Source organism: Reyranella sp. (assembly GCF_965229815.1).
GTDB lineage: Bacteria > Pseudomonadota > Alphaproteobacteria > Reyranellales > Reyranellaceae > Reyranella.
The window spans coordinates 3249254-3304929 of the sequence record NZ_CBDDJN010000006.1; the positions used below are offsets into that span (position 1 = coordinate 3249254).

A 55676-nucleotide genomic window follows, 5' to 3' on the forward strand; every position below is an offset into this window, starting at 1 on the left:
AGAGGTTCTCCACGCGCCCCAGCGCGCGATCGACCGCAAGCAGGAAGCTGCCGTCGTCTCCCGTACTCACCGAACGCTCCATCGTCCCCCCAACCCGAAACTCGACAGGGGGCACCACAGGAACGCGCATGACGAGCATCACGCGACGCAACCGATCGGGCGCAACCGGCGCCCTGCCTCCCAGTACCCGCTTTTCTTGATCTTGTTCCGACCCGCCTGACGGCCGGCCTACGCACGAGGACGCTACGCTACCACTCGAAACGAGGCGCGGATGTTCTGCGGGTTGGCGATCCGAGTCAACCGGATCGGCGGGATCGGCAGGCCTGCGTTCAGGCGGCGGCCCGTGTCGCCGCGCCGTCCCGCCAGTCGAGGCCGATGTCCAGGACCTGCGCGCTGTGGGTCAGCCAGCCAGCCGAGATCAGGTCGACGCCGCTCGCCGCGATGGCGGGCGCCGTTGCCGGCGTGATGCGGCCGGAGGCCTCGGCGATCGCCCGGCCGCCGATCCGGCGCACCGCCTCGGCCAGCATGTCGGGCCCCATATTGTCGAGCAGCACCGCGTCGGCGCGCCCGGCGAGCGCCTCGTCGAGCTGGTCGAGCCGGTCGATCTCGATCTCGATCTTCACGAGATGGCCGATGCCCGCGCGTGCCGCCCGGATCGCCGCGCCGACTCCGCCCGCCGCCGCGACGTGGTTGTCCTTGATCAGCACGGCATCGTCGAGGCCGAAGCGGTGATTGACGCCGCCGCCGGCACGCACCGCGTACTTCTGCAGCGCCCGCAGCCCCGGCATCGTCTTGCGCGTGCAGCAGATCCGCGCCTTGTGGCCGCGCACCGCGTCAACCAGCGTCGCCGTCGCCGAGGCCACGCCGCTCAGATGGCCGAGGAAGTTGAGCGCCACCCGTTCGGCCGTGAGCATGCCGCGGGCGGGACCGGCGATGGTGGCGATGCGGTCGCCTGGCGTCACCCGGCTGCCGTCGGGACGCTCGACGACCATCTCGATCGCCGGGTCGACCAGGCGAAAGGCGAGCGCCGCCGCGTCGAGCCCGGCGACGATCCCGGCCTGCCGCGCCACCAGGGCGGTTTCCGCCCGTAGCCCGGCCGGCACGATGGCGTCGGTCGTAAGGTCGCCGGCCCGACCCAGGTCTTCCAGCAGGGCGGCGCGCACCGGCGCCTCGATCATCAGCAGGGGCAAGGAGGTGAGCATGGTTCAGGCTCCGGCAGCAGCGGTTTGGCGAACGGGGGTGACAGGTGCGGTGCGGCAGACGAGCCGGCTGCCGGTATCGTGGACGCGCAGCAGCAGGCGGCACGCCCAGCCCGGCGAACGGCCGGGAAAGTCGGTGCGATGGTGGCCACCGCGTGTTTCCTCGCGCGCGAGCGCGGCCGTCGCGATCATCAGCGCCACCAGGGCGGGATCGGCTGAAGCACCGCCGGCGAACGCCTGCGGCTGAAGCCCGGCAACGGCCGCGTCGAGGCCGGCGCGGTCGCGCCCGACGCCCAGCGACGCGCTCACGAGGGCGCGGAGGCTTTCGGCGCGCGGCGCCGGTGGAACGACGGCAGGACGCGGGCCGGGCAGCGGCGGCACCACCGCGCCCGAGAGGCTCTCGGCGACCGCGCCCGCCCCGACCACCGCCTCGAGCAGCGAGTTGCTGGCCAGCCGGTTGGCGCCGTGCAACCCCGTCGACGCGACCTCGCCACAGGCCCACAGGCCCGGCACGTCGGTACGGCCCTCGGCATCCACGACGACTCCGCCCATGTGGTAGTGCGCGGCAGGCCGCACCGGCAGGGGCTCGCGCGCGGGATCGAGCCCGGCCGCGCGGCAGTGTGCGGCGATGGCGGGAAAGCGCGCGGCAAAGCCCGCTCCCAGCGCCGACCTTGCATCCAGGAAGACCAGATGGCCCGCGGCCAGGTGGCCGGCGACGGCGCGCGAGACGACATCGCGCGGCTCGAGTTCGGCCCGGCCGTTGCCGGCCATGAAGCGGGCTCCCGTCTCGTCGATCAGCACGGCGCCCTCGCCCCGCACCGCCTCGCTGACCAGGGGCATCGGATCGCGGCCGACGTCGAGCGCGGTGGGATGGAACTGCACGAACTCCATGTCGGCCAGGGTCGCGCCGGCTCGCGCCGCGAGCGCCACGCCCTGGCCGATGGCGCCCAGCGGGTTGGTCGTGTGCTCGAACAGGCCACCCAGCCCGCCGCAGGCCAGCACGACCCGTCGGGTCGGCAGAAGGCAGGCGCCGCTCGGGCTGGCCGCCAGAACGCCGGCGATGCCGCTGCCATCGACCAGGAGGCGGCGCACCTCCAGGCCTTCGATGACGGTGATCGAGGGTGTTGCCCTGATCGCTGCGACCAGCGCCCGGACGATCGCCGCTCCCGACCCATCGCCTGCGACATGGACGATGCGCCGCCGGCTGTGCGCTGCCTCGAGGCCGAGCGCCAGCCGGTCCATCGCATCCCGGTCGAAGCGGACGCCGTACGCTTCCAGCCGCGCGATGGCGGCCGGCGCCGCCGCCGTCACGGCGGCCACGACGGCGGGATCGCAGAGCCCGTCGCCCGACGCCAGCGTATCGGCGGCATGGCGGTCGGGCCCGTCGTCGTCGCCCAGGGCGGCCGCGATGCCGCCCTGCGCCCAGGCGGACGCGGCACCCTCGCCCAGCGGGAGGCTCGCCAGCAGCACGACCGGTTGCGGCGCCAGGCGGAGGGCGGTCATCAGCCCGGCCAGGCCGCCGCCCACGATGACGGGTCGGCCGGCCAGCTCGTTGCGCATCGTCTCCATGGCCAACCCCTCAGCGCACGGCCAGCATGCGCTCGACGGCGCGACGGGCCGGCGCCGCGACGGCAGGATCGATGGTCACCTCGTGCTGCATCGTCTCGAGCGCGCGGCGAATCCCGGGCAGCGTGATCCGCTTCATGTGCGGGCAGAGATTGCAGGGCCGCACGAACTCGATGCCGGGATTGGCGGCGGCGATATTGTCGCTCATCGAGCATTCGGTCATCAGGACCACGCGGGCTGGGCGTTCGCGGGTGACGTAGTCGGCCATCGCCGCGGTCGAGCCGGCGAAGTCGGCGACCTCGACAACCGACGGCGGACATTCCGGATGGGCCAGAACGACGATCCCGGGATGGCCCTCGCGCAGCTGCCGGATGTCGGCGGCGGTGAAGCGCTCGTGCACCTCGCAGTGGCCGGCCCAGGAGACAATCTCGACGTCGGTCTCGCGCGCGACGTTCTGCGCCAGGTACTCGTCGGGCAGCATGATGACCCGCTTCACCCCCAGGCTCTCGACGACCTTGCGGGCATTGCCCGAGGTGCAGCAGATGTCGCTCTCGGCCTTCACCGCGGCCGAGGTGTTGACGTAGGTCACGACCGGCACGCCGGGCCAGCGCTGGCGCAGCAGGCGGACATCCTCGGCCGTGATCGACTCGGCCAGCGAGCAGCCGGCGCGCAGGTCGGGGATAAGCACCTGCTTGGCGGGATTGAGGAGCTTGGCGGTCTCGGCCATGAAGTGCACGCCGGCCAGCACGATCACGTCGGCATCGGCGCGCATCGCCTCGCGGGCGAGCGCCAGGCTGTCGCCGACGATGTCGGCGACGCCGTGGAAGATCTCCGGCGTCTGGTAGTTGTGCGCCAGGATGACGGCGTTGCGCGCGCGCTTGAGGTCGAGGATCGCCTCGACGTCGGGTGCGAATTCGGACCACTCGGCCGGCAGGATGACCGACTTCACGCGCTCGTAGCGCTGCAGGGTTTCGGCGGAAACAGACATGGCGACCTCTTTTGCTCCGTCTGAGCATTGTTATGCTAGACATGAGCAAAAGGGTTCGTCAAGGGCCGCGGACGCTGGATGCCGCCAGGATGTGGATGGAAATCTATGAGCGGGAGAGTGGAAGCTTCGAGCCGGCGACGGCGCGCTCGGCCACGATCTCGCGGCGGAAGCGGAAAAGCTTGGCGGGGCGGCCGCCGGTGCCGGACGTCATCGCGCCGGTCTCCTCGACCAGGCCCTGCTGCTCGATCAGGCGGCGGAAATTCTGCTTGTGCAGCGAGCGTCCGGCCAGCGCCTCGACCGCGCGCTGGAGCTGCCCCAGCGTGAAGTCGCGCGGCATCAGCTCGAACACGACGGGCCGGTACTTGATCTTGGCGCGCAGGCGGGCGAGGCCGGTCGCCAGGATGCGCCGGTGATCGTAGTGCATCGGCTCGCCGGGGATGGGATCGGCGACCCGCTTGCGCGCGCGCGTCCCCGCCTCGGGCACCAGCCCGGCCTCGTAGAGGAGCTCGTAGCGCTGCAGCACCTGCTCCTCGTTCCAGCCCGCCAAGTCGAAATTTCCGTCGACGCGCTGCCGGCGATCCCGCCGGACCGTGTCGGACGCGGCGTCCACCCAGGCCTTGAGGCGCGGCAGCAGCGCGCGGGTCAGCAGGCGCGGCGGCCCGTCCCGCCAGTCCTCCCAGGGAAAGTAGCGGTAGATGTTCTGCCATCCCGGCTCGTGCTGGCCCGCCTCGGCGCGTTCGCGCGTCAGGCCGAGGTAGGAGATCGAGACGATGCGATAGCCCTGGGTCGATTCGCGGTAGCGGTCGGCGAATGTGTAGAGCTGCTCGACATAGCCGAGCGGATGGTGCGTCTGGCGCTCGACCCAGGCCCGCAGGCCGGTCTGCAAGGTCGGATGGTCCGTCTCGAAGGGTCCCGACGGCAGGAGCGCGCCGTCCTCCAAGGTGAGGACCTGGGGTTGCTCCGCGATCAGGGCAATGAGGACGGCGTTGAGCTCGACGGCGACGGGACGGGGACCTGGAGGCATCGCATCCATTATGCCCGTTCTTTTCCGTCTCCGCCCGGTGCACAGTGCCCGCCCGGCCCAGTCAACGGAGGCAACGGCATGGCGCGACGCAAGGCCACGACCCACGACGAGAACTCCCCGGAATACCAGCGCGGCATGGCCCAGATCCGCAAGCAGCTCGGCCCCATGGCGGATTCCTACATCCGCAATATCAAGGCGCTGGCGCCGGAATTCGCCTGGGTAAACGTCACCTTCCCGTTCGGCGAGCTCTACCCGCGCGACGTCATCGACCTCAAGACCCGCGAGCTCTGCACCGTGGCCGCGCTGACCGTGCAGGGCTTCTCCCTCCCCGAGCTCAAGCTGCACATCAAGGCGGCGCTGCGCTGCGGCGCCTCGCGCGCCGAGGTGGGCGAGATCATCACGCAGATGATCGCCTATTGCGGCTTCCCGGCCGCGACCAACGCCCTCATGACCATGAAGCAGGTGTTCGAGGAGCTGGATGCGGCCGCCAAACCCGCGCGTCGAAAGAACCAGAAGGCAGCAGCCAAGCGGAGGCGAGCATGAGCGGCAAGCAGAGCGGCGCGCAGCTGCTGGTCCGGACCCTCGAGGCCCAGGGCGTCGAACATGTCTTCGGCATCCCGGGCGCCAAGATCGACCCGGTGTTCAATGCCCTGCTCGATTCGCCGATCAAGACCGTGGTCTGCCGGCACGAGCAGAACGCCGCCTTCATCGCAGGCGGCATGGGGCGCATCACGGGCAAGGCCGGCGTGGTGCTCGTGACGTCGGGTCCCGGCTGCTCGAACCTCGTGACAGGCCTCGCGACCGCCAATACCGAGGGCGATCCGATCGTGGCGCTGGGCGGCGCGGTGCCGATCGCCGACCGGCTGAAGCAGACCCATCAGTCGATGGACACGGTCGCGATGTTCCGGCCGGTGACCAAGTATGCCGCCGAGATCGATGCCGGCGACGCGGTCTCCGAGGCCCTCGCCACCGCCTTCCGTGCCGCCGAATCGGGCCGGCCGGGCGCGGCCTTCCTCAGCCTGCCGAAGGACGTGATGAAGGGGCCCGCGCCCGACGAAGTGCTGACGCCCGCCCGCTGCCCGGCCCTGGGGCCGGCCGATGCCGGCGCGATCGCCGAGGCGGCGCGACTGATCGAGGCGGCCGAGCGCCCGGTCGTGGTGCTGGGCATGCTGGCGAGCCAGCCCGCGGCCGCAAACGCCATCCGCGCCTTGCTGGTGCAGAAGAAGCTCGCCATCGCCGGCACGTTCCAGGCGGCGGGCGTGGTGCCGCGCGAGCATGTCGACTGCTTCGGCGGCCGCGTCGGCCTGTTCCACAACCAGCCGGCCGACCGGCTGCTCGATGCGGCGGACCTCGTGCTGACCATCGGCTTCGATCCCGTCGAGTACGACCCGGCCCTGTGGAACGCCGGCCGCACCCGCAAGCTCATCCACCTCGACTGCGTGCCGGCCGATCCCGACCGCCACTACCGGCCCGACCTCGAGCTGCTGGGCGACATAGCGGCCACGCTGTGGGCGCTGGCGCCGCTCCTGAAGGCCCGCCCCCGCCCCGCCCAGGCCGACCTGCTGGCCGAGATCGCCGCCGAGCGGACGCGCGCGGCGGCGGAGGCGGTCCGGCATGCCGGCATGCCGGTTCATCCGATGCGGATCGTCCAGGCGCTGCAGGCCATCGTCGACCAGGACACGACGCTCTGCGTCGACATGGGCTCGTTCCACATCTGGCTGGCCCGTCACCTGCTTGCCCACCGGCCGCGCCAGATCCTGATCAGCAACGGCCAGCAGACCCTGGGCGTCGGCCTGCCCTGGGCGATCGGCGCCTGCCTCGCCGATCCCGGGCGCAAGGTCGTCTCCGTCTCGGGCGATGGCGGCTTCCTGTTCTCGGCCGTCGAGCTGGAGACCGCCGTGCGCCTGAAGTGCAACTTCGTGCACATCGTCTGGATCGACGGCCACTACGACATGGTGCGCTTCCAGGAGATGGCGGCCTACGGCCGCGATTCGGGCGTGACGTTCGGGCCGGTCGACGTCGTGAAGTTCGCCGAATCGATGGGCGCCCGCGGCTTCGCCGTCACCTCGCCCGACGAGGTGGCGCCGGTGCTCGCCAAGGCAATGGCGATGGAAGGGCCGGTGCTGATCGGCGTGCCCGTCGACTACAGCGGGAACCAGGCGCTGATGGCGGCGCTGCATCCCGACGTCATCCACTGACGCCGGACGCGCTTCAGTCGAGACCGTTGCCGCCGTAGAGCCAGTCGAGCGTGTCGAGCCAGTCGGCCTGGCTTCGCGCGCTCATGATGGCGTTGCGCAACGCGGCATGCGGCCCGGCCGGGTGGTAGACATGGTCGCCCATGGCCCGCGACATGAGCTGCACGCGGGTCGTGCGCAGCACGCGACGGTCGCGATAGGCGGCGAGGCCGGAATCGAGGGCCTCCGTCCGCGCCAGCGAATCGGCGAGGCAGACCGCGTCCTCCATCGCCATGCAGGCGCCCTGGGCCATGTACTGCAGCATCGGATGCGCGGCGTCGCCCAGCAGCGCCACGCGGCCGTCGATCCAGCGGTCGGTCGGATCGCGGTCGCAGAGCACCCACATCCGCCAGTCGCGACCGTGATGGATGATCGACTGGGCACGCGCGCAGACATGGGCGAAGCCCTGCCGCACCGTCTCGGTCGCCACCGGCTGGCCGGCCACGGGCTCGGGCGCGTCGCTGTGGTAGGTGACCACGAGGTTGAACACCTTCCAGCCCGACAGCGGATAGTGGACGATGTGGCACTTGGGGCCGGCCCACAGCGTGGCGGCGTTCCAGCGCAGGTCCTCGGGCATGTGCTCGGTCGGGATCACGGAACGGTAGGTCGTGTGGCCCGAGACGCGCGGCGCGCCGTCGGCCGCCACCTGCCGGCGCACCGCCGACCACAGGCCGTCGGCGCCGACCAGGGCGGTCCCGCGGACTGTCTCGCCGCCGGCCAGCCGCGCCGCCACGCCATTCTCGTCCTGGTCGTAGCCCGTGACCTCGGCGCGGGTGCGCAGCTCGATCAGCGCATGGTCGCGGCAGCCGCGCAGCAGGACGCCGTGCAGGTCGCCGCGATGGACGACCGCGTAGGGATTGCCGAAGCGGGCGCGAAAGGCCTCGCCGAGGTCGATATGGGTGATTTCGCCATCGACCAGCGCGTCCATCAGGCGGAGCTGGTCGATGTAGACGGCCATGCCGCGCGCCGCCTCGCCGACACCCAGCCGGTCGAAGGAATGGAAGGCGTTGGGACCGAGCTGGATGCCGGCGCCGATCTCGCCCAGCTCGGCGGCCTTCTCGAGAACCAGCGACGGGATGCCCTTCTGGGCCAGGGCGAGCGCCGCGGCGAGGCCGCCGATGCCGCCGCCGGCGATGAGGATCTTCTGTCCGGTCATGTGCGCCCGTCACCCCGAGCGCGGCATGACAGCACTAGCGGGGGCCGCCGACAACCTTGTCGTCATGCAGCTTGCCGATCGCGCCGGCAGAGAGGCCGAGGATGCCCGACAGGATCTCGTCGGTGTGCTGCCCCAGGACCGGCGCGGGAAGCGGCCGCTCGCGCTCGAAGGCGCCGAACTGCAGCGGCGTTGCGGCGACCGGGTAGCGGCCGATGCCGGGCTGGTCGAGGATGGTGAACATCGGATTGTCGAGGACGTTGGTGCGGTCGGCCGCGAGCTCGCGGAAGGTCTGGTAGGGCGCCCACAGGGCGCCGGCCTGCTTCAGCGCCGCGCCGACCTCGGCAGCGCTGAGCGACGCGACCCAGGGCTCGATGACGGTGCACAGCTCGGTGCGCGCGATCCAGCGTCCGGCATCGGTCTTCAGGTCGACGCCCTTCGCGCTCTCGATCTGGCGAAACGCCTCGGCGAACCCGCCCGCCGTCGCGAGCGCATCGACGTGGCGGTCGGAGAAGATGCAGATCATGACGAAGCGACCGTCCTTCGTCCGGAAGTCGCGCCCGAACGTGCCGAAAATCTCGTTGCCGAATCGCGGACGATCGACCTCGTTGACCACCGCCTCGCCGAGGTAGCCCAGCGCCGAGGTGGCGGCGAGCGCCATGTCCTGCAGCGGCAGGACGATGCGCTGGCCCGCGCCGGTCAGGCGCCGGTGCCGCTCGGCGGCCAGGATGGCCATGGCGCCGGCATAGGCGGTGGCGAGGTCCCAGGGCGGCGCGACCGCATTCACCGGCCCGCCGTGGCCGACCGGCCCGGTCACCATGGGAAAGCCGGTGATGGCGTTCACCGTGTAGTCGACATGGGCCGCGCCGTCGCGCGCGCCCACGATGTTGAGGGCGATCAGGTCGGCGCGCTCAGCTGACAGCGCCTCATAGGAGAGCCAGCCGCGTGCCGGCATGTTGGTCGTGAAGATGCCGGCGCCCTCGCCGGGCGCGGTGATCAGCGCCGTCAGCAGCTCGCGGCCGCGCGGGCTGCGCAGGTCGACGGCGATCGAGCGCTTGCCCTTGTTGAGACCGGCCCAGTAGATCGAGCGCCCGTCCTTCGTGACCGGCCAGCGGTCGCTGTCGAGACCGCCCTTGATGTCGTCGAAGCGGATCACGTCCGCGCCGAGCTGGGCAAGCGTCATGCCGCCCAGCGGCGCAGCGATGAACGCCGAGCCTTCGACGATGCGAAGGCCGGTCAGGATGCCTGTCATGGTTTCTTCCCGTGTCTGTCTTGCTTACTTCTTGAGGCCGACGAGGTTGTTCTTGCGCTTCTCCAGCCACCAGCCGTACTCGGGCGTCCACATCTCGAAGTCGCCGTCGCAGCCCAGCTCCTGGGCGGCGTGCAACGCCCAGAACGGATCGTAGAGTGCCTGGCGGCCGATCGCGATCAGGTCGGCATCGCCGGCCTGCAGGATCGCCTCGGCCTGCGGCCCGTCAAGGATCAGCCCGACCGCCATCGTCCGGATGTCCGCCTGGCGCTTCACCGCCGCGGCGAACGGCACCTGGAAGCCGAGCGAGCGCTTGACCGGCAGGGCCGTCGACACGCCGGTGAGGCCGCCCGAGGAGCAGTCGATGACGTCGACGCCCAGCGCCTTCAGGGCCTTGGCGAAGACGACCGTGTCCTCGACCTCCCAGCCGCCGGCGCCGTCGACCGAGGAGACGCGGATGAACATCGGCTTGTTCTCCGGCCAGTTCTCGCGCACCGCCCTGGCGGCCGCCAGCGGGAAGCGCATCCTCCCGGCGCGATCGCCGCCATACTGGTCGTTGCGCGTGTTGCTGATCGGCGAGAGGAACTGCGCCAGCAGGTAGCCGTGCGCGCCGTGGATCTCGATCACGTCGTAGCCCGCGGCATCGGCGCGCCGCGCCGCCTCGCCGAACTTCCTCACGAGGGCGTCGATGTCGTCGTCGTCGAGCTGGCGGGGAATGGTCCAGCCTTCGGCGGCCGGCAGCTCGGACGGTCCCACGACCTGCCACTTCTGCCAGCCGGCACCCTCCGGCCCGAGCTGGCCCGGCTTGTCGAAGGAGCGCGGCGTGCTGCCCTTGCGGCCGGCATGGGTGATCTGGGTCGCCGCCAGCGCCCCCTCCTGCTTCAGGAAACGGACCAGCCGCTTGTGCCCCTCGATCTGGCGGTCGTCCCACAGGCCGAGATCGCCCTGGGTGACCCGGCCGCGCGGCTCGACGGCGCAGTTCTCGGTGAAGACGATGCCGAACTTGCCCAGCGCGAACTTGCCCAGATGGACCAGGTGGTAGTCGTTCACCTCCCCGTCGGTGGCGCGGTACTGCACCATCGGCGAGACGACGCAGCGATTGGGCGCCGTGACCCCGCGCAGCGAGAGGGGCGTGAAGAGAAGCGGTTTCTGCAAAGGACGGTCTCCCGGAGGGGATGGCTTGGCTGGGGGCGAACATAGACCGGGCCGGAACAGGGGCCTATCCTCGCTGCATGCATGACCTCGTCATCCGAAACGGAACCGTGATCGACGGCTCCGGCGCGCCGCGGCGGATCGCCGATGTCGCCGTCGAAGGCGACCGCATCGTCGCCGTCGGGGCGGCGCTGGGACCCGGCCGGCGCGAGATCGACGCCGACGGGCTGACGGTGATCCCGGGCTTCGTCGACATCCATACCCACTATGACGGCCAGGCGACCTGGGACCCGTTCGTCACGCCCTCGTCCTGGCACGGCGTCACGACCACGGTGTTCGGCAATTGCGGCGTCGGCTTCGCGCCGGTGCGGCCCGGCCAATCGCCCTACCTCATCAACCTGATGGAGGGGGTCGAGGACATCCCGGGCACCGTGCTCAGCGAGGGCGTCAGCTTCGCGTGGGAATCCTTCCCCGACTACCTCGATGCGCTGGCCGCCATGAGCCGCACCGTCGACGTCGCCGCCCAGCTCCCGCACGGCGCGCTGCGCTTCTACGTCATGGGCGAACGCGGCACCGACCATGCCGAGGCGCCGACCGAAGCCGAGATCGAGGCGATGACCCGGATCACGGAGGAGGCGTTGCACGCCGGCGCGCTGGGCTTCACCACCTCGCGCACCACCAAGCACCGCGCGCGCGACGGCCGCTTCACCCCGTCCCTCAGCGCCCGCGAGGCCGAGCTGCTGGGCATCGCCCAGGGCATGCGCCGGGCCGGCCGCGGCGTGCTGCAGGTCAATTCCGACTTCGGCCCCGGCGAGTTCGAGGCGCTCGACGCGGCGGCGTCGCTGGCCGGCCGGCCGCTCTCCTGCCTGCTGGTGCAGGTCGATGCCCAGCCGAAGCTGTGGCGCGAGACGCTCGACCAGATCCATGGCGTGCGCCGGGCCGGCCGGATGGCCAATGCCCAGGTCGGCTCGCGCCCGATCGGCGTCATCATGGGGCTGGAGACCACGGCCCATCCCTTCGCCGCCCATCCGGCCTGGCTGGAGATGCGCAAGCTCTCACCCGCCGAGCGCCATGCGCGCCTGGGCGCGGACGCGGAGCTGCGCCGCCGGCTGGTCGAGGACGCGCCGTCCGGCGGCCCGCGCGCCTTCATGGCCGAAGCCTTCCACAAGATGTTTCCGATCGGCGACCGTCCCGACTACGAGCCTGACGCCGACGGCTCGATCGCCGCCATCGCCGCCCGCACCGGGCGCACGCCGCAGGCGGTGGCGCTCGACGAGATGATGGCGCGCGAGGGCAAGGGTCTGCTGATGCTGCCGTTCGAGAACTACGCCTACGGCAGCCTCGACGTGGTGCACGAGATGATCACCGACCCCGCGACCGTCCTGGGCGTGGCCGATGGCGGCGCCCATGTCGGCGTGATCTGCGACGCCTCCTCGCCGACCTCGCTGCTCACCTTGTGGGGCCGTGACCGCACGCGCGGGCCGAAGCTGCCGCTCGAGTTCCTCGTGGCCAAGCAGACGCGCGGCACGGCCGAGGCCTACGGCCTGCTCGACCGCGGCCTGCTGGCGCCCTGCCACAAGGCCGACATCAACGTCATCGACTTCGACGCGCTCGCCCTGCAACGGCCGGAAGTCGTCTACGACCTGCCGGCGGGCGGCCGCCGCCTCGTCCAGCGCGCCACGGGCTATCGCCACACGTTCAACGCAGGCGTCGAGACGCTGCGCGACGACGAGCTGACCGGCGAGCGGCCGGGACGGCTGATAAGGGGCGCCCAACGTGGCGGTTAGGGCGCTATTCAACTTACGTACGCCGCTTAGCGACAGGTGCCCTTTCCGCATCTAATGACAGTTGCATTTCGAGTTGGATAGATTACCAATTGTAAATGCGATCGCCGAGGCACCTCTTAACAAGCTCAAGGCTTATTCGACTACAACGTTTGGTCGCTTCTGGCCACTTCCCTTCAGAACTACCTCCGCCATTTTCAACTCGGCAGCTTAGCCAGCATGCTGACGACCTCGTGCGGCATTGGAATGAACACGAGCTCCGTAGGTTCATCACTCGCCCGGAGATAGTGAGCGTCCCTCGAGCGAGACGCGTTAGACGGCAAGTTTCAATTGTCAATCCAATCAGTCAGCTACATCTATCCGATTTGATTGCACGAAACTGGACAGAAATTCGGGCCCGCCTAAATCGTTCAGAAATTGGCGAATTTGAACCTCTCATTCAGGTTGAGCGAGATCGGCGAGCAATCGCAGGTATCGATTTCGGGAGGGTCCATCGTAGAAAGATCGCGATACTTGCGCGTTACGGGAGATACGTTCAGACGGACATCGTGCGGTTCTTTCCATCCTTACCTACACACACGATCGCCTGGGGTCTTTTGGGCAGAGCTTGGGTACAAAATTCAGACAACGAGCGCGAATTTAGGGATTCAGAAGCAAGCCGCATAGTTGCGGCTGTGCGTTCAGGGCAAGGGGGCGACGAAACCGGTATCCCAATTGGTCCAGACACCTCCCGCATACTGTCAGAACTCGTCGCTACCGAATTGGAAGATGTGCTTAGAGGTCATCTCCCCGATCTCGCAACTCGAGGCGTTCGCTACGTCGACGACGTAATCGTCGGAATAAATGAAGACGAGTCGCCCGACGCGGTCGTCGCAACTTTATCATCAGCCCTCTATGAGTTCGATCTCCAGTTGAACGACGAAAAGACTTCGACGCAAGGAGTTGGAATTTCTACTTCGCCAGATTGGCTTCATTTCATTCGGCAGTTTCAGGTTTCCGAACGGACTCGGCGCCAAAGGGAGGATTTGGAGTCATTTTTTACTGAAGCCATGCATCGTGCCGATCAACATCCGCGAGCTGAAGTTCTTCTGTACGCAACAAAAGTCGCCACAAGCTTCCCCATTCGAGAAGAGAATAGAAACTTCTTTGTGAGATGGTTGCTATACGCTGCACGAAGGAGTCCGTCTTGCCTAAGCTACGTCGCGGAGCATCTTGCCTTTCAACATAGGAATGGGCAACAGGGTGCCGTCGCGGACGTTCACCATTTCATCCGACAACAAATTCGGCTCAAAGCCCGCGCGGCGCATACACTCGAAGTGGCTTGGCTGCTCTTTTGGGCGCGCGAAACTGAAACCCGATTGCCAGGCGACCTCCTCGAAGACGTGACTCGCCTGCGAAGTGGCGTCTGCGCGTTGCTGACGCTGGACCTTATTCAAAGGGGCTTTGTAGATGGGTCCATTAACTCGGATTTCTGGCGTTCATTCGCAACCGACGATGGCCTCTCCTCCGAAATGTGGCTGGTCGCATACGAGGCCTCACTGAAGCGATGGTGGCCACAGCGTACAAGTCGGTCTTTCATTAGGGATCACCGATTTTTCGGTGAGCTACTTCAGAGAGAAATCAGTTTCTACGACCCTGGCGCGCGGCCTCGACGAGAGGGATCTCGCCGTTCGTTCTCACCGTTCGACGGCGCAGAAGCCACGTCGTATCTCCAATTCTAAACGCGAGGGAACACATGACTGATTGGCCATCGCTGCTCAGCTCTGCTCGGCTTCAGGACAGCAAACCGCCGATGGGCGAGGCGCAACGGACGCCATTTCAGCGCGACTTCGATCGGGTTGCCTTTTCTTCGCATTTCCGCCGCCTTCAAGACAAGACGCAAGTACACCCTCTCGCCGATTCAGACTATGTGCGTCGACGCCTTACCCATTCTCTTGAAGTGTCGTGCGTAGCTCGCTCACTTGGAACCTTTATCGGGCGAGCGCTCAAGAATCGTGGTGACGCTGCTCTCGATCAAATGGAAGAGCTTGCGGCAGAGGTTGGCCAAATCGCCGCCGCTGCGGCTCTAGCACACGATATTGGGAATCCACCATTTGGCCATATTGGTGAAACGGCGATAGCGGAGTGGTTCGAGACCAATTCCTCCAACGAACTATTCAAGCAACTAAGCCCTGCAGAAATGGCTGACCTTCGCCTCTTCGAAGGTAATGCTCAGGGGTTTCGAATTCTGGTGCGCCTTGCAAACAGTCACGTGGGGCTAAAGCTGACAGCCGCGACACTGGGCGCTTTTACCAAGTATCCAACGAGCAGCAGCGCGCGACGCAGACCCGGATACATTGGGCAGAAGAAGCACGGCTTCTTCTGCGCCGAATCAACTGAGTTTGCGAAGCTTGCGTGGACACTAGGCTTGCGCAGTTTGACAGAAGGGTCTTGGCAAAGGCACCCGCTAGCATTCCTAGTCGAAGCCGCGGACGACATCTGTTACCGCATCATTGACGTCGAAGACGGCGTAAAGGTCGGAAGAATTGAATACCGTGACGCTGAAGCTTGCCTCCGCGCGCTATTGCCTGGAAACGTTAGCTACAACCCATCCGTCGATGACAAAGATTCCAACTTAGGTTGGCTGCGTGCAACGGCAATAGGCAATCTTATCGAGATTGTTCAACAAGTGTTTCTTGAGAATGAGGCTTCAATTGTAAACGGCGAATTCGGAACTAGTCTGATCGAAGGTTCGCCATTGGCTAGTGCGGTGGAAGACGCGAAGAAACTAGTCGAGGAAAGAGTGTTCAAATGGGATCGAACAATTCGGGCTGAGATTAGCGGGGTTAAGATGCTGCACAGCTTGTTGGACGACTTCATCAACGCGGCCGCCGCGCCCCAAAAGGCTTCGGGCAAGAAGCTGCTTGCCATAGTTCCTGGCTACGATCTGAGAGCTGCTCCGTATGAACAGCTTTTATCGATTACAGACTTCATTTCCGGCATGACTGATTCTTATCTCGTCGAGACGTACCAGCAAGTCCATGGCGTAGCGGTGCCTTGATCCGACCTTGAGCTACACCGTCATGTGGCGGCGCACGGCCTCGGCATCGAAGGTCTCGCGCGTGCCGGACAGCACGATCTCGCCACGGTCCATGACCGCGAAGTCGTCGGCCAGCTCGTGGGCGAAGTCGAGATACTGCTCGACCAGCAGGATCGCCATGTCGCCGCGCTGGCGCAGGAAGGTGATGGCGCGGCCGATATCCTTGATCACCGACGGCTGGATGCCCTCGGTCGGCTCGTCGAGCACCAGCAGCTTGGGCCGCATGGTGAGGGCGCGGCCGATCGCGAGTTGCTGCTGCTGGCCGCCCGACAGGTCGCCGCCGCGCCGCCGCAGCATCGACTGCAGCACCGGGAACAGCTCGAACACCTCGTCGGGCACCTTCTTGTGCTCGCGGCCGACCGGTGCGAAGCCGGTCTCGAGATTCTCCTTCACCGTCAGCAGCGGGAAGATCTCGCGCCCCTGCGGCACCAGCGCCACGCCGCGCCGCGCCCGCTCGTAGGGCGGCAGGCGGGACATTTCCTGCCCGTCGAGCGCGATCGATCCGGCGGCGATGGGCTGCAGGCCGCAGATCGCCCGCAGCAGGCTGGTCTTGCCGACGCCATTGCGGCCGAGCAGGCAGGTGACGCGGCCGATCGTGGCGCTCAGCGACACCGAGCGCAGCGCCTGGGCGGCGCCGTAGTAGAGGTCGACGTTCTGGACGGTCAGCATGGCGGTCATCGTCCGAGATAGACTTCGACGACGCGCGGATCGGCGCTGACCTCGTCGAGAGTGCCCTCGGCCAGCATCGAGCCCTCGTGCAGCACCGTGACCTTGACGCCGAGCGCCCGCACGAAGCTCATGTCGTGCTCGACCACGACGACCGAGTGGGTCTTGTTGATCTCGCGCAGGACCTGGGCCGTCGTCTCGGTCTCGACGTCGGTCATGCCCGCCACGGGCTCGTCGACCAGCAGCAGCTTGGGATCCTGGGCGAGCAGCATGCCGATCTCCAGCCACTGCTTCTGGCCGTGGCTGAGGCGCGCCGCCAGCATGTGCTGCTGCGGCTCCATGCGGATGATCGAGAGGATCTCGTCCAGGCGCTCGTTCTCGGCCCGGGTCGGCGCCGCCAGGAGGAGCTTGTACCAGCTGCGCAGGCCGGCCAGCGCGAGCACGAGATTGTCGCGCACCGTGTGGTTCTCGAACACGGTAGGCTTCTGGAACTTGCGGCCGATGCCCAGCGTCGCGATGTCGGCCTCGTCGAGCTTGGTGAGATCGGCTTTGCCGTCGAACACGACCTCGCCGCCGTCGGGTCGCGTCTTGCCGGTGACGACGTCCATCATCGTCGTCTTGCCGGCGCCGTTGGGCCCGATGATGGCCCGCATCTCGCCCGGCTCGACCAGCAGCGACAGGTTGTTCAGCGCCTTGAAGCCGTCGAACGAGACCGTGACGCCGCTGAGATAGAGCAGCGCCGAGGTGCTGCGATGCTCGGTCAGGCTCATGCCGCCGCCCTCGCCCGGGCGGTAGCCGCGCGTCCGCGCAATTGCCCCCACAGGCCGACGATGCCCTTGGGCAGGAACAGCGTCACGGCGATGAACAGGGCGCCGAGCGCGAACAGCCAGAGCTCGGGCAGCGCGCCGGTCAGCCAGGTCTTGCCGAAGTTGACCGCGAAGGCGCCGATCACCGCGCCGATCAGCGTGCCGCGACCGCCAACGGCGACCCACAGCACCGCCTCGATCGAGTTGGCCGGCGAGAACTCGCTGGGATTGATGATGCCGACCTGCGGGACGTAGAGCGCCCCCGCGACTCCCGCCATGGCCGCCGACAGGACGAAGACGAAGAGCTTGTAGCCCTCGACCCGATAACCGAGGAAACGCATGCGGCTCTCGGCGTCGCGCACCGCCGTCAGCGCCTTGCCGAAGCGCGAACCGACGACGGCGCCGGATATCACCAGGAAGATCGCGAGCACGAGTGCGGAGGCGAAGCAGAGCGCGGCGCGGGTCCCGTCGGCCTGCACGGAAAAGCCGAGGATGTCCTTGAAGTCCGTCATGCCGTTGTTGCCGCCCAGGCCCATGTCGTTGCGGAAGAAGGCCAGCATGAGGGCGAAGGTCATCGCCTGGGTGATGATCGACAGGTAGACGCCGGTGACGCGGCTGCGGAAGGCGAACCAGCCCAGCGCCAGGGCGAGCAGGCTCGGCACCAGCACGACCATGATGGCCGCGAACCAGAACATGTCGAAGCCGTGCCAGAACCAGGGGAGCTCCTTGTAGTTCAGGAACACCATGAAGTCGGGCAGCAGCGGATTGCCGTACTGGCCGCGGCTGCCAATCTGGCGCATCAGGTACATGCCCATGCAGTAGCCGCCGAGCGCGAAGAAGGCGGCGTGGCCCAGCGTGAGGATGCCGCAGAATCCCCAGACGAGGTCGACCGCGAGCGCCAGCGAGGCGAAGCAGAGATACTTGCCGATCAGCTGCAGCACCCAGGCCGGCACGTAGAACGGGCTGGTGGGCGGCAGAAGCTGGTTGAGCAGCGGCAGCGCGATGCCGATCGCCAGGACCAGGAGCACGAAGGCCCGCAGCATGGGTCCCATGCCCTGCCAGAGGAAGCGCGTGATCATTCGACGGACCGCCCCTTCAGCGCGAACAGGCCGCGCGGGCGGCGCTGGATGAACAGGATGATGAACACCAGGACCAGGATCTTGCCGAGCACGGCGCCGGCATAGGGTTCGAGGAACTTGTTCACGATGCCGAGCGCGGTGGCGCCGACCAGCGTGCCGAACAGGTTGCCGACGCCGCCGAACACCACGACCATGAACGAGTCGATGATGTAGCCTTGGCCGAGATTGGGACTGACATTGTCGATCTGGCTCAGCGCCACGCCGGCAAGTCCCGCGATGCCCGAGCCGAGGCCGAAGGTGAGCGCGTCGACGCGCGGCGTGCGGATGCCCATGGCCGAAGCCATCGGCCGGTTCTGGGTGACGGCGCGCATGTAGAGGCCGAGCGGCGTCTTGCGCAGCAGCAGGATGAGCGCGCAGAACACGACCAGCGAGAAGACGACGATCCACAGCCGCCCGTAGGTGACGGTGATCTGCCCGACCTGGAAGGCGCCCGACATGAAGGCCGGCGCACCCACCTCGCGATTGTTGGGGCCGAAGATCGAGCGCACCGCCTGCTGGAGCACCAGGGAAAGACCCCAGGTCGCCAGCAGCGTGTCGAGCGGCCGTCCGTACAGGAAGCGGATGATGCCGCGCTCGATCAGGATGCCGACGCCGCCCGCGACCAGGAAGGCGAGCGGCAGGGCGAACATCAGCGAGGCATCGAACAGGTGCGGCGCCGAGGTGCGGATGATCTCCTGGACGACGAAGGTCGTGTAGGCGCCCAGCATCACCATCTCGCCGTGCGCCATGTTGATGACGCCCATGGTGCCGAAGGTGATGGCGAGCCCGATCGCGGCCAGCAGCAGCACGGAGCCGAGCGAGATGCCGTACCAGACGTTCTGCGCCGCTTCCCAGGCCGACAGCGTCTGGCGGACCTCGCCGGCGGCCGCGGTGGCGGCGGCCTTGACCTCGGGATCGGACGACCGGTTGACGGCCGCCTGCAGGACGCTCAGCGCATCGCTGTTGCCGCGCTTGCGCACGACCTCGAGCGCCTGGAGCTTCTGCTCCTTGCTGGCGTCGGAAACCAGCACCACGGCGGCGCGCGCCTCGTTGAGGGCGGTCTTTACGCCGGCATCCTTCTCGGCGGCGATCGCCGCGTCGAGGGCGCCGAGCGCGGCGGGATCGGGGCGCTTGAACAGCGAATCCGCCGCCTCGCGGCGGACGCGCGCATCGGGGCTCATCAGGGTGAGCGAGCCGACCGCGGCCTCGATGACGCCGCGCAGCCGGTTGTTGACGCGAACGCGCTCGAGCGCGGCTTCCGGCGCCGTGCCGGCGGGCTTGCCGGTGACGGCCTCGACCAGCGCGAGCTGGTTGCCGTCGGGGCTCGCGATCACCACGACCTTGTCCGCCGTGCGGACGTAGAGCTGGCCCGCGCCGAGCGCGCGCAGGATGGGCGCCGCGCGCGGATCACCCGAGGCGGCGAGCGCCGCGATCGCGGTCTCGCGATCGCTGAACCCGCCGGTGGTGAGATTGTTGACGAGAGCCGAGAGGTCGGCAGCCAGGGCCATGCCGGCGATCAACACCGAGGCCAGCGCCGACATCACCCCCGTTAGCAGGCGCAGGAAGATCATGGTTCTGAATTAGCCCGGAGATGGAAACGGGGCGACAGGAAATGTCGCCCCGCCCCTGTGGGTTGAGCGGAAAGGATCTACTTGCCCTTGCCGCCGCACTTGCCCGTGGCAACGTTGAAGTTGCCGCAGTTCATCGGCTTGCGCCAATCCGAGATCAGGTCCTTGGAGTCGGGCAGGTAGTCCGACCACTCGTCGCCGAGCACCAGGCCCGAGGTCTGCCACACCACGTCGAACTGGCCGTTGTCCTGGATCTCGCCGATCAGGACGGGCTTGGTGATGTGGTGGTTCGGCATCATCGCCGAGTAGCCGCCGGTCAGGTTCGGCACCGTCACGCCGATCATGGCGTCGATCACCGCGTCGGGATCGGTCGTGCCGGCCTTCTTGACCGCCTCGATCCACATGTTGAAGCCGATGACGTGCGCTTCCATCGGATCGTTGGTCACGCGCTTCGGGTTCTTGGTGAAGGTCTGCCAGGTCTTGATGAAGGCCTCGTTGGTCGGGTTCTTCACCGACTGGAAGTAGTTCCAGGCCGCGAGATGGCCGACCAGCGGCTTGGTGTCGACACCGGCCAGCTCTTCCTCGCCGACCGAGAAGGCGACGACCGGGATGTCCTTGGCCTTGATGCCGGCGTTGCCCAGCTCCTTGTAGAACGGCACGTTGGCATCGCCGTTGATGGTCGACACGACGGCCGTCTTCTTGCCGGCCGAACCGAACTTCTTGATCTCCGCCACGATCGACTGCCAGTCGGAATGACCGAACGGCGTGTAGTTGATCATGATGTCTTCCTGCTTGACGCCCTTCTGCTTCAGGTACGCCTCGAGGATCTTGTTGGTCGTGCGCGGATAGACGTAGTCGGTGCCGGCCAGCACCCAGCGCTGCACCTTCTCGTTGTTCATCAGGTAGTCGACCGCCGGGATCGCCTGCTGGTTCGGGGCCGCGCCGGTGTAGAACACGTTGCGCGAGCTCTCCTCACCCTCGTACTGGACGGGGTAGAAGAGCAGGCCGTTCAGCTCCTCGAACACCGGCAGGACGGACTTGCGGCTGACCGAGGTCCAGCAGCCGAACACCGCGGCGACCTTGTCCTTCTGCAGCAGCTCGCGCGCCTTCTCGGCGAACAGCGGCCAGTTCGACGCCGGATCGACGACGACGGCCTCGAGCTTGCGGCCGAGCACGCCGCCCTTCTTGTTCTGCTCCTCGATCAGCATCAGCATGACGTCCTTCAGGGTCGTCTCGCTGATCGCCATCGTGCCCGACAGTGAATGAAGAATGCCGACCTTGATCGGCGGCGCCTGGGCGAAGGCACCGCTTGCCGCCCCCGCGATCAGGCCGGCGGCCAACAGGCCCGCCCGCATGGTTGAACCGAATTTCATCCCGCTCTCCTTTATCTGACGGAACTCCCCGTCAGAGCGAAGAGAGCAGGAGGCGTGCCAAAATCCCGGCTAGGGGCTGGTATAACTTTTAATGGGCCACGATCACGAGAGCGCCGGCCGCCATCATCGCGCCGCCCACCGCCCGCACGCCGAGGTCGCCCGCCAGGCGGCGGACGCTCCAGGCGAGCGCGAGTCCGGCCGCCTGCAGGACGGCAGTCGCCACCATGAACCCCAAGATGTAGCCGCCCGCGCCAGCAGCAGGCGCTTCCTGTGCGTGGGCATAGCCGTGGAAGAAGGCGAACAGGCCGACGATGACCATCGCCCAGGCCGCCGGAAGACGCACGGCACCCATGACGAGCCCGCCGATCACGAAAACCGATGCCAGAATGAACGCCTCAACAAGCGGCAGTTTTATGCCTGCAAAACCGGCAGCTGCCCCGACGGCCATCATGACCAGGAAGGCGAGCGGGACCAGAAGCGCCGCCGCGGGCCGGCGCAGGGCCAGCAGGCCGGCCCACATCCCGACGCCGATCATCGCCGCGAAATGGTCGAGCCCGGTGAAAGGATGGACGAAGCCGGAAGCCTCGTGGCCGGGATGCGCCAGCGCCGGGGCGGCCATCGACAGGGCGACCAGGCTCAGGACGATCGGTTTACGCATGGCTTACTCCTTGGCGACAGGACGCTCCGCGAGGCCGCCCTGCCGCACGATGAAGGACGCGATCTCCGCGACGCCCTTGTTCTCCTTGAGATTGGAGAACAGGAAGGGCCGCTGGCCGCGCATCCGGCGCGCGTCGCGGTCCATGACGTCGAGGTTGGCCCCGACCAGGGGGGCCAGGTCGATCTTGTTGATCACCAGCAGGTCGGACCGGGTGATGCCGGGGCCGCCCTTGCGCGGGATCTTCTCGCCGGCCGCCACGTCGATCACGTAGATCGTGAGGTCGGCCAGCTCGGGCGAGAAGGTGGCGGCCAGGTTGTCGCCCCCCGATTCCACGAACACGACCTCGAGATCGGGCCACTGGCGCACGATGTCCGAGACGGCCGCCAGGTTGATGGAAGCGTCCTCGCGGATCGCCGTGTGCGGGCAACCGCCGGTCTCGACGCCGACGATCCGCTCGGGCGCGAGCGCCCCGGCCCGGGTCAGGAACTCGGCGTCTTCCTTGGTGTAGATGTCGTTGGTGACGACGGCGATGTCGTAGGTCTCGCGCATGGCCTTGCACAGGCGCTCGACCAGCGCCGTCTTGCCGGACCCGACCGGCCCGCCGACTCCCACTCTAAGCGGACCCCGCAGACTCATTGACGTTCCAACTCCCCGGCGAGCAGGGCGACGAAGCTCGCGCCCATCAGCAGACAATACGGCGAATAGTACCGCTTGTTGCGCGTGGCAAATGGTTCGTCGCGAAAATGGCTGCGCCAGGTCGGCGTGAAGCCCGCCACGCCGCGCGCCAGGAACACGCCGGCGATGGCATAGGTGACGGACTGCACCCAGGTCTCTTCGGCGCGGCCCAGCATGACGAAGGGCCACAGGGCCAGCAGCGCCAGTGCGGCCGCCACGCCGTGGCATTGCCAGGCCGGCGGCATGCGGCGGCGGCCGTCGCCGACCACGGCACGCACCAGCGCCCCCTCGTCCGCCTCCGGCCAGTTGTAGCCCAGTCCCCACATCGCATGGATCACGGCGATGGCGCCCACGCCGACGAACAACAGGACGGCGAACACGACCGTCATGAGCGGAACAGACGCGTGTACTGCGTCTCGTGGCGCAGCGAGCACCAGTCGAGCAGCGGCGTCGCCGTGCCGACCTCGTCGAGCGAGGCCACGGCCTGCGCCGCCTCGACGGCCCGGCTCACCGCCGGTTCCAGCGCCGCCAGCGCCCTCTGGCCGTCGCTCTGGCCCAGCGGCACGGACCGGACGGCCGCCGATATCAGGTTGGCCGCAAAGGCGTGCAGATATCCCCCGAGCGCCGTCTCGAGCGCGATCCCGTGTGCCGCCGCCGCCAGCGCCACCGCCACGGGCAGCGCCAGCTCGCCGCCCAGCCGCTCGTGCGCGGCCTCGAGAGCGTCGTTCGGCCAGGCGGTGCGCGTGATTGTCAGGAACGACCCGCCCTGCTGGCGAGATTCCAGCGCCATCTCCGCCGTCCCACGCCAGGCGGCGGCCCGCTCGGCGATGCGGTCGAACTCCGGCCAGTCCTCTGCCGAGGCGGCCCGCCAGGCCGCGGCGAACAGCGCGCCGTCGACAGCGCCGGTCCCCTGTCGCAGCACGCTCTCGAGCCACGTGACGAGCGTGGCGCGATCGCCGACCAGTCCCTCCTCGACCGCCGTCTCGATGCCATGGCTGTAGCTGAAGGCGCCGATCGGATAGGCCGGCGACAGCCAGGCGAGCAGCCGGTAGAACGGATCGACGGCCATGGATCAGTCGTGCCGCTCGGCGTGCAGCGATCCGTGGCGATGGCCGAGGTCGTGGTTGTGCTGTCCATAGGCGCCGCCCTCGGGATCGAAGGGCGTGCGCACCTTGCGCACCTCGGCGCCCAGTCCCTTCAGCATGTCGACGATGACATGGTCGTCGCGGATCAGGATGCGGTCGGCGTCGATCTGCGCCGGCAGGTGGCGGTTGCCGAGATGCCAGGCGATGCGGGCGAAGGCGGCGGCATCGCGGCCGCGCACCTCGACCAGATCTTCCTCGGCCGCCAGGACCTCGACGAAGCCGCCCTCCTCCAGCCGCAGCCCGTCGCCGGTGTGCAGGACGATCGGCTCGACCAGGTCGAGCAGGAAGTCGAGCCCGCCGTCGCCCAGCATGCGCAGCCGCCGCCGGTAACGGTCGTCGAACAGCAGCGTCACGCTGTCGACCCGCTCGGCCGATGGCCACTGCCCGGCGCGCGCGACGTCGATGGCGCGCTTCATTGCCGGGGGCGCGCCACTCCGTGGCGCATCTTGGAGCGCGGACCTCCAGGTCCGCTCATGGTCATGATGCGGACCTGGAAGTCCGCGCTCCGTATGAGAGTCATGATCAAAACAGGAAATACCGCTGCGCCATCGGTAGCGTCTCGGCCGGCTCGCAGGTCAGGAGCTCGCCGTTGGCGCGAACCTCGTAGGTCTCGGGGTCGACCTCGATCGTCGGGCAGAGCGCGTTGTGGACCATGTCCTTCTTGCCGATCTTGCGCGTGCCCTTGACCGGCAGCACGGGGCGGCTCAGCCCCCATTTCTTCGCGACGTTCTTGGTGATCGCCGCCTGCGACACGAACAGCGCCGGGCTGGTCACCAGGCTGCGGCCGAAGGCGCCGAACATCGGCCGGTAGTGGACCGGCTGCGGCGTCGGGATCGAGGCGTTGGGATCGCCCATCGGCGCGGCGACGATCGAACCGCCGATCAGCACCATGTCGGGCTTGGCGCCGAAGAAGGACGGCGACCACATCACGAGGTCGGCGCGCTTGCCGACCTCTATCGAACCGACGTGGCGGGCGATGCCGTGGGTCAGCGCCGGGTTGATCGTGTACTTGGCGACGTAGCGCTTGACCCGGACATTGTCGTTGTCGCCCTGCTCCTCCTTCAGGCGGCCGCGCTGCTTCTTCATCTTGTCGGCGGTCTGCCAGGTGCGGATCACGACCTCGCCGACGCGGCCCATCGCCTGGCTGTCGGACGACATCATCGAAAACGCGCCCATGTCGTGCAGGATGTCCTCGGCGGCGATGGTCTCCTTGCGGATGCGGCTTTCGGCGAAGGCCACGTCCTCGGGAATCTTCCGATTGAGGTGGTGACAGACCATCAGCATGTCGAGATGCTCATCCACCGTGTTGACCGTGTAGGGCATGGTCGGGTTGGTCGACGACGGCAGCACGTTCTTCTCGCCGCACAGGCGGATGATGTCGGGCGCATGGCCGCCACCCGCACCCTCGGTGTGGAAGGTGGCGATCGCCCGGCCCTTGAAGGCCGCCCGCGTGGTCTCGACGAAGCCCGATTCGTTCAGCGTGTCGGTGTGGATGGCGACCTGCACGTCCATGCGGTCGGCCACCTTCAGGCAGTTGTCGATGGCGGCCGGCGTGGTGCCCCAGTCCTCGTGCAGCTTCAGCCCGCAGGCGCCGGCCTCGACCTGTTCCTTGATGCCGGCCGGCTTGCTGGTGTTTCCCTTGCCGAAGAAGCCGAGGTTCATCGGCAGGCCCTCGGCAGCCTGCAGCATGCGCCCGATGTGCCAGGGGCCGGGCGTAACGGTGGTGGCCAGCGTGCCGTGCGCCGGGCCGGTGCCGCCGCCCAGCATGGTGGTGACCCCGCTGTACAGCGCGTCGTCGATCTGCTGCGGGCAGATGAAGTGGATATGGCAGTCGATGCCGCCGGCGGTCACGATCTTGCCTTCGCCGGCGATCACCTCGGTGCCCGGGCCGATCACGATGTCGACCTTGGGCTGGATGTCGGGATTGCCCGCCTTGCCGATGGCAACGATGCGGCCGTCCTTCAGGCCGATATCGGCCTTCACGATCCCCCAGTGGTCGACGATCAGGGCATTGGTAATCACCGTGTCGACGGCGCCCTGGGCGCGGGTGCGCTGGCTCTGGCCCATGCCGTCGCGGATCACCTTGCCGCCGCCGAACTTGACTTCCTCGCCGTAGACCGTGTGGTCCTTCTCGACCTCGATGAAGAGGTCGGTATCGGCCAGCCGCACCTTGTCGCCCACCGTGGGGCCGAACATGTGGGCATAGGCCGAGCGCGAGATCCGGGTCGGACCTTCGTTCGACGGGCCGACCTTGGCGATCGGACCGAGCTTGCCCGAGACCTGGGCGCGGAAGCCGTGGCTCTCGCGGCCGCCGAGATAGGGCGTCAGCCGCACGGTGCGCGACTGGCCCGGTTCGAACCGAACGGCGGTACCCGGGGCGATGTCGAGCCGCATGCCCCTGGCGCGCTTGCGGTCGAACTTCAGCGCCGCGTTGGTCTCGAAGAAATGGTAGTGGCTGCCCACCTGGATCGGCCGGTCGCCGGTGTTGGCGACCTCGATCGTGATCGGGTTGCGGCCCTTGTTGAGCTCGAGCTCGCCGGGAGCGGCGACGATTTCACCGGGGATCATCGCGTCTCTCCTCAGCGGATGGGGGCGTGGACGGTGACGAGCTTGGTGCCGTCGGGGAAGGTCGCCTCGACCTGGATCTCGGCGATCATGTCGGCGACGCCGTCCATGACCTGCCCGCGGCTGAGCACTTGGGCGCCCGCCTGCATCAGATCGGCGACCGAGCGGCCGTCGCGCGCGCCCTCGACGACGAAGTCGGTGATCAGCGCCACGGCCTCGGGGTGGTTGAGCTTCACGCCCCGCTCGAGGCGGCGGCGCGCCACCACGGCGGCCATGGCGACCAGGAGCTTGTCCTTCTCACGCGGCGTCAGATTCATCGACGGTTTCCCCCTGCCGGTCGCGCCCGACTATAAGTGGCTGCATCAAACATGCCAGACTCGCGGCAGCCGCCGGCCGCGGAATTCGGTGAGAAACCGGATCGTGGCGGCGCGGACGGCCGTCGCCTCGCCCAGCAGCCGCGCCACCATCACGCCGTTCACCACCGTCACGCCCGCCCGAACGCCCTCGGCCGCCTCGAGCAGCGCCCGCGCCCGCTCGGCCTGCGGCTGCGGCGCGTCCCAGACGCCGATCACCGTGGCGAGGGCATTGGCGACGCCGAAGCCCGCACCGGCCGGAGTCTCGCCCTCGACCCGCAGCGTGTCGGTCCAGACCAGCCGGCCGGGTCGCCGCACCGACCATGAATCCAGCAGCAGCCCGCGGGTGAAACGCTCGCCCGAGGCGGCGCGGCCCAGCACGACCATCTCGCAGGCGAGCAGGCTGCCGCCGGGCTCGACTTCGGCGACGGTGCGGCGCTTGAGCTGCGCGCCCTCGAACACGATGGTCTCCTGCGGCAGCCAGTCGAGGGAAGCGCCGTCGGCGACGCGCACCGCGACATCGATGGCGCAGTGTTCGCTGCCGTGGGCCGCGCGATAGATCTTCTCCGCCGCCTGGGTGGTGGCCAGCGCGGTCGCGCCGGGGCCGACTTCGATCGCCATGTCGAGGGAATCGCCGCCGGTGACCCCGCCCGACGTGGTCAGCAGCACGGCCTGCGGCGGTTCGCCGGGCTCGGGGTGCGGGAACAGGACCCGGCAGGGATCGCGTTGAAAGAGGTCGCCCAGCCGGGTGACGCCGTCCCGCCGGTCGAACGCCACCCGGCATTGGCCGGAGGCGCGCTGGAGACGGGGTGGGCTGGTGGTCATCGGCCCGCTCTTGATAGAACAGGAGCCGAAATGAGCAAGGCCTTCACCAAGGAAAGCGACGGCGAGGACGAGGACGATCTCCCCGAGGAGATCGCGGGCCTGCCCGCCGGCGCCAAGAACTACATGACACCCGACGGCTTCGCGCGCATGCGCGAGGAGCTGATGACGCTCATGCGCAAGGAGCGGCCGGAGGTCGTGCAGGTCGTGTCCTGGGCCGCCGCCAACGGCGACCGCTCGGAGAACGGCGACTATCTCTACGGCAAGAAGCGCCTGCGCGAGATCGACCGCCGCATCCGCTTCCTCAGCAAGCGCCTCGAACGCTCGGAGGTCGTCGACCCTGCCAAGCGCCCCAAGACCGACCAGGTCTTCTTCGGCGCCACCGTCACCTGGGCCAACGAAAAGGGCAAGGAACGGACGGTCAAGATCGTCGGCGTCGACGAGGTCGACCCGGGGCGCGGCCATGTGAGCTGGATCTCGCCCATCGCGCGCGCCGTGATGCGCGCCCACGAAGGCGACCTCGTCCGGATGCGTACCCCCGGCGGCGAGGAGGAGATCGAGATCGTCAAGGTCGAGTACGTCTGACGGCGTTCCGGGCCGTCCCCCGCCCATGGCCCAGCCCCGGCCATTTCTGGACACCGGTGCGTCCAATAATGGGGCCGGATGGCCGGCCGCCCTCAGCCGCCCGCATGTCCCTCGTGCTGCGGCAGGTCGTCGGCGATGGTGTGCCAGGGAGCCTTGGAACCCACGAAGATGTGGCAACCCGGCCGGATCGAGGGCGCATCGACCAGCGTTCCCATCGCGACATGCACGAAGGCGCCGTCGCGCACGACGGAGAAGAGCAACGAGCCGCAGCGGGCGCAATGCGTGTCGTTGTTGAGCGCGTCGCCCTGGATCAGGAGCGTCCCCGCGCCATGGGTGACGGCCAGCCGGTCGCGCTCGATGCCGGCGAACGGCTTGAACGCCGACCCCGTCGTCCGCCGGCAGTTCGAGCAGTGGCAGTACATGGCGTAGCGGAAGGCGTCGTCGACGGCATAGCGGACCGCGCCGCAGAAGCAGCTTCCGGTCAGTCTGGCGATCATTGGATCCGCCCTTCGGGAATGAGGTGACGGCAGCGAAAAGGTGGCCGGCGCATGGGGTTATCAAGGTCGAGGACATGACCAACCTCCTTCGGCAAAGGTCGGCCACGACAAGCCACAAGATTGCGCATGGATGTCAAGATCATCCGGGCAGCATGAACGGCTTCAGAGGAAGCTGTTCGATAAACCGGACGGGGCGACCGACAGGTGAGAGCAACCGATCACCCTCGATGCCCGGCGCGTTACGATATCGAAAGCGTGCGGTCCCTCGAATCGCGAGATCGTTCGCTTCCGTGACCTTCATCCCGGCGACCTTGCGACGACGTCGAATTTGGCCGACCGCACGGCCAAGTCGGCGCCGGGAATGGCGATGACGAAGATGAAATCCCGGCCTTCGGCCGCGCTATCCGGCAGTTCGACCGTCACTTGAAGAGTGCCTTCCACGCTGGTCCGGGCCTGCTGGATCAGCTTGTAGTCGCCTCCGGGCGGCCCGCCTGCGATGTCGACAAGTCGATTCGACGGAAGGCCGATCGCCGACAGCGTTACAGGAGACCCGGGAGCGCCTGTCCTGGCCGAAAGCGAAATCTGCGCTTCCGCTCCGTCCAGGCCTGGAATGCTGAGGCTTCTGCCGAGCCTCCGGACACTCTGATGCAGGTCTGGATTGCGGGTGATGAAATCCTCGATCGACTCGCCCGCGGATCGGGCGGCCCCCTCGATCGATTTGCCGGCTCGCTCGGCATAGGAGCTCAGGCGGTCGAGAAGCAGATTTTCCGATTCGTCTCCCGCCCGCGCCACCTTCAGGGTCATTCCAGCGCGAAGGTCTCTGGTGCCCTCGACTCGGGGGTTGAGATCAAGAATCAGCCCTTCAGTGATGCCGCAGCGATTGGCAATGTCGCTCAGTGTTTCGCCGGGTCGGACCTCGACCTGGGTCCCACAGCTGGCATACGCCAACCTTCCCGACAGGGCCAGACAGAGCGATACGCCGAGCGCGAGGCCTTTCCGCGCGCGGGAAGTCGGCTTTTTTGGCATTGCTCATCCCTCCTCCGAAATCCGGAACGTCAAGGAGCGCCGTTGCTCGCGGGTTCCGACATGGGCTCGAGAAGCGGACCGATGATGTGCCGCCAGACCCGACATTTTGAGAGAGCTGACAAAAGGTCATCCGTAGCGGGCATTGGACCCACCACGTCCGAATCCCAAATCGCGACGCGGCGGCAACCGTTGCTTCCCGGCCGGCTCTTTGTCCATACCGGGGTGTTCCCAGTTGCATTCCGGACCCGCCCTGCCGCAGCTCCCGTGGCTCGGGCATGGCTGCCGGCCGGGCGGGACAACTACACCTAGTTGCAGACGGACAACCCTCCCGGGCGAAGCAGGCTTCGGTGCCAGCCTGCCCTTGGACATCGCGACCTCCTCATTCATCCGAGGGAATGTTGCTGTCTCGCCCGAGTTGCCGGCAGCAGGAAGAATGCCTCCCGGCAATCCCTCAGACGATCCAGGGCGTCCAGCCGGCGTACCGCGACTGGACCCGCCCGCGTGGAATGCTGAGCGCGATCAGCGCCGCGCCGGCGATCACCGAAGCCACCACGTCCACCGCCGTCGCGCCGGTAAGCAGGGGCATGAGGATCAATCCGGCCGCCCACACGACGTTCAGCATGCGGACCGGCCGCGCGATCTCGGCGGCGGCGATCGCCGTCGTGGTCAGCACCATCGCTCCCAGGACATGGTGGGTGTCGGCCGCCAGGCCTTCCGCCCCCAGCGTCACGCGGGTGAACATGAGCCACACACCGATGGCCGCCGCCCCCGCGAGGTTCCAGGGCAGCGACACGCCCCCCGCCGCCATTTCCCGTGCAACGGCCGGCAGCGGCCGGTCGAACTCGTCGGCCCCGGCCGCCGGGTTGCGTCCCGCGTCCTGTCGATCCTCGTCGGTATCGCCGAAGAACAGCACGCGTCCCAGCGACCGGCCGGCCAGACGCCTGCGGCGCAGGAACTGCAAGGTCGCCAGCAGCTCGTCCAGCGAGTACGGGATCTGCACCAGCATCGCGGCGGCCGCGATCAGGCACAGCGAGCACCAGGTTCCGATGACGATGGGCTGGATCACGATGAAGGTGATCGACACGGCGCCGAGCGGCACGATCATGACGCCGAACAGCAGCACCAGCCACGGCATGGTGCGCCAGCGCCGAGTCGAGCCGATGATGCCGGTGACGATCTCCAGCCCATAGGTGAGCGCGCCGACCGCGGCGTCCGGCACGGGCCAGGCCCGCGACACCGACGAGGTGATGATCTCCTCGGTGCCGTTGCGCGGGTCCGGGCCACCGCCGAAGAAAGGCTCCCACACCGAATCGACGTGGCCGAGCTGGTAGGCCGCGAGGTAGCGCGAGATCAGGAGACCGATCACCGCCAGGCCGATGATCGGCAGGCGTTGCAGCCATGCCGACGGATTGTAGTCCCATCCGGGCGGCACCGCCGGCCCGCTCGACGCCGCCAGCGGCGAGGGACCGGGTTCCGGCGGCGTGCCGAGGGCGAAGGCGGCGATCAGGCCGCCGACCAGCGTGTCGTTGAGATAGGCCATGCCGTTGTCGGTCCAGAACAGGAACGGCGCGGTCATCACCCACAGGCCGACGAGCGCGGCCGCCCAGCGCGCCCAGGCATTGCGCCCGTCGAGCGCCAGCGCGCCCAGCCCGGCCACGGCGAGCCCGGACAGGACCTCGCTGGTCGCCAGCACCGCGGAGTCCAGGCCGATCAGCGGCGGCGTCGCCGCCAGCCACAGGCCGAGGAAGACGTTGGCCAGGTGCGCCCAGCGATAGCGCCGGTGCTCTTCCCGGTACACGTCCTCGTGCCGGGCGCGCAGCGCCTCGGGGTCGTGGCCTTCCCGTTGCGCGGCGGGCAGCCAGGGGGGCGGCGTGATCTTGTTGGCTTCGTACCAGCCGACGGGATCATCCTTGAGGCTGGCCACGAGCCGCCTCAGCCCATCCACGAGGCGGTGGCTGGGCGTCCAGCCGAGCCACCGTTTCGCCGCTGCGATATCGAGCGCGTAGTGGTCGTCCGCCATGTCGACCATGAACGGACGGATGAAGGGCTTTTCGCCCTGGTCGAGGGAATCCGGGACGACCGGTTCCAGAACCTGCTGCGCCCACGCGCCGGCCCTGGCCAGCGGCTTGGGAACCTCCAGGGTCGGCCAGCCCTCGCCGTGAATCTCCCGGGCCACCACATCCTGGATCTCCGCGTATCCCAGGGTCTCGGGTTCCCCGACCAGGAGCGTCAGTTCCTCCGGCAGGTCTGCGCGGCGATCGACGACCCGGCGGAAGGCATCGATCATGTCCGCCCGGTGCAGCATGCTCTGCCCGGCGCCGGTGTCGCCCGAATAGAGGCGGCTTTGGAGGTCCTGCTCGTAGATGCGTGCGATCTGGCGGGACAGCGTCGGGACCGCCGTGCGCTCGTCGTAGAGCCCGGCAAGATGCAGCAACACGACCGGCATCGCACCGTGATGATGCCGGATGACATCCTCGGCCTCGGCCTTGGATTGGGGATAGGCCCAGCGGGGCTCGATCGGCTGGCTCTCGTCGATTCGCTCGCCGGGCCGGCCCGGGCGATGGACCAGCATCGTGCCCGAATAGACGAACTGCTCGACCTCGAAGGGCTGCAACACGTCGAGCAGCCGGCGCGTGCCCTCGACATTGACGCGTCGGTAGAGCGGATTGTCCTCGCCGCTGAAATCGAAGAAGGCCGCGAGATGGATGACGCTCGCGATGTCGCCGCCGAAGCGGCGGCGCACTTCCTCGAAGGCGGCCTCCACCTCGGCATCCGAGGTGACGTCGATCGGCACGATCGGCGTGCCGTCGTCCAGTTCACCGCGCTCGCGGTCCAGACCCACGACGCAGTAACTTTCCTGCAGCGCCTTGGCGAGCTCCCGACCGACATTGCCGGCGGCACCCGTGATCAGGACGATTGGTCGGGAGGCTGACATCAGGCCCTCGCTTTCGTTCTGACTTCTGTCGGCAACGGTCGCGGACGGCCCGTGTTCCCGTGCTTTCGGGCAGGGAAACGGTGCAATGGCCGCTAGGATTGCCGCGAGGCGCCATCTGACGCCGATCGGCCGGGCCCGGGCCGCGCAACGTCGGCCAGAGTGCCGTCGCCGGGCGGCCCCTGACGCACGACGCTGATCGATCCATCGGTCTCCAGGACGACCGCGGCAAGGTCGGACAGGTCGGCGACCCCTTCGGCGCGGACGGCCGCCCAAACTTCCTCGACCGTGACCCGCTGGCGGCGCAGGGCGCCCGGCACGAGCTGTCCGCGGTGCACGAGCAGGGTCGGCTCGGACTTGACGAGGTCTCGGAACGATTGCGACCGCACCGACAACCAGGTGATGCCGTATTGCAGCGCGATCAGGAGAGCCAGAGCAAGCAGACCCTCGGAGAGGGCGACCGACTTCGTCAGGATGAGGGAGGAAAGCGTTGAGCCCAGCGCGACGGTGACGACGAGGTCGAAGGCGTTCAGCTTGGTCAAGGTACGCTTCCCGGAAACCCGGAGAAAGACGATCAGCGCCCCATAGGCGAGCGTGCCGGCAACCAGCACGCGAAGAAGACCGGACCAGCTATCGAAAAACATGCGAGTCTCCCGTTGGGCATGCAAAGCCGGTCCTGTCGCTGGGGTCTCTCGCGCAGCGTTGATCTTGTCGAGGACCCGTTCGGCTTTGCCCCGAAACGGCGCGAGACCACCCCCTGCCCGCCCGTTATCCCAGGAAGCCCCGTCGAACTGCAAAGACGGAGCGGTCGTCCGGGTTGCGCATAAAAGCGATCTGTATCCAGATCAGCGGGGAACTGCGCTGCCCGAACCGCGCGCCGCGAACGCCACACCGAGGGCGGGCATACAGCCCGACCGTGAATACCGGTTGGCCTTCCCCTCGCCGCCGTTCGGGGTGACGATGAGACCGGATCGACCTCCGGCGCCTCGGAGCCGGACGCCGACCCGGGACGAGGGCCGTCGAGAACGCGTCTATCGCGTTTCCGCGTGCCACCGACGCAAGGCAAGGAACGGAGGAAGGGAATCCGGATGCAGCGCTTGACCCTCACCGTGGACGACGAGCTCGTCGCCGCGCTCGACGACCACATGAAGGCCCACCGCTACGCGAGCCGGTCCGAGGCGCTGCGGGACATCCTCCGCGAGGCGGCGGCTCGACGGCGGCTCGACGCCAGGCCGGCCGGCCCGGCGGACGGGTTCTGCATCGCCACCCTGTCCTACGTATACGACCACGAGACGCGCGACCTCGGCCGTCGCCTCACCCGCGCCCAGCATCGCCACCACGACCTTCAGATGGCGACCCTGCATGTCCATCTCGACCACGAATCCTGCCTCGAGGTCGCCGTGCTGCGCGGCCCGGTCACGGCGGTGCGCCAGGTCGCCGACGAGACGGTGAGCCAGCGTGGCGTGCGCCACGGCGCGCTCCATCTCGTCCCGGCCGATCGCGTGCGCACCCGCCACGCCCATGGCGGCAAGCCGCACGAGCACGATCACATCCATGCCTGAGCCGTGACGTTCGACCGTTTCGGCTGCCAGCCTCCCCCCCCCCGAAAACGCTCGAAGCCGGCATCGGCTCGGCGCACGACAATCCAGGCCCCCCGTCCGAGGCAACCGGGACCGGGGCAGGACAGTTTAAGACGGTGGAACCCGAACAGTCGGAGGACACCGCCGTGCCCCACAAGATCATCGCCGACTTCGACACCCGCCGAGGCGCCGAAACGGCCGTCGAGCATCTCGTCCAGGAACATGGCATCGACCGCTCCGCGATCGTCGTTCGCGCCGCCGGCACGGACAACTCGTCCGGGACCCGCCGCGCCGGGGCGGATGCCGAGAGCGGCCACGCGGGCGTCGAAAGACACGGCGACCCGGAACTATCGGGCCCGATCGAGGTCGCCGTCACCTGCCCGGAGGACCGGACGAACAGCCTCCAATCGGCCTTGAAGAAAGACGGGGCCATGAGGCTTCGCGCCGCCTGAGGCCGCGTCGCAGGGCCATCCGGCCACCATTCACTGGAGAAGCCGATGAACAGCCCGAAGGCGGATGACCGCCGTCGCAGATCTTCCGGAGGCGCCGCCGATCACCCGGCGTGGGATGAAAGGGTCGGCACGCCGAAGGACCGTCCTGCGACCGACATCGTCGAGGACGCGCACGGGCAATACAGCGCCTCCGGGCAGAGCGACGATCCCGCACGCAACGCGTCGGCCGTCCGCTCCGCGGGCGCGCATGGCCCGGCCCAGACGCCGGGCTTTGATGACGAAGGGGCGAATCCGCAGCCGCAGGAACAGCAGGCCGGCAAGGAACCCATGACGAGGGCCCAGGCGTCGCGTCTCAACACCCTCTGCGAAGAGGCCAAGGTCGAAACGCCGACACGACCGCTCAGCAGGCGCGAGGCCTCGGCCCTCATCGACCAGCTCGAGGCGCGCCTCACCCGCTGACACGACCCCTCGCATCCGCATGCCTGGCACCGCGCTTGACCGGTCCCGGGCGCCGGCCGAGTCTCGTGCCATGTCCGTCGCGATGCCCGCCCTTCCCGTCCGCCCCGAACGGCTGTGGGCGGCGCTGCTGGCGGCCACGGTGATGAACCTGCCGCTGGGCTCCGTCTATGCGTTCAGCGTCCTGCTGCGGCCGATCGAGCAGGAGCTGGCGATTCCGCGCTCGGCCCTGTCGCTGGTCTTCGGCCTTGCGACAGCGGGATTCACGGTGGGTTCGGTAGGCGCGGCCTTCCTCTATCGGGTCGCGCCCGCACCGGTGCTGGTGATGCTGAGCGCGCTTGCCGGCGCCTGCGGACTCGCCCTGGCGGCGACGGCGAACGGTCTCGCGCCCCTGCTGCTCGGCTACGGCATCGTGTTCGGGACCGGCGGCGGCGTCGCCTTCATCCTGCTGCAGCAGGGCGTCAACATGCTGGTGCGCCGCCGCCAGGGCCTGGTGAACGGCTATCTCGTCAGCCTCTACCCGATGGGCGCGATGATCGCGACGCCCGCCTTCCATGCCTGCAACGAGGCCTTCGGCTGGCGCACGACGCTGGGCGGGCTGGCGGCCGTGCTGGTGGCCTGCGGGGCTGCGGCGGCAGTGCTGTCGCGGCACAGCGGCGCGCGGCTGGTCGGTGTGCGTGCCGCCCCGTCGCCGACGGGTGGCGCGGCCCCCGACGACGGCCCTGCCCCGCTCGGCGCGACCTTCTTCAAGCTTGCCACGACCTTCTTCCTCGCCGCCGCGGCCGGACTGATGGTGCTGAGCCAGGCGCGCGAGATCGTTGCCGCCTATGGCGGCGCGACCACGCTCGCGGTGGCGGCGACGACGGCCCTCACCGGTGCGATCGCGCTCGCCCGCATCAGCGGCGGCTGGCTGGTGGACCGGTTCGCGGTGCCGCACGTCATGTGCGCCGCCAACGCCTTGGCGCTGGGCGGCGGGCTGCTGATGACCCTGCTGCCGGCGCCCGGCACGGCCGTGCTGGGGCTGGCGATGATCGGCCTGGGCTACGGCTTCGTGTCGGGCGCCACGGCCGGTGGCATTGCCCTCTACTGGCGGCCCGGCGACTACGGCCGCGTCGCGGGCCGCACCTACATCGCGTGGTGCCTGGCCGCCATCAGCCTGCCGGTGCTCGCGGGCTACCTGTTCGACCTCACGCACGCCTACGGCACGGCGGTGCTGATCGCCGCCGGCGCCAACATCGCCGGCATGGCGGTGGCGCTCACGCTGCCGCGCCGCGGCTGGCGGCAGGCGGGCTGACAGCCCGCTCTGCGGTCACGCGGTGGCCGGCTCGGCCTGCGCGGCGTAGCGACGGCAAAAGGCCTCGGCGAACAGGGAAGGCGACTTCTGGAGAAGCCGGAAATAGTCCTCGAGCCCGCGCAGGTCGGCGGCGTCGAGGCTGGCCCAGTACTTCCGGACGATCTCGCGGTCGCGGATCTGGTAGTGGTCGAGGAATGCCTCGCTGCGGGTGCAGGTGGTGCAGCAGCTGGTCGGGCTGTCGGCCGGAGCCTTCCCGCCGGCCGGGAAATCGCGGCGCACGGCTTCGAAGTGCCCGTTGCGCCAGATCTCGCCGAACGAGCCGGACGCACCGGTAACCTGGCCGAAGTCGGACTTGCGGTCGTAGAGGCCGCAGCAGGGGAGCACCGCCCCGTCGGCGTTCACCGTCGAATAGGAATAGTGCCAGCCGCAGGACCGATGGGCCGGCTTGCCGGGCGTCATCGGCAGGAGCCCGACCGGCGTTACGTAGTCGGCGGTGCTGAGCTGGGCCCGGCGATCGGTCTGGTAGGGGTTGGGCCTGCCCTCGCGCCGGTAGGTCGGGGTCCAGTGGTCGTAGTGCGGCATGAAAGCCGCATCGCGCGGCTGGAACACGATGCCGTGGTCCCGGCAGAAGGCGGCGGTTGCATCGATCTCGTGCTCGTTGAACGAGAAGATCAGGAAGCGCCATACGATGTTGGTGTCGAGCCCATGCCTTTCGCGGATCTCGACCAGGCGTTTCAGGTTGGCGATCACCAGGTCGAGCTGCCCGCCGGCGCGATACTTCCCGTAGGTCTCCTGGGAGAAGCCGTCGATCGAGGCGCCGAGCTCGTCGAGGCCAGACAGAAGGAGGTCTTCGAGCATCCCGTCGTCGCAGCGCAGCGAGAGGTTCGAATCCATGGCCGTGTAGATGCCCCGCTCGCTGGCCGCGCGGACATAGTCCGGCAGGCTGTCGTTCAGCAGCGGCTCGCCCCAATTGTAGAAGTTGCAATAGAACATGACGTCGCCGAACTCATCGAGGATGGAGTCGAGGACGTCGTGGCCCAGCCGTGCCAGCGGCGCGCGCTTGCGGAACGGCTGGCGGCGCTTGCGGAACTCGTTGTCCAGCCCCGTCATGCAGCCGCGGCAGCGCAGCTGGCAGATGCTCGACGGGTCGATCGTCATCACATAGGGGTAGGAACGCGGCTTGAGCACGCCGGCGATGCGCTCGTACTTGGCCGTCAGGAAGTTCTCAAAGGCCGCGTGCGAGGCCTTCTTGGGGATCGGCGCGCGCTGCTGGGTCATGCCACGCCGATGATCGTGGTCATGGTATGCCGCGCGCCGGGCGCGAGATGCACGGCGTTCGGACCGGCATTCGCCGTCTCGACGCACACGAAGTGCTTCCAGGCCTCGCCCAGATCGGCCATCGCCTTGCCCTTGGCCTCGCCCGGGTTCCACGCGACCGTCGTCGCCGAGCCCTGCTTGTCGACCCGGATCCGGCGCCCGAGCACGGGATCGTCGACCGTGCAGGAAACGGTCGTGTTCACGAAGGTGCGGTCGACCTCCCCGTCGAAGACGAGCGGGCCGTCGCCGGAGACGCGCTCGCGCAAACCCTCCGTCCGGTCGAGGAACGTCGTCTTTTCGAGACCGTGCACGCGGGTCTTCGCGGCATCGCCGACCCTGAGATAGTTGTGCAGGGCCGCCTGATAGACGAAGGCGGCGGCGCCGCTGTTCTCGACCTCGAGGGCGACCTGCAGGCGCGTGTCCAGCGTGATCCGGAGCCGGGCCACGAAGTCGGCGTCCCAGAGCGCGCGAGTGGCCGCGGTCGTCCCGAGGCGGAAGACGAGGCGCACGACACCGTCGGCGCCCTCCGCCTTCTCCTCCAGCAGCCATTCGCTGGTGCGCGCGAAGCCGTGGGCCGGCTTGGCCGGATCGGTGGGATGCGGGCCGAACCAGGGGAAGCAGAGGGGCACGCCGCCGCGGATCGCCGTTCCCCGGGCGAAGACCGCGCGCGGGCTGAGAAACAGGACCGGCGATGCCTGGCCCGCCGGCGTCCATTCGCAGACCTGCGCCCCGTACGCCGTCACGCGCGCCCGGCACCGGGACGTGTCGAAGACGAGGAAGGGGGGAAAGTCCATCGGCTCGGCGCTGCTCCACAAGTCTCTACCCACGCCGCGATGCTACACGATCGGCGGGGCGCCGTCGTCCGCCCCCGATCAGGTCGCGCCGGCCTCGGGAAAGTGGAGACCGCGCCGTCCCTATTTGGCGACGCCGAAGAACATGTTGGGGAAGTAGAGCGCGATGTCGGGGAAGGCGATGATGATCAGGACGCCCACGAAGGTGACCAGCACGTAAGGGATGACCGACCAGTAGATGTCGCTCATCGTGACTTCGGGCGGCGCCACGGCCTTCAGGTAGAAGAGGTTGAAGCCGAAGGGCGGCGTCATGTAGCCGATCTCCATCATGATGATGAAGATCACGCCGAACCAGATCGGATCCCAGCCGTAGCGCTGCAGCACGGGCAGGAAGACCGGCAGCGTGATCAGCATGATGCCGACGGGGTCCAGCACCATGCCGAGCAGCAGCAGCACGAAGAGCATGAAGGCGAGCGCCCCCCACTGGCCGCCCGGGATCAGCGACATCAGGTGGTTCATCAGGTCGTTGGCGCCCAGGGTCGTGTAGGCCGTCGAGAAGGCATGGGCGGCGAACAGGATCCACATGATCAGCGCCGTCAGCCGGAGCGTCTGCATCGCGGCGTCCGTCAGGACGGCCATCGAGAGCTTGCGATGCACCGCCGAGGCGGCCAGCGCGCCGAACACGCCGAGCGCGGCCGCTTCGGTCGGCGTCGCGAAGCCGCCGAAGATGGCGCCCAGCACCAGGCCCACGATCAGCAGCGGCAGGAACACGGCCTTGAGCGAGCTCAGCCGCAGCGACCAGTCGCCGCGTTCCTCGACCGGCAGCGCCGGCGCCAGCGACGGCTGCAGCCATGCGCGCACGAAGATGTAGATCGAGACCAGCACGAACAGCAGGATGCCGGGGCCGATTCCCGAGGCGAAGAGCCGGCCGACCGAGACCTCGGTCAGCAGCGCGTAGAGCACCATGAGGATCGAGGGCGGGATCAGGATGCCCCAACCGCCGCCGCAGTTGATCGCGCCGACGGCGAGGCGCTTGTCGTAGCCGCGCTCGAGCATGCGCGGCAGGGCGATCGTGCCCATGGTGACCACCGCGGCGCCGCTGATGCCGCTCATCGCCGCGAAGATGGCGCAGATCGCCACCGTGCCGATCGCCAGGCCGCCGCGGATGGATCCGAACCACACGTGCATCATGCGGTAGAGATCCTGCGCGACGCCGGATTTCTCCAGCAGCATCGCCATGTAGACGTACATCGGGATGGCGATGAGCGTGAAGCTCGTCATCGAATCCCAGAACTTCGACGCCACGATGTAGAAGCCGACCGGGCCCATCGTGAAGTACAGGAAGACGACCGAGATGCCGCCCAGGGTGAAGACGAGCGGCGTGCCGATGAACAGGAAGAACAGCAGCGAACCGAAGAAGAGGAGCGTGACGAGTTCGACGGACACGGGGGATTCTTCCGTTCAGTGAGAGGGTTCGTCGGTTGCCTGCTTGCCGAAGATCGCGGGATCGTTCTCGATGCCCATGACCGTGCGGATGTCCGACGCGATGCGCACCAGGCCCTGCAGCAGCAGCAGGACGCCGGCGACCGGAATCGCGACCTTGACCGGCCAGATGTACGGATTCCAGATGCTGTTCGAGGTCTCGAGCGCGACCGCCGATTCCCAGGCCATGTCGGTGCCCTGCCAGATCAGCACGCCGAGGAAGAGGAAGAACAGGAACGAGGTCGCGAGGTCGACCCGCGCCTTGTTCCGGGCGCTGAACCGGCCGTAGATGATGTCGACGTTGACGTGCGCCCGCTCGACCAGCAGGTAGCCGCCGCAGATCACGGCGTAGACGCCGAAGATCAGCTGCGCGAACTCGGCGGTCCAGATCGCCGCGCTGCCGACCACGTAGCGCATGATCACGTCGGCCATCAGCAGGAGGAACATCGGCGCGATCAGCCAGGCGGCGATCCGGGCGATCCATACGTTGAGGCGCGTGATGGCGCCCGCGATCTTCAGCATCCTGTCACCTGTACCGGGTCACGAGGAAAGGCGGCGGCATTCGGATGCCGCCGCCGGAGAGATGTCACATCGGGCATACGGGCCTCTCCCGGAGGATTCCGCGAGAGGCCGTCCGGCGCCACCGCCGGCTCAGACGTACCCGAGGTCCTTCATCAGGCCGATCAGCGCCTTGGCGCCCTTGGCCGCGATCGGCCCCTTGCCCTCTTCCTTCTTGAGGATCTTCTCGGACGCCTCGGCGAACTTCTTCAGCACGTCGTCCGGGAAGCGCACGACCTCGACGTTCATCTTGGTCACGCCGGTGTTGAGCGCGATCGCTTCCTTCTGCAGGTACTCGACCGAGCGCAGGAAGTACCGCTCCTCGAGCAGCGAGGTGAACTGCAGCTTGAGGTCGGGCGGAAGCTTGTCCAGCGCCGCCTTGTTGACGAGCCAGGCATCGTTGGTGATGCCGAGCGCCGGCTTCATGTGGAAGCGCGCGACCTCCCAGAACTTCATGGAGAGCGCGCCGATCGCCGCGCCCCAGTGGGCGCCGTCGACCACGCCGGTTGCCAGCGCCTGGTAGATCTCGGGTCCGGCGACCTGCTGCGGCGAGGCGCCGGCGGCCGCGAGGTATTCGAGCATCGTGCCGGACGACCGGACCTTGAGCGAGCCGAGATCGGCCGATGTCTCGATCTTCTTCCGCAGCACCAGCTCGGTCGGATAGGCCTTCTCGCCCTTGATGATCACGCCCTTGGGCCGCAGCTCCTCGTTGACCATGTCCTCGATGCCGAGGTTCTTGGTCAGCTGCAGCATCTCCCAGGTCTCGCGCAGCGTTCCCGGGACGCCGTAGAACAGGCCCATCGCCTGCGCCTCGCCCAGGATGTAGCCGGGCGAGATCGTGCCCATGGGCACCACGCCGCGGCGGACGATGTTGTAGATCTCGCGGTCCTTGGCGATCTCGCCGGCACCGAACAGTTCGAGCTTGAAGCGGCCGCCGGTGCGCTCCTCGAGCAGCTTCGCGAGGACGCCCAGGCTGTCGTTGAAGGAGCCGGAAGCCTTGGGCCAGTGCGACTGGACCTTCCACGTCACCTTTTCCTGCGCCATCGCACTGCCGATGATCGCCGGCGCGGCGACGACGACCGTCGACCCGGCGAGGATGGATCGGCGGTGGAGCGGGTTACCAAGCTTTACCACGTGAATTCCTCCATAACTTTCGCAGCCCGTGTGACACGCGCGGAACGGGCAAGTCAATCCGAGCAGGCTCTGCGGATCGTCATTCCATTTTGCGGAATGTCTTCGCGCACGGTCCGTGCCTCGAGCGGGCACCGGGGCGGCAAACGTCTTCACGATCGCGACCTCGCGCCGCTATGGTCGTCGCCCCTCTCAGGAGACGTACGGCATGAAGCTTTCGGGAAAGGTCGCGCTCGTCACCGGCGGTTCGCGTGGGATCGGACGGGCAACGGCGCTGGCGTTCGCCGCGGAGGGTGCCGACATCGCCTTCTGCCATCTCGACGACGGCACCCAGGCCGATGCGACCGCCGGCGAGATCCGCGCGCTCGGCAAGCGCGCGCTGCACCGGTCGGTCGACGTCGCCGACATCGCCGCCGGACGAGCCTTCGCCGAGGAGGCGGCGCGCGCGCTGGGACCGGTCGACATCCTGTTCAACAATGCCGGGATCAACATCCGCAAGCCGTTCGAGGCCTACACCGAGCAGGAGTTCGACCGCATCGTCGACGTGCATCTCAAGGGCATGTTCTTCATGGCGCAGGCCGTCTATCCGGCGATGGTGGCGCGGGGCGAGGGCTGCATCATCAACGTCGCCTCGCAGCGCGCGCTGAAGGGGGCGGTGAACTCGGCCCCCTACTCCGCCGCCAAGGCGGCGATCATGGGCTTCACGCGCGCGCTGGCCTGGGAGGCGACGCCCAAGGGCGTGCGAGTCAACGCCATCGCGCCCGGCCCGGTGGTCACCGACCTGACGGCGGCCATGACGCCGGAGGATCGCCAGGCCTTCATCGACGCGCTGCCCGTCGGCCGCTTCGGCCGTCCGGAGGAGGTCGCGGCGACCGCGCTCCTGCTGGCCGGACCGGACGGTGGCTTCTACGTCGGCGCCACGCTGTCGCCCAACGGCGGCGACGTCATGTACTGAAGCCGGCGTCAGGACGCGGCCGCGCCGTCGGGAGCCAGCATCGCCGCGGCGAGGACGGCATAGCCCGCCCGCCGGGCGGCATGACCGCGTTCGCCGAGTTCGGCACGGCCTTCCGGCGTCAAGCGACCGGTCGCGGCGTCGGCCAGCAGGACTCCGCGGCGCACCACCAGATCGGTGAACGGCGTCGGCTCGCGCTCGGCATAGGCGCCGAGCGCCAGCGCGTGCCGTCTTGCCGCCTCGCCATGCCCCTGGGCGAGCTCGGCCTCGATCGCGTATCGACGGAAGAAGAAGTGGTTGTGCCCGAGCGTCGGCGCCTCGAGCAACCGGTCGCCTTCTTCCAGCAGCGCTTCACGCTCGGTGGCGTCGTCGACCAACCGGGCCGCCAGGCCGAGCACGGCGGGCCCCAGATAGGCCATGGCATGTTCGCGGCAAAGCATCACCGCCTCGCGCGCCATGGACGTGGCCAGCGCCGCGTTGCCGGCCAGCGCCTGCAGCTCGGCGCCGAAGATCAGGTTCTCGCCCTCGAACCGCCAGGCGCCCAGCTCGGCCACGATGGCGCGAGCCCGGTCGACATGCGGCAACGCCTCTTCCGTGCGGCCCGATTCCATGCCGGCCAGCATCAGCGCGTGCAGGGCGATGAGCTCGGCCCGCGGATTGTGTGCCTGGCGCGCCATCACGCGCGCGAGCTCGGCCATCTCGCGCACCGAGTCGAGCCGCATCATGAAGCATTCGGCAATCGCCGCCATCGGTCGGTTGGCAATCTCCACCGAGGCCGTCCCCGCCCGCCGTGCCGCCTCAATGCAGCGCTGCAGCGCCTCGAGAGCCGAGCGCATCTCGCCGCGCGCATAGTAGGCATCGGCGAGACCGCCCAGCGCGCGCGCCACCAGCGCCGGCGACTGCGCCCGCTCGGCGAGGTCCAGCGCGGCGCGATGCTCCTGCATGCAGGCATCGACCCGGCCCATGGGGAACAGCAGATTGCCGCGCAGGTAGCGGCAGCGCGACGCCAGCGCCGGCAGGTCGACGGAATCGGCCAGGGCCTGCGCACGGTCCAGCGCCGCGGTCGCGCCGGCGAGATCGTCGACGATGCGCAGCGACTCGGCGATGCCGAGCTCGGCCTCGCCGCGGCCGACATCGTCCGAGGCACGCGCCAGCGCCGTCTCGAAATGGCCCCGCGCGGCGCGGGCCGCGCCGAGCTCGAGATGCAGGCGGCCGGCCAGCAGGGCGAGTGCCACGACGTCCGTGTCCTCGCGCGCCAGGGCCAGCCCGCGCTGGGCGTTCTCCAGCGCCGCGGCGAGACGGCCGGCATCGCGCAGGCGTTCGGCGGCGGCCTGGTAGGCGCGCGCCGCGCCGGGATCGGCCGCGCGGTCGAGATGCTGCGCGCGCAGCTCAGGCTCGCCCTCCCCCAGCCAGTCGGCGGCGCGACGATGCAGGCCGCGGGCGGCTTCCGACAGGAGCGAGGCATAGGTCGCCTCCTGGATCAGCGCATGCGCGAACATCAGGACGGTCCCGTCGCGGACCAGCAGGCCGCCGTCGAGCAGCGGCCGCGGATCGTAGGCGGGATCGTCCGTCAGCGCCTGCAGCGCCGGCGCGGGGAAGCGCTGCCCCAGAACGGACGCCGCCTGCAGGGCGGCGCGATCGGCGCGACCGAGCCGGTCGAGCCGCGCCTGCACGAGGCCGCGGATGGAGCTCGGCAGGGAAGGCGCCTCCGCCTCGGCGGCGCTGAGCGCGAGCTGCTCGAGGAACAGCGGATTGCCGCCCGACCGCGCCACGAAGCGGGCGACCTGGGTCTCGTCGACGGCGCTCGCCGCCGCCTGCGCGAGACGCCGCATCGCCTCGCCGGCGAGCGGCCCCAGCTCCACGACGACGACCGAGGCGCCGCCGAGGTCGCGCCGGAACGCCGAGTCGAGGGGATCGCCCTCCGGCCGCGACGTCGTCAGCAGCACCAGCGGCAGCGCCACGGTGAGCCGCGCGGCGGCGCGCACGAAGGCCCGCACCGTGTCGCTGGCCCAGTGCAGGTCCTCGACGCCGATCGCGAGCGGCGTGGCCGCGCTCGCCGCGCCGGCCAGCGCGGCGACGGCGTCGGCACGCAGCGCGCTGCGCCGGGAGTCCTGCATGGCGGCGTAGGGCGTGGCCAGTTCCGGGGGCATGTCACGCTCCAGCACGTCGTGCAGCGCCGCCCGGAGACCGGCCTCCACGGCCGGGTCCTCGATCCAGTCGGGCCGCACGGCGACCAGAGCTTCGGCCAGCACGCGCAGCGGCGTCTGGCGGCGGCCGGCGCCGAAGTCGAGCACCCGCACGAGGATCCCGACGAAGCCGCGGCGACCGGCTTCGGCAAGCGCCTCGGCCAGCAGCCGGCTCTTGCCGATCCCGGCCTCGCCGCGCAGGTGCAGGACCGCGCCATGCTGCGAGGCCGCCAGCATGGCGGCGATCTGCGCGAGCTCGATCTCGCGTCCGACGAACGGCAGGCGGCCGCCCGCGGCGCCGTCGCGCACCTCGTCGAGCCGCCACAGGCGCTGCGGCCGGGCGATGCCCTTGAGCGGCCGTTCGCCGAGCGTCGTGCCGCGCACGCGGCCGGCCACGGCGCGCCAGGTCGCATCGTCGAGCACGACCTCGCCCGGCCCGGCCTCGCCGACCAGGCGCGCGGCCAGGTTCACCGTGTCGCCCAGCACCGTGTAGTCGCGGCGCACGCTGCCGCCCATCTCGCCCGCCACGACCTCGCCGAGCGCGATGCCGATGTGGCTCGCGAGCGGCGCCGAGGCCGGCCGGCCGAGCTCGGCCGAGAGGAGCGGCACGGCGCTCCGGATGGCGTCGGCCGCCGCGACGGCGCGCAGCGGGTCGTCCTCGTGCGCCACCGGCGCGCCGAAGACGGCCATGGTGGCGTCGCCGATATGCTTGTCGACCGATCCGCCGTGCTCGACGATCAGCTCGTCGGCCCGCGACAGGAACCGGTCGACGATGCGCCGCATCTCCTCGGCGCCCAGCGCGCCCGAGAGCTCGGTGAAGCGGCAGAGGTCGGCGAACAGGACGGCCACCTGCCGACGCTCGGCCTCGGGTGCCGCCGCGGCCGGCGCTTCGCCCTCGCGCAACCGTGCGATGGCGTCGAGCAGGCGCTTGCGATGACCGAGCGAGCCGACGCCGAGCTCGCGCAGATCGTCGGCGCCCAGCCCGCGCAGCAGCGGTCCGTCGATGTGGTTGGCGACGAAGGAATCGCCGTATTGGCCCAGTCCCAGGGTCTCCAGCCAGCCGCGGACATCCATGCGAGCACCCGCCTCCCCTCGGGCAACGCTACGCGGTTCGCACGGCCGATGCATCATCTCCACCGTGACCCAGTGGCGACAACGGCGAGGCGGCGTGGGACGCCCGGTCAACGCCTTTGGGACGCCCAGTCAAACATCGCCGCCGGCGCAACTGCTAGTGTACGAACCCGCGGGGCTGTTCGACGTCCCGCGTTCGCGACAACCGTCGCGCAGGAGTACCGATGGAAGAAGAAGACGACAACGAGCCGCAGACCTACTTCCCGTCGGTGTTCAACACGGCCAAGGGCGGATTGTTCGGCGGCTTCTTCGACGGCGCGAGCGTGACCGACCCGAACGTCGCCGCCCTGATCATGGACTACCGCTGGACGACGTCTTACCTGGGCGCGACGGCGGCGACGACCATCAAGTACTTCTTTCCCACCTCGGCGGCCGACTACCAGATCTTCCCCTCGCCCAACAGCGTCGACCCGGTGTCGCACGTTCCGGTCACCGACATCCAGAAGGCGGCCGTGCTGGCCAGCCTCGGCCTGATCGAATCGTACACCCAGCTCACCTTCGTCCAGGCCGCCTCGGGCACCGCCGCGGACGCCACCCTGCGCTTCGCCCAGACGACGAGCGGCAACGGCGGCTCGCACGCCCGCTTCCCCTCCAACGACGGCCCCTATTCCAAGTCCGACAGCCGCGACGCCGGCGACAACTTCCTGGGCACAAACGGCGATCCGCCCGGCCAGTTCTTCGGCACCGACCAGTTCAACACGATCATGCACGAGCTGGGGCACTCGATCGGGCTCAAGCACGGGCATGACACCAGCCTGCACGGCGCGCTGGCGCCGCAGTACAACGACAACGAATTCTCGGTCATGACCTACGCGAGCTGGCTCGGCTCGCCCGGCGTCGACGTCGCCCCGACCGAGGCCATCGCGGGCTCCTCGCCGCAGAGCTACATGATGTTCGACATCGCCGCCCTGCAGGAGCTCTACGGCGCCAACTTCGGCAAGCTCGGGATCAAGGCGGTCTATACCTGGGACACGGTCACGGGCCAGCAGCTCATCGACGGCAGCGCGGCGCCGAATATCGGCGCCTCCTCGACCAGCAAGATCTTCTCGACCGTGTGGACGCAGGGGGCGCTCGCCTTCTTCGATCTCAGCGCCTTCACCCAGGACCAGGTCGACGACCTTCGTCCCGGTCACTGGCTGAAGTTCGACGACACCAAGATCGCCGAGCTCAACAGCCTCGCCGCACCGGGCGATCCCGACTACTATCTGGCGCAGGGCAACGTCTACAACGCGCTCCTCCATCACGGCGACCTGCGGTCGGCGATCGTCGGCCTGACGACGGGCATCGGCAACGACACGCTGATCGGCAACGACCGCGACAACGTGCTGAACGGCGGCGCCGGCGACGACATCGTCGTCACCGCCGGCGGCAACGACACGGTGAGCGGCGGCGCCGGCGCCGACACCTTCCATTTCGGCGGCGGCCATTCGACCCTGCGCGACACGCTGGCCGACCTCAACGGCGACACGGTCCGCGAGTTCGGCTTCGGCGCCGTCGACGTGCTGGGCGCCCGCCTGGGCTGGGACAGCGTGTCGGTCACGGCCGGCCAGACCACCATCAGCTCGGGCGGATCGACCGTCACCCTCGACGGAGGCTTCGCCGGCAACGGCGTCTTCCTCCTGTCGGCGCGCGGCAGCGGCGCCGACGCCCATACCGGGCTGAGCTACGTCAACTACCTGCCGACGCTCGCCGAAGGCGTGGCCGTCGACACGGCGTCGATCAACGGGCTCGCGGCCCAGCCTTTCCTGAGCGGCGACGGCGCGGTGCGCTTCACGCTCGACCTCAAGTCGGCGGTCTCGGCCTTCGCCAACAGCCTCGGCTACTACAAGATCGCGGCCGACGGCACGATCTCCGACGTCCATATCCTGTTCGCCAACACGCTCGACGTGGCGGCGGGCGCCCGGACCGTCGATCTCGGCGTGCCGGCGAGCGGCGAGCATATCGGCTTCTTCCTGATCCAGGACGGCTTCCGCGCCTACGGCAACCTCGCCGACGACCTCCTCTTCCTGGCGCCGGGAACGAACCAGGCGGCCACCACCAACAGCGGGCTGGCGATCCTGTCGAGCGCCAGCGCCGGCGCACTCACCACCGCCCAAATCTTCCATTCCTCCGCCGGCCTCAATCCCGACGGCGCCACCCAGGTCCTGTCGGGCGTGCAGGCCGGCGGGCTCGAGCTTCAGGTCGGCTTCGAGGACCTGCCGACAGCCACCGGCGACCGCGACTTCCAGGACGTGGTGATAGCCATCCACGTGAACGGCGACGGCTTCCTGTTCACCTGACCGATCAGGGACCGGCGGGCGTGTCGACGATCACGAGGGCGTCGCTCCTGACGTCGACGTGCTTGCGGCCCTCCGGCTGAAACAACTCGTCGGGCGCATACTGGAAGATTTCCACGTCCTCTCCCTCGCACTGCATGATCCGCGACCGGTCGACGGCCTCCCGCCGCTCGAAGCCGAGGCCGAGATGGGGCACCATTCGAGGGTCCGCCGTGCTCGATGCCACCCACATGATCACCGGCACGAAGCCCGGCCCCTGTTCCGTCTCGAACCAGGCCGCAGTCCTCTCGACGAGGCGCACCGCCTCGGGCGTGATGGACACTTTCCTCATGTCTTCCTCATGCCGGAGGCCCAGACCTTGCCTCCCCAAGGAGAGGACATGGGTCACGGGAGGATGATAGTGCAGTTTGGCAGGCGGATCAATAACCTCAGTAATTATACCATAACGAAAGTCTGCTCCTGATGTCTGGGAGCCCTCCTGATTCACCGACTTTTTGGGCTCCAGAAGGGGCCGGGTATAGGGACCTCCGGGGCCGCTCCCCCAAGGGTTTGTGGCGGCCCGCCGTCGATGCCGGCAGTGCCGTCACCTGAGGCACAATCCGCTTGGCTGGAGTCAGCCGGACCGATTGCACGCGCTGAGGCCAGCATCCCCTGTGCATGCGATCCCGGTTGGGTGGAACCGCGTGCGAGTCCATCTAGCCGGAACTCGCTCCGCCCAGCGCCGCCTCGAGGCCCGTCACCGGCGGGCCGGCGGCGTCCGGCCGCCGCGCCTCAAGCAGGCGCCGCGCCTCGTCCAGGCGGTTGGCCCGCAGGCAGGCGCCGAGCAGGGTGAAGTCGATCAGGTCGTGCTGGGCGCGGCTGCCGCCGATGCGCTCGTTCTGGCCGGCGAGCGGCGACAGCGCCTCGATGGCCGCGTCGTCGTCGCCGCGCTCGAAGGCGAGGAAGCCGCGCGCCAGCGCCGGCAGATAGTCGCCCGAGAGGTAACGCCCCTCGCGCGCCAGTGCCTCGATCTGGCGGGCGCGCGCGTCGGGCGCGGCCGCCTCGCCGCGCGCCGCATCGCCCATCACGGCCTGGGCCAGGATGACGTGAAGGTCGTAGAGCCCGTTGCCCGGCCGCGGCAGCGCCGCCAGCGCATGCTCGTGCAGCGCCCGCCAGGCGGCGGTGTCGCGCGGATGGCCGGCCAGCTCGGAGCGCCACAGGAAGGCGGCGCCGTCGGAGATCTTCTGCTGCGGCCCGCCGCTGTGCCGGTCGGGCGCGATGGCGTCGCGATAGAGGCGACCGGCTTCGGCGGCGTTGCCGGCCAGGATCTCGCACAGCGCCAGGTGCCAGCTGAGATGGCCGTGGAAGAAGCCGTCGCGCGGATAGTCGGCGAGCCATCCCGGCAGGAAGGCGCGCGCCGCCGCGAGGTCGCCGGTCTCGTAGCAGACATGGGCGAAGGCATGGGCGCCGTGGGCATTGTCGCGCCTGGCCGCCAGCGACCGCTCGGCGAGCGCGCGCGCCCGCGCGAACTGCCCGTCCTCCGCCAGCGCCAGCGCGTGATAGGAGGCGAACCAGGGATCGTCGCCGTAGGCCGGCGCCAGCCGGTCCATCAGGGACGCGACCTGCTTCTTCTGTCCCAGCTGCCCCGAGCCGCCGATCAGGCCATTGGGATTGGACGCCGTGGCGACCACCAGCGCATCGCGCGGCCACGCGTCGAGATGGGCGTACAGGGCCGCCAGCGCCGCGTCCGTCTCGCCGGCGAACACGCGCTCGAGGAAGGCGACATGGCTCGCCTCGCGTTCGGACGCCGACGCCGTCAGCTCCCTCGCTGTCGTCAGCGAGGCCCGCGTCGCCGCGACGTCGCCCTGCCGCAGCAGCACCTGCGCCCGGCCGGCATGGGCCAGGGCGAAAGCGGGGTCGGCCGCGATCGCCCGGTCATAGGCCGCGAGCGCGCCGGGATAGAAGGTGAGCGCCAGCCGGGTCGCCTCGACATAGGCGTCGCACGCAGCCGGCGATGCCGTCGTCAGGGGGAGATCGTAGAGGTCGTTCGGCATGAAAATTCCTCGGCGCTCCGGGCAAAGACGCGATCAGGCGGCAGCGGCGGCGCCGGCCCTGGCCGTCGGCGTTTCCTCCAGCGACGAGCAGGCGCCGCTGACGCGGGTCTGGCGCATGTAGCGGCGGTGGCGGTCGGCATCGTAGCCGCTGCCGGCATGGAGCAGGCAGCGATTGTCCCAGAAGACGACGTCGCCCGGCTGCCAGGCATGGTCGTAGACGTGCTCCGGCCGGATCGCCTCGTCGGTCAGCCCGTCGATCAGGGCGCGACCTTCTTCCCGGCTCATGCCCTCGATCTCGCGGACGTGCGAGCCGAGGAACAGGTTGCGCGCGCCGGTCGCCGGGTTGGTCCGCACCAGCCGCTGGCGCACCGGCGGCAGCGAGGCGGCCAGCTCGGGCGACACGGCATCGGGGGCGACCTTCGAGCGCGAATAGACATAGTCGTGGATCGCGATCAGGGGCTCGAGCTCGGCCTGGCGCTCGGGCGACAGGCGGTCCCAGGCGGCGCGCAGCGAGACGAACATCGTCGTGCCGCCCTCGGACGGCGTCTCGTAGGCGCACATGATCGAGAGGTAGGCCGGCACCGGTTTGAACGAGGCATCGGAGTGCCACATGTTGTTGCCGGTCAGGAAGATCGTCTTCCTGTGCGTGTTGCCCAGCACCGACCCGTCCTGCTGGACGTTGCCGATGGTGCCGAAATACTCGACCTTGCCGAGGCTGGTGTGGCTCGGCTCCGGGTTGCCGAGCCGGCGCGTGAGGGCGAGCTGTCGGTCGTCGTCCATCGACTGGTCGGGAAAGCAGACGAACGAATACCGGTCGATCGCCGCCCTGATCTCCTCGACCAGTTCGGGGGGCAGCGGCCCGGCGAGATCGGCGCCGCGGAGGCGGACGCCGAATTCCGGATGCAGCGGCTCGTAGTACAGCGCGTTCATGGCACCTCCGGGGACCTTGCGGCCAGGCCGTCACCAGCCGCCCGACTCTAGCCCTCCACCGCCGCGCCAGCTATGCCGCCGCGCCGCCCTTCGGAACGTGCGCCTTCAGGAACCGGCGGACCCGGTCGATCGTGCGGGCCTTGAGGTCCGGCGGGTCGCGCCACGGGAAGACCGTGATCTCGGCATTTGGTGCCAGGGACGCCACGTCGACCGAGGTCGGCAGCGGATGCGACGACGTATCGTCGGGCAGGACAAGGATCGGCGTCGGGCAGCCGGCGATGAAGTCGCGCGGGACGCTGTAGAGGAAATCGGGCTGCGCGCGGAAGAGGCTGTCGAAGTATTTCTCGATCGTCTCCTCCGACACGTCGGGCCGGCGCTCCCGGAAGCCGGCGAGCCAGTTCTGCCGGCTGTGGCGCACCATGACGTCCGGGTCCTCGGGCCGGTGGCCGACGGTCTGGCAAAAGACGGCGGCGACGACGCGGTCCCGCGCCCGCTGCAGCAGCTTGCCGGCGAAGCAGCCGCCGATGCAGTAGCCCATGTAGAAAAACTCCCGGATGCCGAGATGGTCCATCAGCCCGAGCTGGTCGTCGGCAAACGCATCCCACGCGTTCTCGACCGGCACGGGACCGGTCGACTCGCCGCCATTGGCGTTGCGCTGGTCCATGGTGATGCAGCGGAAGTCGTCCTTGAATTCCTCCATCGCGTTGAACACCGCCGTCTGCCAGTTGCTGACCCGCGAGTTCAGGCCGCCGCCGGGGGTGACCAGCAGGGGAAAGCCCGAGCCGGTCTCCTCGTAGCGGATGCGAACGTCGCCTGACTGATAGAACGGCATGAACTCCTCCCACGGACGGCCGGGCGTCACTGTAGCGGCACGTCTCCCGCGGTTCGATCCCGACCTTCGGTCTCGACCGGCAGCGCGAAACGCCAGATTGTCCCGCGCCGGTGTAGGATGATGCGTCTTCCCCACGGAAAGGACCGACCTCATGACCCTCACCCTCGCGGAGGCGAATCGCGTGATCGCCGGCGCCATCGAGAAGGCCGAGCAGATCGGCGCGAAGATGAACATCGCGGTATGCGACGCCGGCGGCCGGCTCCTCGCCTTCCAGCGCATGGATGGCGCCATGTGGGCGGGCTCCTTCGGCAGCCAGGGCAAGGCCATCGCCTCGGCCGCCTTCGGCCGCCCGAGCGGCGACCTGACGCCCCGCGCCGATCACCCGACCCTGCGCGGCATCGCCGCCGCCGAGGGCAACCACATGTTCTACGGCCAGGGCGCCGTGCCGATCTTCCGCGACGGCACCCTGATCGGCGCCTGCGGCGTCGGCGGCGGCACGGCGCAGGAGGACGAGGACTGCGCGCGGGTGGGGGTGGAGAGGCTTTGAGGCCCCCAACGCGTGTTCCTTGTTGATGTTGCCTTAGTATGATAACCGTGCGCTGTGAATCACCCGCGTGATCCGACCCTCGACGTGCTTCTCGACCTCGATGGGCAGGTTCTCGTGGTAGACCCAGAAGGTGGTCATTGGGTCCGGTTCGTCGTGAGAAGGGTCCCGGCATCATCGAGGAAGCCGCATGGCATCGACTACTCGCTCACGCTCCACGGCCCGGATGGCGGACGGCTGGTCGGGTTCGACAATGCCCATCCCGTAGCGAGCCAGAAGCAGGGCGAGCCGCAGGACCACCGTCATCGATTGCGGACGACCAAGGCCTACTCTTACCGGGACGCAGCGAGTCTGCTTGCAGATTTCTGGACGACAGTGGATGCCGTGTTGCGCGAGAGAGGGGTGATCCGATGACCACGCTGAAGGTGGGCATTGCCAGCTATGAGGAGATGAAGGCCCGCACCATGGCTGTGGCGCGTGGCAAGCGTCGCGTCTCCGTCAGCGAGCCCAAGGTCTGGTTCACGTCGACCGAGTCGTTTGCAAAGGTCCTGTCCGCCGGCAATCGCGATCTGCTCCGCCTCATCGTCGAGAAGGCGCCCGGCTCCCTCGACGAACTGGCCCGTCTCACGGGCAAGGCCAAGTCGAACCTCTCGCGCACGCTGCGCACGATGGAAGGCTACGGTCTGGTCCGCCTCGAACGCGGCGAGCGAGGGCGCATCGCGCCGAAGGTGCTGCACGATCGCGTGGAACTGGACTTGCCGCTCACATTGTCGCGAAAGGCGAGTTGACCCCTTCGTCGGCTTGCCGGCTCACGTCCGGACTTTACGGTGGCTGTCCGGCGGCGAGCAGCGCAGACGCCGGGACACGAGGTCAGCGCCGCTTCAGCTCCGCGAGCAGCCGGTCCACGAACCTCGGCGAATAACCCAGCAGCGCCGCCTCGTCGGCCAGCTCCGTCTCGAGCCGGCCCAGCGCCTCGACGAACGAGCCGCCGCTTTCGGCCGAGCGGGCGAGCGCCTCCTCGACCAGCTTGCCGGCCTTCTGCTTGCCCATCCTCGCGGCCAGCAGGAAGGTCGCGCGCTCGGCCAGCACGGCGGCCTCGGTGGCGTCCATGTTGGCCTGCATCGCGTCGGCGTCGAAGGAGAGGCCGGACGCGACCTCGTGCATCGCCTGCGTCGCCGAGGCCAGCGCCTCGACCAGGGCGGCGAGCGTCGGCCATTCGGCCTGCCAGCCGCCGAGCGCTCGCTCGTGCTCCTGCGGCAACGCCGCCACGATGGTGGCGGCCAGCATCGGCGCGCGGGCGGCGGCCGAGAGGACCAACGCGGCGCCGACGGGGTTGCGCTTGTGCGGCATGGTCGAGGAGCCGCCGCGGCCGGGGCCGGACGGCTCGGCCGCCTCGCCCAGCTCGACCTGCATCATCAGCGAGATGTCGCGCGCCGCCTTCGCCAGGGCGCCGACGACCAGCGCGGCATCCTGGGCCAGCGCCGCCACGCGCACGCGCTGGGCGAACCAGGGCGCGGCCGGCAGGTCGAGCTTCAGGCGCTTCGCCAGCGAGACCATGACGCGCTCGGCCTTCTCGCCCAGCGCCGAGAGGCTGCCCGAGGCGCCGCCGAACTGCAGCACCTGGGTCTCCTCGAAACTGGCCTCGAGGCGGCGCGTGGCGCGGGCAATGTCGGAGGCCCAGCCGGCGATCTTCTGGCCGAGCGCGAGCGGCGTCGCCGGCTGCAGCAGGGTGCGGCCGAGCATCGGCGTCCGGCGGTGCTTGCGTGCCAGGCCCGCGAAGGCCGCCACGATGGCGTCGAGCTCCTTCAGGACCGGCGGCAGCGCCTCGCCGAGTTGCAGCACCATCGCGGTGTCGATCACGTCCTGGCTGGTGGCGCCCCAGTGCACGTAGCCCGCCGCCGCGGCATCGCGCCGGGCGACCGCCTCGGTCAGCGCCTTGACCAGCGGCACGGTGAGCGTCGCGGTGCGCCGTGCGGCCTCGGCCAGCGCGGCGGCATCATAGAGGGCCGGATCGCAGGCCTTGACGATGATGGGCGCGGCGCGCCTCGGGATCAGGCCGGCGTCGGCCGTCGCCTGGGCGAGCGCCGCCTCGAAGCGCAGCATGTGGCGCAGCGTGGCGAGGTCGGAGAAGGACTCCGCCGCCAGCGCCGCGGAGCCGAGCGCGTTGACCAGGCGCCCCGCCATGTCAGACGTCGAAGAAGACGGTTTCGGTCGGCCCGCCGAGGTGGATCGGCAGGCGCCAGGCGCCCTGCTCGTCGCGCCGGGCGATCAGCGTCAGCCGCCGCGCCGGCTCGACCAGCTTCAGCACGGGATCCTCGGCCAGCGCCGGGTCGCCGTCGAAGTAGAGGCGCGTCGCCAGGCGGTTGAGCACGCCACGGGCGAAGATCGAGACGTTGAGATGCGGCGCCTGCAGGCTGCTACCCCCGGCCCCACCATGCGGCCAGGGCACGCGGCCGGGCTTCACGGTGGAGAAGCGGGCGCAGCCGTCGGTGAAGGTGGAGGCGCGGCCGAAGCCCTCGAAGCCGGCATCGAGCGGCAGGTTGCGGCGATCGTCGGGATGGTTGTAGCGGCCGTGGCTGTTGGCCTGCCAGAGCTCGAACAGCCCGTCGGTGACGATCGCTCCGTCGACGTCGTGGAGCTCCAGGACGACCTCGATGCGCTCGCCGGGCACGCCGGCGGGCGCGAGGTCGCAGTGATACGTGTTGACGACCGTGCCCCAGTAGAAGGGCCCGATGGTCTGCGACGGCGTGAGGACGGACGACATGGTCATTCCATCGGCGTGGCGTTGCGGCCGCGCAGGACGATGTCGAAGCGGTAGCCCAGCGCCCACTCGGGCTGCGTCAGGTCCATGTCGAAAGCCGCCTGCAGGCGCTCGCGCGCGCCGGCCGGCACGGCATTGTAGATCGGGTCGAAGGCCAGCAGCGGGTCGTTGGGGAAGTACATCTGGGTGATCAGGCGGGCGGCGAAGCTCGGGCCGAACAGCGAGAAGTGGATATGCGCAGGCCGCCAGGCATTGTGGTGGTTCTTCCACGGATAGGCGCCGGGCTTGATGGTGACGAAGCGGTAGCGGCCCTCGGCATCGGCGCGCACGCGTCCACCGCCGGTGAAGTTGGGATCGAGCGGCGCATCGTGCTGGTCGCCGGGATGGTGGTAGCGGCCGGCGGCGTTGCACTGCCAGATCTCGACCAGCGCGTTCGGCACCGCGCGGCCGTCCTCGTCGAGCACGCGGCCCTGCACGGTGATGCGCTCGCCGAGCGGCTCGCCCATGCGCTGCTTCGTGAGATCGAACTCGCCGGCGCCCAGCCGCTCTTCGGCCAGAGAAGGACCGGTGATCTCCGACAGGCTGTGCGGCAGCACGATCGCCGCCTGCCGCGGCGCGCGGCCGGTCGTCGACTTGTAGTCGGGCGACAGGTTCGGCGGGTGCTGGCCCGGCGCGGGCCGACGGTACGTTTCCTCGTTCATGGGCATGATCCTAGAGCATCATGCGGTTGGCTGAGAACAGCCAACCTCGTGA

The 55676-nt window shown here is 68.9% G+C and carries 53 protein-coding genes and 1 pseudogene (1 of these 54 cut by a window edge); 14 read left to right on the forward strand and 40 right to left on the reverse strand.

Translation table 11 applies throughout. The annotated features are described in order from the left end of the window. The 5 genes from ACO073_RS27015 to ACO073_RS27035 all read right to left on the reverse strand — a co-directional run. On the reverse strand, positions 1 to 70 hold the beginning of the coding sequence (locus tag ACO073_RS27015) for a TRAP transporter small permease subunit (RefSeq protein WP_422001951.1). It extends 560 nt beyond the left edge of the window; 70 of the gene's 630 nt are visible here — the first part of the coding sequence; its start codon is at positions 68 to 70; its stop codon lies beyond the left edge, outside the window. A gap of 259 nt (positions 71 to 329) precedes the next feature. Continuing rightward, positions 330 to 1202, reverse strand: a complete 873-nt coding sequence (gene nadC / locus ACO073_RS27020; RefSeq protein ID WP_422001953.1) for a carboxylating nicotinate-nucleotide diphosphorylase — start codon at positions 1200 to 1202, stop codon at positions 330 to 332. Positions 1203 to 1205: 3 nt separating this feature from the next. Continuing rightward, positions 1206 to 2768, reverse strand: coding sequence for an L-aspartate oxidase (locus tag ACO073_RS27025; RefSeq protein WP_422001954.1), 1563 nt, complete (start codon positions 2766 to 2768; stop codon positions 1206 to 1208). Positions 2769 to 2778: 10 nt separating this feature from the next. After that, a complete protein-coding gene (gene nadA / locus ACO073_RS27030) occupies positions 2779 to 3753 on the reverse strand; it encodes a quinolinate synthase NadA (RefSeq protein ID WP_422001956.1) in 975 nt (324 codons plus the stop codon). Positions 3754 to 3856: 103 nt separating this feature from the next. Further along, the gene (locus tag ACO073_RS27035) at positions 3857 to 4777 is read right to left on the reverse strand and encodes an NUDIX hydrolase (protein WP_422001958.1); all 921 of its coding nucleotides are present in this window, start codon (positions 4775 to 4777) and stop codon (positions 3857 to 3859) included. Positions 4778 to 4855: 78 nt separating this feature from the next. On the opposite strand from ACO073_RS27035, the gene ACO073_RS27040 reads away from it, so the two are divergent. Next, a complete protein-coding gene (locus ACO073_RS27040) occupies positions 4856 to 5320 on the forward strand; it encodes a carboxymuconolactone decarboxylase family protein (RefSeq protein WP_422001960.1) in 465 nt (154 codons plus the stop codon). Then, complete coding sequence (alsS, locus tag ACO073_RS27045; protein WP_422001962.1) at positions 5317 to 6975, forward strand: acetolactate synthase AlsS; 1659 nt, start codon at positions 5317 to 5319, stop codon at positions 6973 to 6975. The genes ACO073_RS27040 and alsS overlap by 4 nt, the downstream gene beginning before the upstream one ends. 13 nt (positions 6976 to 6988) lie before the next feature. Here the strand turns inward: alsS and ACO073_RS27050 are convergent, their stop codons facing one another. The 3 genes from ACO073_RS27050 to ACO073_RS27060 are packed head-to-tail and all read right to left on the reverse strand — an operon-like array spanning position 6989 to position 10568. After that, complete coding sequence (locus ACO073_RS27050; protein WP_422001964.1) at positions 6989 to 8167, reverse strand: 3-hydroxybenzoate 6-monooxygenase; 1179 nt, start codon at positions 8165 to 8167, stop codon at positions 6989 to 6991. Positions 8168 to 8201: 34 nt separating this feature from the next. After that, positions 8202 to 9416, reverse strand: a complete 1215-nt coding sequence (locus tag ACO073_RS27055; RefSeq protein ID WP_422001966.1) for a CoA transferase — start codon at positions 9414 to 9416, stop codon at positions 8202 to 8204. A 24-nt stretch (positions 9417 to 9440) separates the two neighbouring features. Then, positions 9441 to 10568: an NADH:flavin oxidoreductase/NADH oxidase gene (locus ACO073_RS27060; protein WP_422001967.1), complete on the reverse strand. Its 1128-nt coding sequence runs from the start codon at positions 10566 to 10568 to the stop codon at positions 9441 to 9443. Positions 10569 to 10645: 77 nt separating this feature from the next. Between ACO073_RS27060 and ACO073_RS27065 the strand changes: the two genes are divergently transcribed. Next, entirely contained in the window at positions 10646 to 12352 is a 1707-nt protein-coding gene (locus ACO073_RS27065; protein ID WP_422001969.1) for an N-acyl-D-amino-acid deacylase family protein, read from the forward strand. 1187 nt (positions 12353 to 13539) lie between these two features. Here ACO073_RS27065 and ACO073_RS27070 read toward each other — a convergent pair. Further along, entirely contained in the window at positions 13540 to 13785 is a 246-nt protein-coding gene (locus tag ACO073_RS27070; protein WP_422001971.1) for a hypothetical protein, read from the reverse strand. Positions 13786 to 14084: 299 nt separating this feature from the next. Between ACO073_RS27070 and ACO073_RS27075 the strand changes: the two genes are divergently transcribed. Further along, on the forward strand, positions 14085 to 15389 hold the full coding sequence (locus ACO073_RS27075) for a deoxyguanosinetriphosphate triphosphohydrolase (protein ID WP_422001973.1): 1305 nt from the start codon (positions 14085 to 14087) through the stop codon (positions 15387 to 15389). Between the two features lie 12 nt (positions 15390 to 15401). Here ACO073_RS27075 and urtE read toward each other — a convergent pair whose 3' ends face one another. The 14 genes and pseudogenes from urtE to ACO073_RS27145 form a co-directional block, all read right to left on the reverse strand. Then, positions 15402 to 16097, reverse strand: coding sequence for an urea ABC transporter ATP-binding subunit UrtE (gene urtE, locus ACO073_RS27080; RefSeq protein WP_422002230.1), 696 nt, complete (start codon positions 16095 to 16097; stop codon positions 15402 to 15404). 5 nt (positions 16098 to 16102) lie between these two features. After that, on the reverse strand, positions 16103 to 16864 hold the full coding sequence (urtD, locus tag ACO073_RS27085; protein WP_422001974.1) for an urea ABC transporter ATP-binding protein UrtD: 762 nt from the start codon (positions 16862 to 16864) through the stop codon (positions 16103 to 16105). Continuing rightward, positions 16861 to 17979, reverse strand: coding sequence for an urea ABC transporter permease subunit UrtC (gene urtC / locus ACO073_RS27090; RefSeq protein WP_422001976.1), 1119 nt, complete (start codon positions 17977 to 17979; stop codon positions 16861 to 16863). The genes urtD and urtC overlap by 4 nt, the downstream gene beginning before the upstream one ends. After that, entirely contained in the window at positions 17976 to 19589 is a 1614-nt protein-coding gene (urtB, locus tag ACO073_RS27095; RefSeq protein ID WP_422001978.1) for an urea ABC transporter permease subunit UrtB, read from the reverse strand. Before urtB ends, urtC begins: the two co-directional genes overlap by 4 nt. A 77-nt stretch (positions 19590 to 19666) precedes the next feature. Continuing rightward, the gene (gene urtA / locus ACO073_RS27100) at positions 19667 to 20959 is read right to left on the reverse strand and encodes an urea ABC transporter substrate-binding protein (protein ID WP_422001980.1); all 1293 of its coding nucleotides are present in this window, start codon (positions 20957 to 20959) and stop codon (positions 19667 to 19669) included. Positions 20960 to 21047: 88 nt separating this feature from the next. Continuing rightward, on the reverse strand, positions 21048 to 21617 hold the full coding sequence (locus tag ACO073_RS27105) for a HupE/UreJ family protein (RefSeq protein WP_422001982.1): 570 nt from the start codon (positions 21615 to 21617) through the stop codon (positions 21048 to 21050). A gap of 3 nt (positions 21618 to 21620) precedes the next feature. Continuing rightward, positions 21621 to 22253 carry an urease accessory protein UreG gene (gene ureG, locus ACO073_RS27110; protein ID WP_422001984.1) on the reverse strand — a complete coding sequence of 211 codons (633 nt, stop codon included), beginning with the start codon at positions 22251 to 22253 and terminating at the stop codon, positions 21621 to 21623. Further along, a complete protein-coding gene (locus tag ACO073_RS27115; protein WP_422001986.1) occupies positions 22250 to 22681 on the reverse strand; it encodes a DUF3995 domain-containing protein in 432 nt (143 codons plus the stop codon). The genes ureG and ACO073_RS27115 overlap by 4 nt, the downstream gene beginning before the upstream one ends. Continuing rightward, positions 22678 to 23361 (reverse strand): urease accessory protein UreF, encoded by a 684-nt coding sequence (locus ACO073_RS27120; protein ID WP_422001987.1) that lies wholly within the window; start codon positions 23359 to 23361, stop codon positions 22678 to 22680. Before ACO073_RS27120 ends, ACO073_RS27115 begins: the two co-directional genes overlap by 4 nt. Positions 23362 to 23364: 3 nt before the next feature. Next, positions 23365 to 23853: an urease accessory protein UreE gene (locus ACO073_RS27125; protein WP_422001989.1), complete on the reverse strand. Its 489-nt coding sequence runs from the start codon at positions 23851 to 23853 to the stop codon at positions 23365 to 23367. A 106-nt stretch (positions 23854 to 23959) separates the two neighbouring features. Next, positions 23960 to 25633 (reverse strand): urease subunit alpha, encoded by a 1674-nt coding sequence (gene ureC, locus ACO073_RS27130; RefSeq protein ID WP_422002231.1) that lies wholly within the window; start codon positions 25631 to 25633, stop codon positions 23960 to 23962. A gap of 129 nt (positions 25634 to 25762) precedes the next feature. After that, positions 25763 to 26005 (reverse strand): annotated as a pseudogene (locus ACO073_RS27135) (urease subunit beta); the annotation flags it as partial. A gap of 11 nt (positions 26006 to 26016) precedes the next feature. Continuing rightward, on the reverse strand, positions 26017 to 26319 hold the full coding sequence (locus tag ACO073_RS27140; RefSeq protein WP_422001991.1) for an urease subunit gamma: 303 nt from the start codon (positions 26317 to 26319) through the stop codon (positions 26017 to 26019). A gap of 45 nt (positions 26320 to 26364) precedes the next feature. Further along, positions 26365 to 27180, reverse strand: a complete 816-nt coding sequence (locus ACO073_RS27145; RefSeq protein WP_422001992.1) for an urease accessory protein UreD — start codon at positions 27178 to 27180, stop codon at positions 26365 to 26367. A gap of 30 nt (positions 27181 to 27210) precedes the next feature. On the opposite strand from ACO073_RS27145, the gene greB reads away from it, so the two are divergent. Then, positions 27211 to 27762 (forward strand): transcription elongation factor GreB, encoded by a 552-nt coding sequence (greB, locus tag ACO073_RS27150; protein ID WP_422001994.1) that lies wholly within the window; start codon positions 27211 to 27213, stop codon positions 27760 to 27762. A 92-nt stretch (positions 27763 to 27854) separates the two neighbouring features. On the opposite strand, the gene ACO073_RS27155 is transcribed toward greB, so the two are convergent. The 4 genes from ACO073_RS27155 to ACO073_RS27170 form a co-directional block, all read right to left on the reverse strand. Next, positions 27855 to 28259: a GFA family protein gene (locus ACO073_RS27155; protein ID WP_422001996.1), complete on the reverse strand. Its 405-nt coding sequence runs from the start codon at positions 28257 to 28259 to the stop codon at positions 27855 to 27857. A 297-nt stretch (positions 28260 to 28556) separates the two neighbouring features. Next, complete coding sequence (locus ACO073_RS27160; protein ID WP_422001998.1) at positions 28557 to 29285, reverse strand: LysM peptidoglycan-binding domain-containing protein; 729 nt, start codon at positions 29283 to 29285, stop codon at positions 28557 to 28559. Between the two features lie 451 nt (positions 29286 to 29736). Further along, a complete protein-coding gene (locus tag ACO073_RS27165; RefSeq protein WP_422001999.1) occupies positions 29737 to 32220 on the reverse strand; it encodes a vitamin K epoxide reductase family protein in 2484 nt (827 codons plus the stop codon). Between the two features lie 92 nt (positions 32221 to 32312). Beyond that, complete coding sequence (locus tag ACO073_RS27170) at positions 32313 to 32861, reverse strand: DUF421 domain-containing protein (RefSeq protein ID WP_422002000.1); 549 nt, start codon at positions 32859 to 32861, stop codon at positions 32313 to 32315. Between the two features lie 444 nt (positions 32862 to 33305). Here ACO073_RS27170 and nikR point away from each other — a divergent pair, with 444 nt between their 5' ends. From nikR to ACO073_RS27190, 4 genes are all read left to right on the forward strand, one after another. Beyond that, a complete protein-coding gene (nikR, locus tag ACO073_RS27175) occupies positions 33306 to 33779 on the forward strand; it encodes a nickel-responsive transcriptional regulator NikR (protein WP_422002001.1) in 474 nt (157 codons plus the stop codon). A gap of 134 nt (positions 33780 to 33913) precedes the next feature. After that, entirely contained in the window at positions 33914 to 34249 is a 336-nt protein-coding gene (locus ACO073_RS27180; RefSeq protein WP_422002003.1) for a hypothetical protein, read from the forward strand. A 45-nt stretch (positions 34250 to 34294) separates the two neighbouring features. Next, on the forward strand, positions 34295 to 34708 hold the full coding sequence (locus ACO073_RS27185) for a DUF3072 domain-containing protein (protein ID WP_422002004.1): 414 nt from the start codon (positions 34295 to 34297) through the stop codon (positions 34706 to 34708). Between the two features lie 82 nt (positions 34709 to 34790). Beyond that, complete coding sequence (locus ACO073_RS27190; RefSeq protein ID WP_422002005.1) at positions 34791 to 35999, forward strand: MFS transporter; 1209 nt, start codon at positions 34791 to 34793, stop codon at positions 35997 to 35999. A 15-nt stretch (positions 36000 to 36014) separates the two neighbouring features. Here the strand turns inward: ACO073_RS27190 and ACO073_RS27195 are convergent, their stop codons facing one another. The 5 genes from ACO073_RS27195 to dctP form a co-directional block, all read right to left on the reverse strand. After that, positions 36015 to 37277, reverse strand: a complete 1263-nt coding sequence (locus ACO073_RS27195; protein WP_422002007.1) for a radical SAM/SPASM domain-containing protein — start codon at positions 37275 to 37277, stop codon at positions 36015 to 36017. After that, on the reverse strand, positions 37274 to 38143 hold the full coding sequence (locus tag ACO073_RS27200; RefSeq protein ID WP_422002009.1) for a D-hexose-6-phosphate mutarotase: 870 nt from the start codon (positions 38141 to 38143) through the stop codon (positions 37274 to 37276). Before ACO073_RS27200 ends, ACO073_RS27195 begins: the two co-directional genes overlap by 4 nt. 87 nt (positions 38144 to 38230) lie before the next feature. Next, positions 38231 to 39553 carry a TRAP transporter large permease gene (locus ACO073_RS27205; protein WP_422002011.1) on the reverse strand — a complete coding sequence of 441 codons (1323 nt, stop codon included), beginning with the start codon at positions 39551 to 39553 and terminating at the stop codon, positions 38231 to 38233. 15 nt (positions 39554 to 39568) lie between these two features. Continuing rightward, positions 39569 to 40111, reverse strand: a complete 543-nt coding sequence (locus ACO073_RS27210; RefSeq protein WP_422002013.1) for a TRAP transporter small permease subunit — start codon at positions 40109 to 40111, stop codon at positions 39569 to 39571. Positions 40112 to 40240: 129 nt separating this feature from the next. Next, complete coding sequence (gene dctP / locus ACO073_RS27215) at positions 40241 to 41281, reverse strand: TRAP transporter substrate-binding protein DctP (RefSeq protein WP_422002015.1); 1041 nt, start codon at positions 41279 to 41281, stop codon at positions 40241 to 40243. A gap of 205 nt (positions 41282 to 41486) precedes the next feature. On the opposite strand from dctP, the gene ACO073_RS27220 reads away from it, so the two are divergent. Further along, complete coding sequence (locus tag ACO073_RS27220; RefSeq protein WP_422002016.1) at positions 41487 to 42233, forward strand: SDR family NAD(P)-dependent oxidoreductase; 747 nt, start codon at positions 41487 to 41489, stop codon at positions 42231 to 42233. 8 nt (positions 42234 to 42241) lie between these two features. Here ACO073_RS27220 and ACO073_RS27225 read toward each other — a convergent pair whose 3' ends face one another. After that, positions 42242 to 45490, reverse strand: a complete 3249-nt coding sequence (locus ACO073_RS27225) for an adenylate/guanylate cyclase domain-containing protein (RefSeq protein ID WP_422002018.1) — start codon at positions 45488 to 45490, stop codon at positions 42242 to 42244. Positions 45491 to 45711: 221 nt separating this feature from the next. Between ACO073_RS27225 and ACO073_RS27230 the strand changes: the two genes are divergently transcribed. Then, positions 45712 to 47826 (forward strand): DUF4114 domain-containing protein, encoded by a 2115-nt coding sequence (locus ACO073_RS27230; RefSeq protein ID WP_422002020.1) that lies wholly within the window; start codon positions 45712 to 45714, stop codon positions 47824 to 47826. A 4-nt stretch (positions 47827 to 47830) separates the two neighbouring features. Here the strand turns inward: ACO073_RS27230 and ACO073_RS27235 are convergent, their stop codons facing one another. The 4 genes from ACO073_RS27235 to ACO073_RS27250 all read right to left on the reverse strand — a co-directional run bounded on the left by ACO073_RS27235 (position 47831) and on the right by ACO073_RS27250 (position 51618). Beyond that, positions 47831 to 48154 carry a hypothetical protein gene (locus ACO073_RS27235; RefSeq protein ID WP_422002022.1) on the reverse strand — a complete coding sequence of 108 codons (324 nt, stop codon included), beginning with the start codon at positions 48152 to 48154 and terminating at the stop codon, positions 47831 to 47833. A 364-nt stretch (positions 48155 to 48518) separates the two neighbouring features. After that, complete coding sequence (locus ACO073_RS27240) at positions 48519 to 49856, reverse strand: tetratricopeptide repeat protein (protein ID WP_422002023.1); 1338 nt, start codon at positions 49854 to 49856, stop codon at positions 48519 to 48521. A 33-nt stretch (positions 49857 to 49889) separates the two neighbouring features. Next, positions 49890 to 50786, reverse strand: a complete 897-nt coding sequence (locus ACO073_RS27245) for a TauD/TfdA dioxygenase family protein (RefSeq protein WP_422002025.1) — start codon at positions 50784 to 50786, stop codon at positions 49890 to 49892. A gap of 70 nt (positions 50787 to 50856) precedes the next feature. Continuing rightward, positions 50857 to 51618, reverse strand: a complete 762-nt coding sequence (locus tag ACO073_RS27250; RefSeq protein WP_422002027.1) for an alpha/beta fold hydrolase — start codon at positions 51616 to 51618, stop codon at positions 50857 to 50859. Positions 51619 to 51769: 151 nt separating this feature from the next. Here ACO073_RS27250 and ACO073_RS27255 point away from each other — a divergent pair, with 151 nt between their 5' ends. The 3 genes from ACO073_RS27255 (at position 51770) to ACO073_RS27265 (ending at position 52950) form a co-directional block, all read left to right on the forward strand. Continuing rightward, complete coding sequence (locus ACO073_RS27255) at positions 51770 to 52165, forward strand: GlcG/HbpS family heme-binding protein (protein WP_422002028.1); 396 nt, start codon at positions 51770 to 51772, stop codon at positions 52163 to 52165. Between the two features lie 153 nt (positions 52166 to 52318). Next, entirely contained in the window at positions 52319 to 52576 is a 258-nt protein-coding gene (locus ACO073_RS27260) for a toxin-antitoxin system TumE family protein (RefSeq protein ID WP_422002233.1), read from the forward strand. Next, positions 52573 to 52950, forward strand: coding sequence for a helix-turn-helix domain-containing protein (locus ACO073_RS27265; RefSeq protein ID WP_422002029.1), 378 nt, complete (start codon positions 52573 to 52575; stop codon positions 52948 to 52950). The genes ACO073_RS27260 and ACO073_RS27265 overlap by 4 nt, the downstream gene beginning before the upstream one ends. A gap of 82 nt (positions 52951 to 53032) precedes the next feature. On the opposite strand, the gene pcaB is transcribed toward ACO073_RS27265, so the two are convergent. Genes pcaB through pcaH form a run of 3 tightly spaced genes read right to left on the reverse strand, consistent with a single transcriptional unit; the run spans position 53033 to position 55624 of the window. Beyond that, positions 53033 to 54346, reverse strand: coding sequence for a 3-carboxy-cis,cis-muconate cycloisomerase (gene pcaB, locus ACO073_RS27270; RefSeq protein WP_422002031.1), 1314 nt, complete (start codon positions 54344 to 54346; stop codon positions 53033 to 53035). Position 54347: 1 nt separating this feature from the next. Then, positions 54348 to 54926: a protocatechuate 3,4-dioxygenase subunit alpha gene (pcaG, locus tag ACO073_RS27275; RefSeq protein ID WP_422002033.1), complete on the reverse strand. Its 579-nt coding sequence runs from the start codon at positions 54924 to 54926 to the stop codon at positions 54348 to 54350. A 2-nt stretch (positions 54927 to 54928) separates the two neighbouring features. After that, positions 54929 to 55624 carry a protocatechuate 3,4-dioxygenase subunit beta gene (gene pcaH / locus ACO073_RS27280; protein WP_422002035.1) on the reverse strand — a complete coding sequence of 232 codons (696 nt, stop codon included), beginning with the start codon at positions 55622 to 55624 and terminating at the stop codon, positions 54929 to 54931. Between the last annotated feature and the right edge of the window lie 52 nt (positions 55625 to 55676).

Excerpts from the sequence above, each read along its gene's own strand:
- nadC (WP_422001953.1), bottom strand. The coding sequence starts at position 1,202 with ATGCTCACCTCCTTGCCCCTGCTGATGATCGAGGCGCCGGTGCGCGCC.
- ACO073_RS27025 (WP_422001954.1), bottom strand. The coding sequence starts at position 2,768 with ATGGAGACGATGCGCAACGAGCTGGCCGGCCGACCCGTCATCGTGGGC.
- nadA (WP_422001956.1), bottom strand. The coding sequence starts at position 3,753 with ATGTCTGTTTCCGCCGAAACCCTGCAGCGCTACGAGCGCGTGAAGTCG.
- ACO073_RS27035 (WP_422001958.1), bottom strand. The coding sequence starts at position 4,777 with ATGCCTCCAGGTCCCCGTCCCGTCGCCGTCGAGCTCAACGCCGTCCTC.
- ACO073_RS27040 (WP_422001960.1), top strand. The coding sequence starts at position 4,856 with ATGGCGCGACGCAAGGCCACGACCCACGACGAGAACTCCCCGGAATAC.
- alsS (WP_422001962.1), top strand. The coding sequence starts at position 5,317 with ATGAGCGGCAAGCAGAGCGGCGCGCAGCTGCTGGTCCGGACCCTCGAG.
- ACO073_RS27050 (WP_422001964.1), bottom strand. The coding sequence starts at position 8,167 with ATGACCGGACAGAAGATCCTCATCGCCGGCGGCGGCATCGGCGGCCTC.
- ACO073_RS27055 (WP_422001966.1), bottom strand. The coding sequence starts at position 9,416 with ATGACAGGCATCCTGACCGGCCTTCGCATCGTCGAAGGCTCGGCGTTC.
- ACO073_RS27065 (WP_422001969.1), top strand. The coding sequence starts at position 10,646 with ATGCATGACCTCGTCATCCGAAACGGAACCGTGATCGACGGCTCCGGC.
- ACO073_RS27075 (WP_422001973.1), top strand. The coding sequence starts at position 14,085 with ATGACTGATTGGCCATCGCTGCTCAGCTCTGCTCGGCTTCAGGACAGC.
- urtE (WP_422002230.1), bottom strand. The coding sequence starts at position 16,097 with ATGCTGACCGTCCAGAACGTCGACCTCTACTACGGCGCCGCCCAGGCG.
- urtD (WP_422001974.1), bottom strand. The coding sequence starts at position 16,864 with ATGAGCCTGACCGAGCATCGCAGCACCTCGGCGCTGCTCTATCTCAGC.
- urtC (WP_422001976.1), bottom strand. The coding sequence starts at position 17,979 with ATGATCACGCGCTTCCTCTGGCAGGGCATGGGACCCATGCTGCGGGCC.
- urtB (WP_422001978.1), bottom strand. The coding sequence starts at position 19,589 with ATGATCTTCCTGCGCCTGCTAACGGGGGTGATGTCGGCGCTGGCCTCG.
- urtA (WP_422001980.1), bottom strand. The coding sequence starts at position 20,959 with ATGAAATTCGGTTCAACCATGCGGGCGGGCCTGTTGGCCGCCGGCCTG.
- ACO073_RS27105 (WP_422001982.1), bottom strand. The coding sequence starts at position 21,617 with ATGCGTAAACCGATCGTCCTGAGCCTGGTCGCCCTGTCGATGGCCGCC.
- ureG (WP_422001984.1), bottom strand. The coding sequence starts at position 22,253 with ATGAGTCTGCGGGGTCCGCTTAGAGTGGGAGTCGGCGGGCCGGTCGGG.
- ACO073_RS27115 (WP_422001986.1), bottom strand. The coding sequence starts at position 22,681 with ATGACGGTCGTGTTCGCCGTCCTGTTGTTCGTCGGCGTGGGCGCCATC.
- ACO073_RS27120 (WP_422001987.1), bottom strand. The coding sequence starts at position 23,361 with ATGGCCGTCGATCCGTTCTACCGGCTGCTCGCCTGGCTGTCGCCGGCC.
- ACO073_RS27125 (WP_422001989.1), bottom strand. The coding sequence starts at position 23,853 with ATGAAGCGCGCCATCGACGTCGCGCGCGCCGGGCAGTGGCCATCGGCC.
- ureC (WP_422002231.1), bottom strand. The coding sequence starts at position 25,633 with ATGTTCGGCCCCACGGTGGGCGACAAGGTGCGGCTGGCCGATACCGAC.
- ACO073_RS27140 (WP_422001991.1), bottom strand. The coding sequence starts at position 26,319 with ATGAATCTGACGCCGCGTGAGAAGGACAAGCTCCTGGTCGCCATGGCC.
- ACO073_RS27145 (WP_422001992.1), bottom strand. The coding sequence starts at position 27,180 with ATGACCACCAGCCCACCCCGTCTCCAGCGCGCCTCCGGCCAATGCCGG.
- greB (WP_422001994.1), top strand. The coding sequence starts at position 27,211 with ATGAGCAAGGCCTTCACCAAGGAAAGCGACGGCGAGGACGAGGACGAT.
- ACO073_RS27155 (WP_422001996.1), bottom strand. The coding sequence starts at position 28,259 with ATGATCGCCAGACTGACCGGAAGCTGCTTCTGCGGCGCGGTCCGCTAT.
- ACO073_RS27160 (WP_422001998.1), bottom strand. The coding sequence starts at position 29,285 with ATGCCAAAAAAGCCGACTTCCCGCGCGCGGAAAGGCCTCGCGCTCGGC.
- ACO073_RS27165 (WP_422001999.1), bottom strand. The coding sequence starts at position 32,220 with ATGTCAGCCTCCCGACCAATCGTCCTGATCACGGGTGCCGCCGGCAAT.
- ACO073_RS27170 (WP_422002000.1), bottom strand. The coding sequence starts at position 32,861 with ATGTTTTTCGATAGCTGGTCCGGTCTTCTTCGCGTGCTGGTTGCCGGC.
- nikR (WP_422002001.1), top strand. The coding sequence starts at position 33,306 with ATGCAGCGCTTGACCCTCACCGTGGACGACGAGCTCGTCGCCGCGCTC.
- ACO073_RS27185 (WP_422002004.1), top strand. The coding sequence starts at position 34,295 with ATGAACAGCCCGAAGGCGGATGACCGCCGTCGCAGATCTTCCGGAGGC.
- ACO073_RS27190 (WP_422002005.1), top strand. The coding sequence starts at position 34,791 with ATGCCCGCCCTTCCCGTCCGCCCCGAACGGCTGTGGGCGGCGCTGCTG.
- ACO073_RS27195 (WP_422002007.1), bottom strand. The coding sequence starts at position 37,277 with ATGACCCAGCAGCGCGCGCCGATCCCCAAGAAGGCCTCGCACGCGGCC.
- ACO073_RS27210 (WP_422002013.1), bottom strand. The coding sequence starts at position 40,111 with ATGCTGAAGATCGCGGGCGCCATCACGCGCCTCAACGTATGGATCGCC.
- ACO073_RS27220 (WP_422002016.1), top strand. The coding sequence starts at position 41,487 with ATGAAGCTTTCGGGAAAGGTCGCGCTCGTCACCGGCGGTTCGCGTGGG.
- ACO073_RS27225 (WP_422002018.1), bottom strand. The coding sequence starts at position 45,490 with ATGGATGTCCGCGGCTGGCTGGAGACCCTGGGACTGGGCCAATACGGC.
- ACO073_RS27230 (WP_422002020.1), top strand. The coding sequence starts at position 45,712 with ATGGAAGAAGAAGACGACAACGAGCCGCAGACCTACTTCCCGTCGGTG.
- ACO073_RS27235 (WP_422002022.1), bottom strand. The coding sequence starts at position 48,154 with ATGAGGAAAGTGTCCATCACGCCCGAGGCGGTGCGCCTCGTCGAGAGG.
- ACO073_RS27240 (WP_422002023.1), bottom strand. The coding sequence starts at position 49,856 with ATGCCGAACGACCTCTACGATCTCCCCCTGACGACGGCATCGCCGGCT.
- ACO073_RS27245 (WP_422002025.1), bottom strand. The coding sequence starts at position 50,786 with ATGAACGCGCTGTACTACGAGCCGCTGCATCCGGAATTCGGCGTCCGC.
- ACO073_RS27250 (WP_422002027.1), bottom strand. The coding sequence starts at position 51,618 with ATGCCGTTCTATCAGTCAGGCGACGTTCGCATCCGCTACGAGGAGACC.
- ACO073_RS27255 (WP_422002028.1), top strand. The coding sequence starts at position 51,770 with ATGACCCTCACCCTCGCGGAGGCGAATCGCGTGATCGCCGGCGCCATC.
- ACO073_RS27265 (WP_422002029.1), top strand. The coding sequence starts at position 52,573 with ATGACCACGCTGAAGGTGGGCATTGCCAGCTATGAGGAGATGAAGGCC.
- pcaB (WP_422002031.1), bottom strand. The coding sequence starts at position 54,346 with ATGGCGGGGCGCCTGGTCAACGCGCTCGGCTCCGCGGCGCTGGCGGCG.
- pcaG (WP_422002033.1), bottom strand. The coding sequence starts at position 54,926 with ATGTCGTCCGTCCTCACGCCGTCGCAGACCATCGGGCCCTTCTACTGG.
- pcaH (WP_422002035.1), bottom strand. The coding sequence starts at position 55,624 with ATGAACGAGGAAACGTACCGTCGGCCCGCGCCGGGCCAGCACCCGCCG.